This window comes from Collinsella sp. AF39-11AT (assembly GCF_003474585.1).
GTDB lineage: Bacteria > Actinomycetota > Coriobacteriia > Coriobacteriales > Coriobacteriaceae > Collinsella.
In genome coordinates this window covers 1-57,671 of record NZ_QROG01000009.1, presented here as the reverse complement: position 1 = coordinate 57,671, position 57,671 = coordinate 1, and the positions used below count along the sequence as shown (strand labels likewise).

Here is a 57,671-nt window from a genome sequence, read left to right as displayed (position 1 = left end):
GGTGTCCCCGGCTGGTTCGAGCGTCATCGGCGGCCTCGTCTTTCTCAATTGCCTTGAGGATGAGGTCTGGATTGACGCGAGTGTCCGATGCGTCGCGCTGCATAGCGTAGCCTTTCTGAAACGTTGCCCATGCGTGCATACGCGGTGAGGACGCCACTGTATGCTCGCGAGGTCGAGTATAGGCGCACTGCAGCCGCAATAGTGCTTTCTACCTGCATCTTTACGGCATCTTAAGGTCGTGAGCCCCGGCCCTCACGCCTCTTTAATCTCTAGAAGCGTTTACTGTCCCCAGGCGCTTGCGAGAGCAGGCGTCCGAGACATCGGACCGCGCGTGAAAGGGGCGGTAAATGAACATCCTCATTCCCATCATCGGAGTCGTCTGCATTGGACTCCTTATCTATTACATCTACATTCTGATGAGGAGTGATTCGTAAACTATGGACGCTGCGATTCAGTACATCTTGTACTTTGCCGTGCTCGTCGTCCTGGCCGTTCCGCTCGGTCGGTTCATGGCCCATATCATGGATGGTGAGCATACGTTCCTGTCGCCTGTGATTGCTCCTGTGGAGCGTGGCGTCTATCGTCTGCTTCGCATCGACGCGGCAGAGCAGATGGGGTGTAGGCGCTACCTGGCGAGCGTGCTGGTCTTTTCGGGGATCGGCCTCGTGGTCCTTGTGGCACTTCAAGCGCTTCAGTCCTTCTTGCCAGGCAATCCCCAGCACCTGCCGGGTGTGCCATGGGACCTGTCGTTCAATACGGCTGCTTCCTTCATAACCAACACCAACTGGCAGTCCTACTCCGGCGAGACCACCCTGTCCTACCTTGTGCAGTTCATGGGTCTCACCGTGCAGAACTTCGTTTCCGCTGGCACCGGTATCGCGGTCATGTTCGCGCTGATTCGTGGCTTCCGTCAGGTCAAGGAGCAGAGCTTGGGTTCCTTCTGGGTCGACCTCACCCGCACCGTCCTGTATGTGCTCATCCCGCTGAACCTCGTGTTCGGCATCTGCCTGGCTGCCGGTGGCGTCATCTCCAACTTCCAGCCGGCTCAGAAGGCTGAGCTCGTAGAGCCCGTCGCCGTCCAGCCTAATGCAGACGGCGGCTGGAGCGTCCTCGACGGCGCCCAGATCGAGGGCGACACGGTCAAGGTCGACGGCAAGGTTGTCGAGGGCGCGCGCGTGGTCACCGAGCAGTTCCTGCCCCAGGGTCCTGCGGCTCCTCAGGTCGCCATCAAGCAGTCCGGAACCAACGGCGGCGGCTTCTTCGGCGTGAACTCCGCCCATCCGTATGAGAACCCCAGTGCCTTCACCAACATCATCGAGATGACCAGCCTGCTGCTGATCCCGGCTGCCTGCTGCTTCACCTTCGGTATCGGCGTCAAGAACACCAAGCAGGGCAAGGCCATCTTTGCCGCCATGTTCATCCTGCTGGTGATCTTCACCGGCATCATCGCCGTCAACGAGCATGCGGGCACCCCGCAGCTGGCCGATGGCGGAGCGGTCAATATCGAGATGACCGACGGCCAAGCCGGCGGCAACATGGAGGGCAAGGAGAGCCGCTTCGGTATCGTCACCTCCTCCACGTGGTCGGCTTACACCACCGCCGCTTCCAACGGCTCGGTTAACTCCATGCACGACTCCTACACCCCGCTGGGCGGTTTTGTCCAGATGCTCCAGATGGCTCTGGGCGAGGTTGTCTTCGGCGGCGTGGGCTGCGGCCTGTACGGCATGATCGGCTTCGCCATCCTCACAGTGTTCATCGCCGGCCTTATGGTCGGCCGCACGCCCGAGTTCCTGGGCAAGAAGATCGAGCCGGGCGAGATGCGCTGGGCAGTTGTCCTGTGCCTGGCAACTCCGTTTGCCATTCTGGTGTGCTCGGCCATCGCCTGCATGGTGCCCGGTCTTGCCGACCAGCTCAACAATGGTGGCGCGCACGGCTTCTCCGAGGTGCTGTATGCCTTCACCTCATGCGGCGGCAACAACGGCTCGGCGTTTGCAGGTATGAACTGCAACATTCCCTGGATCAACGTCATGCTCGGCCTCGAGATGCTGTTCGCCCGCTTCATGCCCATCATCGGTACGCTGGCTATCGCCGGCTCGCTGGCCAAGAAGGGTAAGGTCGCCGAGAGCGCCGGTACCCTGTCTACCACCAACGGCATGTTCGTATTCCTGCTCGTGTTCATCGTTCTGCTGATCGGTGCCCTGAGCTTCTTCCCGGCCCTGGCGCTTGGCCCCGTTGCCGAGTTCTTCCAGATGATTGCGTAAAGGAGGGCGCAGATTTATGACTATGCAAAAAGACATGATGGGCCGCGCGGTCCGCGACTCGTTTGCCAAGCTGGACCCTCGCGTCCAGATTCAAAACCCGGTCATGTTCCTGGTGTGGCTTTCAGCCGTCATGACCTCCGTCCTGGTCGTCGCTTCCATCTTCGGTGTGCGGGACGCGGGTGTGCCCACCTACTATGTGGTCGCCATCGCGGTCATCCTGTGGCTCACCGACCTGTTCTCGAACTTCGCCGAGGCGCTTGCCGAGGGCCGCGGTAAGGCTCAGGCTGATTCTCTGCGTGCGGCCAAGAAGGATGTCGAGGCCCATCGCATCGAGTCCGTTGAGGACAAGGAGCACTTCACCGTCGTTCCCGGCACCGAGCTCACGCGCGGCGACCTGGTGATCGTACGCGCCGGCGAGCAGATTCCCGGCGACGGCGACGTCATCGAGGGCGCTGCCTCCGTTGACGAGTCCGCCATCACCGGCGAGTCCGCCCCCGTGGTCCGCGAGGCCGGCGGCGACCGCTCTGCCGTTACCGGCGGTACCACGGTGCTGTCCGACTGGATCATCGTCAAGATCTCCAGTGAGCCCGGCCAGAGCTTCCTGGACAAGATGATCGCGATGGTCGAGGGTGCCGCGCGCAAGAAGACCCCTAACGAGATCGCTCTGGAGATCTTCCTGGTGGCCCTTTCCATCGTCTTTATTCTGGTCACGCTGGCCCTGTATTGTTACTCCTGCTTCTCGGTCGGTCTTAACGACATGGTCAACCCCACGGCCGTGACCACGCTCGTGGCGCTGCTCGTGTGCCTGGCTCCCACTACCATCGGCGCCCTTCTGTCCGCCATCGGCATCGCCGGCATGAGCCGTCTGAACGAGGCCAACGTGCTGGCCATGTCCGGCCGCGCCATCGAGGCCGCCGGCGACGTCGACATCCTCATGCTCGACAAGACCGGCACCATCACCCTGGGTAACCGCCAAGCCGCCGAGTTCATCCCGGTCGACGGCGTCGATCCCGCGGAGCTGGCCGATGCCGCCCAGCTTTCCTCGCTGGCCGACGAGACCCCCGAGGGCCGTTCCATCGTCGTGCTCGCCAAGGAGCAGTTCGGTCTGCGCGGCCGCACGCTCGAGGATAAGGGCATGGAGTTCATCCCGTTCACCGCGGCAACGCGTATGTCCGGCGTGAACTACGAGGGCAATGAGATCCGCAAGGGCGCTGCCGATTCCGTGCGCACCTATCTGGAGGCAGCCGGCGGCGTGTTCTCCCAGGAGTGCGAAGAGGCCGTCGAACGCATCGCCAAGGCCGGCGGCACCCCGCTGGTCGTGACCAAGAACTGCCGCGTGCTGGGCGTTGTGTACCTCAAGGACATCATCAAGTCCGGCGTTAAGGAGAAGTTCGCCGACCTGCGCAAGATGGGCATCAAGACCATCATGGTGACGGGCGACAATCCGCTCACCGCCGCGGCAATCGCCGCCGAGGCCGGCGTTGACGACTTCCTGGCCGAGGCCACCCCTGAAGGCAAACTCGAGAAGATCCGCGAGTTCCAGCGTGAGGGTCACCTGGTCGCCATGACCGGCGACGGCACCAACGACGCGCCCGCTCTGGCCCAGGCCGACGTCGCCGTGGCCATGAACACGGGCACCCAGGCTGCCAAGGAGGCCGGCAACATGGTCGACCTCGACTCCAGCCCCACCAAGCTCATCGAGGTCGTGCGTATTGGCAAGCAGCTGCTCATGACCCGCGGCTCGCTCACGACCTTCTCGGTGGCCAACGACGTGGCGAAGTACTTCGCTATCATCCCGGCCCTGTTCTCGCCGATCTATTCGGGACTGGGCGCCCTCAACATCCTGAGCCTCACCAACCCGTTGACGGCCGTGCTGTCCGCCATCATCTACAACGCGCTGGTCATCGTCGCGCTAATTCCGGCGGCTCTCAAGGGCGTCAAGTACCGCGAGGTTCCATCCGGCCAGCTGTTGACCCATAACCTGCTGGTGTGGGGTCTGGGCGGCATCGTGGCGCCGTTCGTATTCATCAAGATTATCGACATGCTGCTGGCCTTGTTCGGCATTGGCATGATGTAGACGGAGGTTTGTATGTTCAAAGGTATCGCATCGCGCGCACTTGGCGTGTTCGCGCTGTTTACCATCGTCTGCGGCCTGGGATACACGCTCGTGGTGACCGGCGTCGTGCAGCTTGCGTTTCCGTACCAGGCGAACGGATCGCTTATTACGGTCGACGGCAAGGTTGTGGGTTCCGAGCTCATCGGCCAGAACTTCGATGACGAAGCCCACATGTGGGGTCGTATCCAGAACGTGTCAATTGTCGAAGGCGAAGACGGCGAGCTCATGGCGTATGGTGCCCCGTCCAACCTGTCCCCGGCGAGTGAGAAGTATCGGCAGCTTGTGGATGCGCGCGTGAAGAAGATTCGCGCCGCCAACTCCGATGCCGATATGGACGCTGTGCCCGTCGACCTGGTGACGTGTTCGGGGTCCGGCCTCGACCCGGAGATCTCTCCGGATGCCGCCGAGTACCAGGTCCCGCGCCTTGCCAAGGCCACGGGCAAGAGCGAAGACGAGGTGCGCGAGATCATCGCCCAGTGCACCAAGGGCCGTTTCCTCGGCGTGTTCGGCGAGCCCACGGTTAACGTGCTCAAGGTGAACCTTATGCTGGACGGCGCGCTGTAAGTGAGGGAGTGGCGGATGAGGGCATGACTGACTATCTGAGCCCTCAATTCCACCCCGCCCATCGGTTGCGGTGAAATACGGACTGTTTTGGCTGTCAAAAGTCTCATCTACTCCGTATTCCACCGCAACTTTTTTGTGAGGGTCGGGATTGAAGGTGGGGAGTGCGAGCGAGTGCGAATGCGGCGGATACTGATACGATAAGTACGTTAGTAACTGCCGCCGAGCGGCTCAAACGAAAGGAAGCCTGCATGGAGTCTTCTGCCTATCCAATGCTCTTTAGCCCGATCAAGGTCGGTACGACCGAGGTCAAGAACCGCGTCTTTATGCCGCCAGTGTCAACCAACCTGGCCGATCATGGCTATGTGACCGACGACTTGGTCGATCATTACCGCGCCCGCGCCAAGGGCGGCGTGGGCCTCATCATCACCGAGGTCGTGACGGTCGAGCCCACCTATACCTATCTGCCGGGTGACATGTGCTGCTACGACGACACGTTTATCCCCGGCTGGGAAAAGCTCGCCGCGGCCGTCCACGAGTACGGCTGCAAGATCATGCCGCAGCTCTTCCACCCCGCCTACATGGCCTTTAACATTCCAGGCACGCCGCGCCTGATCGCCCCGTCCTTTGTGGGCCCGTCCTATGCCCGCGAGGCACCGCGTCCCATCACGGTTGACGAGATCCACGAGCTCACGCATCAGTTCGGCGACGCTGCCGTGCGTATGCAGAAGGCCGGCGTCGATGGCGTCGAGGTCCATGCGGCGCACGCCCACGGTATGCTCGGCGGCTTTTTGACTCCGCTCTACAACAAGCGTACCGACGAGTACGGCGGCTCGCTCGACGCCCGCATGCGCTTCCTGCTCGAGGTCATCGCCGAGATTCGCGAGCGCTGCGGCAAGGACTTCATTATCGACGTCCGTATCTCGGGCGACGAGTACACCGATGGCGGCCTGACCCTCAACGACATGATCTACGTCTCGCGTCGCCTGGAGAAGGCCGGCGTCGACATGATTCATGTGTCGGGCGGCACCACCATCAAGCGTGGCTCCGCAATTCCCGCCGCCGGTACGCAGCAGGCCTCGCATGCCGCCTGCTCGCGCGAGATTAAGAAGCACGTCAACATTCCCGTTGCCACGGTCGGCCGCATCAACGAGGCCTGGATCGCCGAGGAGCTGATCGAGGACGGCGCCGCCGACATCTGCATGATGGGCCGCGCCAATCTGTGCGATGCCGAGTTCTGCAATAAGGCGGCTGCCGGCAACGCCGACGAGATCCGTCCCTGCATCGGCTGCCTGCGCTGCCTGAACGGCATCATGTTTGGCAAGCGCATCTCCTGCACCGTCAACCCGGACGTCGAGCGCGACGAGGCCGGCTACGAGCCTGCCGCCGAGGCCAAGAACGTGCTCGTCGTGGGCGCCGGTCCCGCTGGCATGGAGGCGGCCTACATTGCCGCCAAGCGCGGCCATAACGTGGTGCTCGTGGATAAGCAGGACGAACCGGGCGGCGAGATGCGCATCGCGGCCGTTCCGCCGGCAAAGCAGGAGCTCACTCGTGTGATCAAGTACCAGTACCGTCGCCTGGCCGAGGCCGGCGTCACGTGCGTATTTGGCACTGAGCTTACTGCCGAGGACATTCAGCGTGACTACGCCGGCTACGAGGTCGTCCTAGCTTATGGCGCCGAGCCCATCGCTCCGGCCTTCATGCAGGGCTTTAAGCAGGTTATGACGGCTGACGACCTGTTGGGCGGCAAGGCTTTTCCGGGCAAGAAGATCGTCATCGTGGGCGGCGGCACCGTCGGCTGCGAGACGGCCGATTACCTGGCCCCGTTGGTCAACGACCTGTCGCCGGCCAATCGCGATGTCACCGTCATCGAGATGACCAAGACGCTCGCCGCCAACGAGGGCGGTGCCGGCCGCGCGGTGCTCATCACGCGCATGCTCTCCAAGGGTGTCCACGTGCTGACTGAGGCCAAGGTGACCGAGATTACCGAGGATGCTATCAGCTACGAGAAGGACGGCGAGGTCCACACCATCACCGGTGCCGATACGCTGGTGCTTGCCATGGGCTATCGTCCCAATACCAAGCTGGCAGACGACCTGGCTGCAGCCGGTGTTGCCACCCACGTGCTGGGCGATGCCAACAAGTGCGGTAACATTCGCGACGCCATCGGCGATGGCTACAAGGTTGCCTGTGAGCTCTAGTTAACCCTTTGTTGCGTGGGGGCCAGGTTACTTTGCGCTAAGTTGATGCATGTAAACCTGACCCCATTGCACCATTTGATAAAACGCAAGCGCTCGCTGCCTGCGTTTTATCAAAGAAAGATTATTGTCGAGCCTTAAATGCCTTTTGTTTGTGTGCCTTCCGCAATCATATTGCGGTTGTAGACCAGGTGCAGATACATCGCATCGTGAGCGGCGGTGGGGTTGCGCGTCTCAATGGCGTCGGCCACACCGTGGTGCGTGCGGATGGTCTCCTCGACGAACTTTTTTGCCCGTTACGTCGATAAAGAGGGGAACGGATGCCTTGAGCACACCCATCAGACGGGTAACGGCGAGGTTGCCGCCATCCCAGGGCGGCTTCATGGGGTAGCGCCCGTACGCATCGAATTTTTCCTCTCATAGATGTGCGGCACAAAGAGCCCCGAGTTCATACGAGCTCGGGGCTCTTTTCGTTTGGATTTCAGACGTATTGACAGACGAAAACAGTCTGCGTCCGGTATTGAGCCATACGAAAGCGAAATTATGCGTCTTAATTCCGTACGCAAATCAAGACGAAAACAGTTTGCGTCTTATATAAATCAGTACGCAAACGGTTTTCGTCTTATAATACGGTTATGAATGGTACGAAACGAGGGGGTTGTGCATATGGTTGTTAGAGAGAGCCCTACAGTCGAATACAAGGAAAGCGTTACGCCGACGTTTCTTAAAACGGTGAGCGCCTATGCAAACTATGGGACGGGCAAGATTGAGTTTGGCGTTGATGACGAGGGCGTGGTTGTCGGCCTTGCAGATCCGGTCGCAGAGTGTCTCCGCATCGAGAACATGATTAATGACAGCTTGGACCCCGCTCCCCGTTACACGCTCGAGCCCGATGAGAAACACGGGACCGTAATCCTTACGGTTTATGAGGGACAGGACAAACCCTATCGAAGCAAGGGAAAGGCCTACAGGCGAAACGATTCGGCAACGGTGGAGGTCGACCGGTTTGAGTATGGCAGGCTGACGCTCGAAGGCAGCAACGTAACGTTCGACGCGCTCACGTCGGCTCGCCAGGACTTGAGCTTTCATACGCTCGAGCATAAGTGTGTTGAACACCTCGGCATTTCCGAGCTAACGTCGGATATCTTGCGTACGCTCCGCTTGCTCGGCAAGGATGGCTATACCAATGCCGCGGCGATTTTAGCGGATAAGAATGATTTTCCAGGCATCGACTGCGTCCGTTTTGGCGATACCGAGGATGTGATCTTGGATCGCGAGGCGGCGACAAATGTATCCGCAATTGAGCAGGCGGACAGGGCGGTGGCTATGTTTGCACGCTACTACCGTTATGAGCGTATCGAAGGGATGGAGCGCGTCCAAACCGATCGAATTCCTCTTGAGGCATTCCGCGAAGCTGTTGCAAACGCTTTAGTGCATCGGACGTGGGACGTTCGAGCGAACGTTCAAATTGCCCTGTACGATGATCGCGTCGTTGTGACCTCCCCCGGATCGCTGCCCGCCGGTTTGACGACGGAACAATACCTGTATGGGCAGATATCCGTGCTCAGAAACCCCATCGTTGCAGAGGCCTTCTTAAAGCTGGATTACATCGAGAAATTTGGTACGGGAATTGCGCGCATTAGACGTGCCTATCGCGATTCGATCAATCAACCAATTTTTGATGTTCGCGGCGGCATGGTGGCCGTCACATTGCCCGTTACCGATGCCTTTGAAGGGTCCGAGGAAGAGGTCCAGGTTCTCAAGGCCTTGTCGGGCGGGCGAATTATGTCGCGAAGCGAGATTGAAAAACAGACGGGGCTGAGCCGCATGCGGACGTTGGCGGCACTCGAATCTCTGCTTGAACGGAATGCAATCGTAAGGCAGGGAACCGGGCGGGCCACGAAATACGAGCGCTCATAGTCCAAAAGAGCCATGGTACAAGACGGACCCCAAGCCAGCGTTGGCTTGGGGTCCGTTATATCCCGGATGGTAATGGGCCGATTATTGTCAAGTTATAGCAAAGTACAGCGACGTACAGCAAAGTATAGTGAGATATAGCAAGCCGTATAGCGCGCCTTGATTTTCAACCCTTGATTATCAACCGTCCGTATTTCACAGCAACTTATAACAGGCTCGGGGTGCCAATTTGGGGTGCAGTAGTGCTGCGCCACGAAAAGGGCCTATCTACTACGTTTAAGCCGCAGGGGTCAACCATAGTCGGTTTTTTCGAAAATCGACAAGCTGTCTACCTGCGGTTTTGTTTTCACGGTTTTCGGTATGGCCGAGGCTATCCGTGTTAACGTAATAGATGGGCCACTTTTGTGGCAAGGGGGGCCGATCTGCGGGCCAGGGTAGCTAAAAGAGCCCCGTCCCAAAAAGACTGATTGGGAGCTGGGGCGTGTCGATGCGATAGTATTACGTGGTGAAATTCGACAAACCGTGAGCTTCATCCGAGGGCTTTATGGAACAACACCAGCATAATCAGAGCCTGCAAGATCAGGCATACAACGCATTGCGCTCCAAGATCATCTATGCCGAGCTCAAGCCCGGCACGCGCCTTTCGGCGATTGGTCTGGAAAAGGAGACGGGAATCGGGCGCACGCCCATTCGCGAGTCTTTTGTGCGCTTGCGTGAGCAGGAGCTGGTGGAAACGCGTCCCAAAAGCGGCACCTATGTCTCAAAAATCAGCATGGAGCGCGCCGAGAACGCCTGTTTCTTGCGCGAGAAACTCGAGAGAAGCGTGCTCATTAAATGCTGCTCTGCCGTCACGCCCGAGCAAAAGCAGCGGCTCGAGCGGATTCTTGCCGAGTCCGAGTCGCTCGACCATAGCGAAACGCGTCGCTTTTTCGATCTGGACAACCTGTTCCATGAGACGTGTTTTGAGATTGCCGGCCGCCACATGTTGTGGGATTGGATGAAGAGCGTCAACACACATTTTGAGCGATACAACTGGTTGCGTATGGTGTCGCAGGATCTGGATTGGGAGCCGATTCGTCGGCAGCATCGCCGAATTCTCGAGGCCATTAAGAAGGGCGATACCGACGCGGCGAGCTACCTGGCAGAGACGCACCTGCATCTGATGCCCGAGGAACAGGGCCCGGTTATCGCCTTGCATCCCGACTACTTTGAGCTGTCGAAAGACTCGTCAATCTAGCCCATCGCCGCATCTGCTCGAGACACAAAAACGATGCTGCTCACCTACAGCGTTTTGCAACCGAGATTTTTAAAAAATGCCTAAAATGGCTCAGATTGCTGACAATTGGGAAACGGGGTGCGCTATGGCGCAGATGAGGATTAAGGACATTGCCGCCGAGGCGGGCGTGAGCCCGGCCACGGTCTCGCGCTATCTCAATAACCGCCCCGGGCAGATGACCGAGGAGACCCGCGCCCGCATCGCGGCGGTTATCGAGCGCACCGGCTATCGCCCACGTGCCGCCGCACGCAATCTGCGCAGCTCGCGCGCCAACCTCATCGGCGTAATCTTGGCCGACATCGCCAACCCGTTCTCCAGCGCCATGCTCGAAGGGCTTTCCGCCAGCGCCGCCGCGCGCGGCTGCTCGCTCATGACGGCCATTAGCGGCAACGACCCCGCCAAGGAAGCGGAGTCGCTCACCAGACTTATCGATGCCGGCGTGGACGGCCTGGTCGTCAACACCTGCGGAGGCAATGACGAGGCGATCGCCGCGGCAGCGGGACGCCTACCCGTTGTGCTGCTCGACCGCGATGTTGCCGATGGCGGCATCGATCTGGTGACATCTAACAACCGTGAGCTGGTCGCCGGCCTGGTAGACGCCTTGGCTGCTGCGGGCAGCGAGCGTCTGTGCCTGCTTACCGAGGCAAGCGATGACAGCCCCGTGCGTCGTGAGCGCGCTGAGGCGTTTGCCGACGAGCTCTCGCGCCGCGGCCTGGCCGGCGAGGTCGTCACCTTGGCGGACGGTGGTGCCGAGGGTGTCAGTCGCCTGGACGAGACCATCCGCGGCTATGCGGGTAAAAAGCTCGGCCTCATTGCCGTCAACGGCCTGGTCTTCCTGCGCCTGACCGAGGCACTGGCGCAGCTGGGTCCCTCGCTGCCGGCGGGCCTTAAGATCGCAACGTTTGACGATTACCCCTGGAACCACGTGCTCTTTGGCGGTGTGACCACGGCCGCGCAAGACACCCACACCATCGCCGAGCGCGTAATCGAGCGTCTGTCCGAGCGCATCGACGTCGTTACCACTACGGTGGGCGACGCCGCAAAGCTCGCCCCCAAGCGCATCGAGATCCCCGGTCACATCGAACACCGCGCTTCGACCTCGCGCTAGTCTGTGTGATATTATATAGACAATGTCATACAGGAGGTATCCATGGCTGCGTCTGTGCTGAGTGTTCGAGTGGACTCGTCAATTAAAGATTCATTTGCCGAGCTGTGCGAAGAACTCGGCATGACTTCGTCCGTTGCGGTCAATATGTTCATGAGGCAGATGTTGCGCGAGCGCTCGCTGCCGTTTGTGCCTTCACTCGGTAAAAGCTCTGCGAGCGAAAGCGCCGCAGCGGGCATTTTGGATACCGCTCAGATTGAGTCCGCCGTCCGCGAGGCAGCCAGCCCGATTCCCGCCATCAAAACCGTGATCCTATTTGGATCGTATGCCCGTGGCGAGGCGCGTGCAGATAGTGATATCGACTTGCGCCTCGAAGTCGATCGCGAGCAGGGCTTTGGTCTTTTTGCGTTGTCGGCGTTTGGCGAGGCAGTGCGCAAGGAAACCGGAAGGCAGGTGGACCTTGTCTCGAGCGATTATCTTGATGACGATCTTGCCGCGGTAATCGAGCGCGAAGGAGTGATCCTTTATGATCGCGCGTAAGTCAGACGGCCTCCGCGCCCAAGAGGTCTTGGAGGCCATCGCTGAAACGAACGAGCGCATCAAGGCTTTTGATATCACCGAGGACCAGTTTCTGCATGCGAATGACGTGCGGACGAGGGCGTTGGCGGACTCCCTTTTGATGTGCGCGCTTAGGGTGACGGAAGAAGCGGGCAAGTTGTCGGAACGCTCGCAGCGGCTTCATCCCGAAATTGAGTGGCGTGGAATTATCGGCATGAGAAATTACCTCGCGCATGATTACGGCAATGTCGACCGATCGGTTGTTTGGGATGCGGTGACGATGGAGTTTCCGGCGCTGGAACGAGCGTGTAGGCAAATTGTTTCCGAATCCGAGCGATAATCACTTGTCATACCAGCCTGTTCACACACGTTTTTTGAGCGCTTGATACGCTTTAACCCTGCGGAAACATTTTTCTGCGATAGTATCTGCGATATAGACCAGTCGAAACCCGCCCGAAAGAAAGGGGAGCGACATGAACCAGCAGAACATCGATTACGTACTCCGCTCCGTAGAGCAGCGTGATATCCGCTTTGTGCGTCTGTGGTTTGTCGACATTCTCGGCCGCCTCAAAAACTTTGCTATTAGCCCCGAGGACCTCGAGGTCGCATTTGAGGAGGGCATTGGCTTTGACGGCTCGGCCATCGAGGGCTTTGCCACGCCCGAGGAAGCCGATATGCTGGCGTTCCCCGATGCCTCGACCTTCCAGATTCTGCCGTGGCGCCCGAGCCACAACGGCGTCGCCCGCGTGTTCTGCGACGTGTGCACTCCCGATCGCAAGCCGTTTGCCGGCGACCCGCGCGATGCCCTGCGCCGCATGTTCCGCAAGGCCGAGAAGGCTGGCTATCTGCTCAACGTGGGCGCTGAGCTGGAGTATTACTACTTCCCCGACGAGCACACGCCCGAGCCGCTCGACAACGTGGGCTACTTCGATCTTTCGGTGAGCGATGCCGCTCGCGACCTGCGTCGTAACACGGTCCTCACGCTCGAGAAGATGTCCGTGCCCGTGGAGTACACCTTCCACGCCGCCGGTCGCTCACAGCACGGCATGAGCCTGCGCCACGCCGAGGCCCTGAGCATGTCCGACGCCATTACCACGGCCAAGCTCATCATTAAGCAGCAGGCTTACGAGAGCGGCTGCCACGCCTCCTTTATGCCCAAGCCGCTGGCGGGCGAGGACGGCAGCGCCATGTTTTTGCATCAGTCGCTGTTCGACCATGACGGCAACAACGTCTTTTGGGGCGAGGGCGACGAGAAGTACCATCTCTCCGACGTCGCCAAGCACTATATGGCCGGTATCTTGGCGCACGCGCGCGAGATTAGCGCCATCACCAACCCCACGGTCAATTCGTACAAGCGCATCACCACGGGCGGCGACTCCGTGCCGCAGTACGCCACGTGGGGCCTGCGCAACCGCGCAAGCATGATCCGCATCCCGGTCTACAAGCCCGGCAAGCAGCTTTCCACACGCATTGAGCTTCGCAGCCCCGATCCCATGGCTAACCCGTATCTGGTCAACGCCGTCACGCTGGCGGCTGGTCTCGACGGCATCGAGCGCAAGCTGGAGCTCCCGCCCGAGGCAACGGCCGAGACGCTCAAGCTCACCGGCCGTCAGATGCTCGAGGCCGGTTACGCGCCGCTGCCGCGCTCGCTCAAAGAGGCGCTCGACGTGTTTGAGGACTCGCAGTTTATGAAGGATGCCCTCGGCGAGCACATCCATAGCTTCTTCCTCAAAAAGAAGCGCGACGAGTGGCATAAGTTTGAGTCCACGATCACCGAATGGGAGATCAAGCACTACCTGGCGAACTCCTAATCGCGCTGGCTTGTCCCAGTACGATTGAGCTCATTTCTTTGGAGGCCGATATGTCCGAAAAGAGTGCCCTGTTCATGGCGCGCACGACGCGCTTCCACGAGTTTGCCCGCAGCTTGACGACCACCCTGGGTGTCGAGGTGAGTCTGGCCACCCCCGATTCGCCAACTGCGGCGCACGACTTTGACCTGCTGATCCTCGATTCCGATGGCATCCGCAGCGACCGCATCGATCAGATTGCCAAGTGGCTCGACGATCGCGGCGGTGTTCCCATGCTGGTGATCGTCGACGACGAGGCGCTCGGCACCCTGCGCCTGCCGAATCATGCGCATGCCGACTTTGTATGTCCCACGGCGACGCCCAACGAGCTCAAGGCTCGTGCACAGCGTCTGATGGGCGAGGAGGAGCCCGTCGCCTCCGATGATGTGCTCAACATCGATAACCTTGAGATCAACCTGGCCACCTACCAGGTGACACTCGATAGCGAGCCCATTGACCTGACGCTGATGGAGTACTCGCTGCTGAGTTTTTTGGCGACGCATCCCAACCGCGCCTACAGCCGCGAGGTACTGCTGCACCGCGTGTGGGGCTTTGAGTACTGCGGCGGTACGCGCACCGTCGACGTGCATATCCGACGCATCCGCTCCAAGGTGGGCCCGCAGATCGCGGCGCACATCACCACCGTCCGCGGCGTGGGCTATCTGTTTAAGGACTAGCAAGTAAATAGAGGGCAATGTGAGGGTACCGGAGATTTCTCCAGTACCCTTTTCTCGTTTAGGGCGAAAAGAAGACCTTTCACCGATTAAAAGTGTGTCAGTAAAAACAATATCAAACGTATAACACTATCTAGAGAATATCATTTAGTTACCGTATCTCCCTACTACACGGATGGAGGAAGAAATGCGTTATTCGAGAAAGGTGATTGTCGGATTCATAGTGTTGCTTGCCGCCCTGATGTCTCCAAGGTTGGTTTTTGGAGACGACGACTTGGTCCGTGTCACACCGCAAATAGCTGTGGAGCAAGCGCAGGCTTTCTTTGATGATGTATCGGATGAGCCGGTGACCGCTTGTGACCCAGTAAAAATGGTGAATTCCGATGGGGAATCAATCGGGTATATCGTTCGTGCGAAGCGGGATGACGTTAACTATGGCTATGTCGTATTTGATTCAGAGCGATCTTGGTGGATCAGCGAATACTGCTTGGCTCCGAACGCTCTTTTACCTATCGAGAGTGCAAGCGAAGAAATTGCACTCCTCGCATCCTCGGATAACGTCGTTGCGTTAAAGATTGACGAGCTAACTGTTGGCGTTGCCGACTTAGATAAAAACATTGTTTTAGACGCAAGTGGAAAAAAAGTACCAAATAAATTGTCCTCGGGAGGCAATCGCAGCGGATCGCCGGAACATTTCGATGACGTTTTTGTATCTGCCAAGGATTTGTATAAACAGGGATATGTTGTTGATGCGAGCAAAACGGTTTCGGGAATAATAACGCCAACGCAAACAGAAGTTATCAAAGAAACGGGGACTTATGCTTGCGCTGTTTCGGCAATGTTTGCAGTTAGCAGTCACTATGTGACTTTGAACCGCCTTAAATTGTCCGATTTATACTCGGAGCTTTGGAGGCTGTCGGGGACATGGGAAGAAGAAGAAAAGAAATATGATCAAGCGACTGGTCTGTACTTTACTCAAGGCAAGACTTCTCCTGATAAACCCGCTCCGGCCTTAAAGGAGTTTTGTGCAAGACGAGGCAAGGAGCTTGAGACGTCATTCGTTTGGTATCCGTCATGGGATTCCTTTAGGGTGAATACCGACTCGGGGAATCTGAGTATTTTCTCTGGAAGGCTCCGGTCAAATGGCAGCGGGCACGCAATGGCAGTTGTGGGCTACGTGGCAATGCATAACACATACTCGAATGCCAAGAAGTACCTGCTTGTTGTTTGGAATGGATGGACAAACCAGCTACAGTTTCTTCCATATGACGTATCAATTTACACGTCTCACGATGGCACATATTGCAAGGGTTGATTGTACTCGTGAACGGCGACAAGTTCATTCGAAGGGCAATGCTCCTATTGGTGCTTTCCTTTGCTTTGCTCACCGCAGCGAGCTTCTTTCTGTTAAGGGCGACTAATGGGGGAGAAAACGACACGGTTGTTGCAGTCGAGGTGCGCGCTCTATCGGATGTTCATAACGGGCAATTTGAGGCGCTTATGCCAAGTGGTTGCCGTAAGAGAATCGATATGCGCCGTAAGTCAAGTTCCGGATATGTCTCAGGGTTGAAAGCAGGTGATAAATGGATTCTAGTTTTTGTGGAAGATAAGGAACTTGACGGGACTGTTCTGTATCCCCATTCAGCTGAGAAAGTCAAATCAAGTAGACAAGGGGAATGAAGAATGATTGATAGAAAGCAGTTCTTAGGTCTGATGGCGGGGGCTCCTATTTTGATGCGAGCCGGGATGGCAGAAGCCGTGGAGTTGCCGGACGCTCAGAAGCGATTGACGCTCGTGGTCGACACGGTGGTCAGAGATGAAAATGGCAATGAAAAAACGCGAACAAGAAGCAGAGAGACTATTTTCACGCCAGAGAGCAAAACTGTGTCTGCCGACGCTATGGCCGGTGATGTCATAACAATCCAGAGGGAATCAGATGAAACGTTGCCGCTGCTTGCCAAGATTGAGCTCACAGTCGCTTATTATAACGATAAAACAGAAATTGAGATTCGTTCCGGAAAGTACTCGATAGTCCAAATCGATCCGCTTGTGATGTATGCAAACGCTTGGTATGCGCTCATGCAGAAAGATAAATATGTGATGAACTACTTCGCAGAAGGCGAAGCATCATATGAAACGGGGTGGGGGCCAACGCCATACGACGCGGAGAAGGATAAGTGGACGTGCGGATCAGGCATGGGCGCGACGATTACGGACTTCATTAACGATTCAACATATAGCTTTGCTATCGACTGTTATATCGAATAGACATGACGGCATAAAACGAATTGGCCTATAAGCATGTCATTACTTAAGCAAAGCTGAAATCTTGGCATCTAGTGCTCGGGACTGCCCAGCTTGGGGTACAACTCAACGTGAACAATGATGGCCCGCCACATGTTTGGCGGGCCTTTGGTTATTTGACGAAAGGATCGCAGCTATGAGCGAGTACGATTCCCAGCGTCCCCAGGATGCGGGCAACGCCGGCGAGACCCAGCAGCAGCCGCGCGTGCAGGTGGAGTCGACGCCTGCCGATGGCAGTAACATTCCTTACGTGCAGGCCTACGACACGCAGACCGGAAAGCCGCTGGGCAGCCAGCAGGTTGTAAACAAGCACACCGTGGTCAAGACTAAGACCAAAAAGCTGCCGATCTTTATTACGGCGCTCGCCGGCTGTGCATGCGGCGCCCTGCTGGTCATTGCGCTCATTATGAGTGGCACGCTCAACATTGGCAGCGGAAAGAATGCCGTGACGGCGGGTGCTTCGGGTTCATCGACGCAAAAGATTACGATCGACTCCGAGGACACCACGCTGGCCGAGGCCGTCTCTGCCAAGGCGCTGCCCTCCGTGGTTTCCATTACCGCCACTTCGAGCGGCGGCCAGAATGGCTCGCTTTCGCAGTCTGCCGACGAGTCGGACGGCTCGGGCAGCGTCGGTTCGGGCGTTGTGCTCGATACCGAGGGCCACATCCTCACCAACAACCACGTGGTCGATGGCTATGATCAGTACGTGGTGACCATGGACGACGGCACCACCTACGAGGCCGAGTTCGTGGGCAACGATGCTTCGAGCGACCTAGCCGTCATCAAGCTCAAGGATGCTGACGCCTCTAAGCTCACGCCGATCGAGATCGGCGACTCTTCCAAGCTCAACGTGGGCGAGTGGGTCATGGCGATCGGCTCGCCGTTCGGCAACGAGCAGTCTGTCTCCACGGGTATCGTGTCGGCGCTGTATCGCTCCACGGCCATGAGCTCTACCAACGGTAACACCATCTATGCCAACATGATCCAGACCGATGCCGCCATCAACCCGGGCAACTCCGGCGGCGCGCTCGTTAACGACAACGGTGAGCTGGTGGGTATCAACTCGCTCATCGAGAGCTACTCGGGCTCCAGCTCGGGCGTGGGCTTTGCCATTCCCGTTAACTATGCCAAGAACATTGCCGACCAGATCATCGACGGCAAGACGCCGGTTCATCCGTACCTGGGCGCCACGCTTTCGAGCGTCAACGCGCTCAATGCTCGCACTAACAAGCTGAGCACCGATAGCGGCGCGTACGTGGCAAGCGTCGTCGAGGACGGTCCTGCCGCCAAGGCCGGCATCCAAGAGGGCGATGTCATTACCAAGCTGGGCGACGATGAGATTTCGAGCGCCGATGGCCTGATCATCGCGCTGCGCAGCCACGAGGTGGGCGAGAAGGTCGAGATCACGCTCATGCGCGGCAAGGAAGAGAAGAAGGTTACCGTCGAGCTGGGCTCCGACGAGGAGCTGCAGAACCAGCAGCAGGACGACAGCGCGACCGACACCGGCAACGGCGGTATTACCGACGAACAGCTGCGCCAGTACCTGGAGGAGCTGCTGGGCCAGCAGGGCCAGGGTCAAGGCTACGGTCAGGGTTACTAGCGAGCCGTTTCGCACATATCGAGGCCAGGGGGGGCTGTCCCATCAACGTGGGACAGCCCTTTTTTCTTATTGATCCGTTGGGGACGGAGGAAAACGGATCATTTGGAACTGACAGGGGCATGGTTTGATCGCGCGATCCACCCCAGTCTGGCGGCTGCCGATTCGGTGCGGTTCGAGACCGCTATTCGGCCTCATTGCGACCGGTGGTACTCTAGTATCCGTTTGAAATCGAGCGAAGGAGTGCCGCTATGGAGCAATCGAGCCTGTTTGGTGACGGCGTGGACATCGATACCGAAACGCCCGCGAGCACGGATACCGCCGTACCGGCCGATGCCCGTGCCCAGGCGGCAGCGCGTGCGGCCGAGCTGCGCCACGAGCTCGATTACCACGCCTATCGCTACTACATGCTCGATGCGCCCGAGATCACGGACGCCGCCTTTGACAAGATGCTCGTTGAGCTGCAGGAAATTGAGGCCACCTACCCCGACCTGGTGACGCCCGACAGCTATACCCAGCGCGTGGGCGGGTACGTGAGCGAGCAGTTTACGCCGGTCACGCATATGGCGCGCATGTATTCCATGGACGATGCCATGGATCTGGACGAACTCGACGCGTGGCTCCAGCGCACCGAGGATGCGCTCGGTGCCGGCAGCGTCACCTATACCTGCGAGCTTAAGATCGACGGCCTGGGCGTGGCGCTTACCTACCAAAACGGCACCTTCGTACGCGCAGCCACACGCGGCGATGGCACCACGGGCGAGGACGTGTCGCTCAACGTCCGTACCATCAAGGATGTGCCCATGCACCTGTCCGAGCCGGCGCTCGCCCACATGGGCGCCGACCGCGAGCGCACCATCGAGGTCCGTGGCGAGGTCTATATGCCCAAGGGCAGCTTTGTGCGCCTGAACGACGAGGCCGATGCCGAGGGGCGCGACCCCTTCGCCAACCCGCGCAACGCTGCCGCCGGCAGCCTGCGCCAAAAGGACCCCAAGGTCACGGCGCGCCGCGATCTCGCTACCTTTATCTATGCCATCGCCGATACCGATCCGCTGCACGTCCACAGCCAGCGCGAGTTCCTCGATTGGCTGCGTAGCGCCGGCTTTAGCGTCAACCCTAACGTGGCTCGCTGTGCCACACCCGCCGAGGTCCACGAGTTCTGTGCCCAGGCGCTCGAACACCGCGGTGACCTGGACTACGACATCGACGGCGTGGTCGTAAAGGTCGACAGCTTCCAGCAGCAGCTCGACCTGGGCTTTACCGCCCGCGCACCGCGCTGGGCCATCGCCTTTAAGTTCCCGCCCGAGGAAAAGCAGACCGTCCTGCGCGAGATTCGCATCCAGGTGGGCCGCACCGGTGTGCTCACACCGGTCGCCGAGTTCGACCCGGTGACGGTTGCCGGCTCCACCATCGCGCGCGCCACGCTGCACAACATCGACGAGATCCGTCGCAAAAACGTGCGCGAGGGCGACACTATCATCGTGCACAAGGCGGGCGACGTGATTCCCGAGGTCGTAGGTCCGGTGCTCGATAAACGCCCGGCCGATTCGGTCGACTGGCACATGCCCGAGGTCTGCCCCGTGTGCGGTAGCCCCGTGGTCCACGAGGATGGCGAGGTTGCCTACCGCTGCGTGTCCATCGACTGTCCCGCACAGCTCAAGGAGCGCCTGCTTCACTGGGTAAGCCGCGGCTGCATGGACGTCGACGGCCTGGGCGACGAGATCGTCGACAAGATGATCGCTGCCGGCCTGATCCACGATGTCGCGGACTTCTACCAGCTCACGGTCGACGACATCGCAGGCCTGGACACAGGGCGCGTGTACGCTAGCTCCAACAGCAAAAAGGGCGTCAAGAAGGGCGACCCCATCCCGGTGGGCCTCAAGACGGCCGAGAAAATCATCGCCGAGCTCAACAAGTCCAAGAGCCAGCCGCTCGGTCGCGTGCTGTTTGCCCTGGGCATCCGCCACGTGGGCAAGAGCGTGGGCGAGGTCATCGCCGAGCGATTCCTGTCGATTGATAAGCTCATCTTGGCGAGTGAAGAGGACATCGCCGAGTGCGAGGGCATCGGTCCCAAGATTGCGGCGAGCGTCAAGCAGTTCCTGGCCGTGCCCGAAAACCTTGCCGTGCTGGAGCGTTTGCGCCAGGCGGGTCTGTCGCTCGAGGTCGACTTGGGCGCCGCGCATGCACAAGCCGCAGCCGACGCGGGCGTGGCGGGCGAGCTCGCCGATGCACAACCGCTCGCGGGTCTGACCTTCGTGCTCACCGGCACGCTCGTCAACCGCACCCGCGACGAGGCAGGCGCGGCGCTCAAGGTGCTCGGCGCCAAGGTCTCGGGCAGCGTGTCCAAGAAGACGAGCTATCTGGTTGCCGGCCCCAAAGCGGGCTCCAAGCTCACCAAAGCCGAGCAGCTGGGCGTACCCGTGCTGGACGAGGACGCCCTCGAGCAGATCCTGGCGACTGGTCAGGTGCCGGAGGCTTAAGGCGTCGATAACCAAATTGAAGAACCGCCCGGAAGCACGATGCCTTCCGGGCGGTTCTTACTTTGCTGGGGCAACCGGCACCGTGATCTGCGTCACGTAGGTTGCCGGGTCGTCGCTGATGATGTCATCGATCAGGGCAATCTCGCGTTGCCCCGCTACGCCACCAACCTGTCAAAAGCCCCGCGCCGGTTGAGTACGGTAAATGCCACTACACAGATGACCGCCGACAGAATCGAGCCGCACGGCGAGGCGATACCCATGGGAAATAGCGTGTCGGAATAGGCGTTCGACAGCAGCCACGCGCCCGGCACGCGAATGAGTGCCACAGCCAGCACGTTGTGCGCAAAGCCGATGTAGCTCTTGCCGTATGCAGCGAAAAAGCCGCTAAAGCAAATGTGGATGCCGGCAAAGATTGCATCGAAAATATAACTGTGCATATAGCCGGTACCGGCCGCGACCACCGCGGGGTCCTTGGCAAAAAAGCCAATAAACGTCGGCGCCACCAGCCACATCAGCACCGTGATCAGGCAGCCGTACACCACCGAGATCGTCATGGCGTCCTTGAGTACCTGACGCGCGCGGTCGCCCTTGCCCGCGCCGGCGTTTTGCGCCGTGAGCGCGCTGACGGTGGCACCCATGGAACTCGGCACAATGAATAAAAAGCTGATCATCTTTTCGACCAGGCCCACGGCGGCGGCGTCGACCAGGCCGCGGTGGTTGGCGATGACGGTGATAAACATAAACGCCACCTGGATGCAGCCGTCCTGCACAGCCACGGGCACGCCGATTTTAAGAATGCTGCCGAGCACCTCGGGCTGGGGGCGCAGGTCGCTGCGCTTAACGTGGATGTTTGTGCGACGGCTCTTGAGCCACACGAGCGCGAGGGCAACGCTGGCTGTCTGCGCGGTCACCGTGCCGAGCGCCGCGCCCACGGGGCCGAGCCCCATGTGGCCGATAAACAGAAAATCGAGCGCGATGTTGATGATGCATGCCACGCCAATTACGTACATGGGCGAGCGCGAATCGCCTAGCCCGCGAAAGATGGCCGAAAGAATGTTGTACGCGGCGATAAAGGGAATGCCGATAAAGCAGATACGCAGGTAGGCGGCAGTGCCTTCGACGGCTTCGGCGGGAGTGCCAATGAGCGCCACGATCTGCGGGCAAAGCGCGAGCAGGACAGCGGCCAGTACCACCGAGACACCCATAAAGAGCGTGATGGTATTGCCGATGGCGGTCTCGGCGCGATCGAAGCGGCGCGAGCCCACGGCGTGGCCGACGATGACCGTCGTTCCCATGGCCAGACCAACGAGTGTCACGGTAATGATATAGAGCGTCTGTGCGCCGTTGCCCACGGCGGTGATGCCGGCAGCGCCGCTAAACTGCCCCATCATGTACAGATCGGCCATGCCGTAGAGCATCTGAAAAAAGTACGAGAGCATATAGGGCAGGGCAAAGACCGCGATGGTCTTGAGGACATTGCCGCGTGTGAGGTCGTGTTCCATGGGCGGGGCACTTTCTGGCTTGGGTCGTTTACGTACCAGTGTAGTGAAAACCCTACAACGATTGTAGAGTCAAGGTTTGTATTGGCAGCAGGGCGAAAAAGTCACGCTCGCGTTCATTTCTAATTGAATACGGACGTGCGCCCTGCAAAGTACGATGCTTTGACCCCTCCGTGCCCCTCACCTCGCCTCAAACCATCACAACATTCGACGTTTTTCGCCAAAATCGAGAAAAGCATCGAATGTTGTGATAGTTTTTCTGCCACTCGGCCGGGTGGAATCGCTTTCTTGTGCACGAAGGTGTGCGGACCCGTGGGCAGGGGAATAAGGTTGGTTATCCGACTCCATTGGAGGGCTCATGGACCTGCCGATCGTCTTGTCCCATAAGACTGCCTGGCTGTACCACAACGTGGCGCGCCCGTCCGAGCCGCTCTCGCGAGCAAGCAGCCTATACGATGAGGACTCGCTTGCTGGCGAGGCGGAGCCGACTGCGAGCCTGCCCAAATTGGGACTCGATGCCAAGGGACTGAGGGCTTCAACGGCAGTTGGGATCGTTACCGACTATCTGGTTTCGCTTGGTATTCCACGAGAAGAGCTCGATCATATCGACACGCTCGTCAACTTCGATTTTGAGCGCTCGACGCCGGCTGGATTTAGGTGCCACGTGTTTGGGGCGCCGGTACCTCCAGGCCATCTTATCGAGGTGGCAGAGGGCCTTCTGGTGGTTGATGAGGCCATGTGCTTTGTCCAGGCGGGTTCGTGGATGAGTGAGCCCGAGCAGCTGGAATATGGCTACGAAATCTGCGCCCGATACCATTTGAATCATCTGTCGACAGGCGATTATATCGAGATGGGGCAGAGGTATACCGTTGCCGACTTGATTGCCTATTGCAATGAGAACCGATCTCGTCAGGGGGCTATACGCGCGGCCGCCGTGCTCAAGCGCGTGCACGATGGCGCGCGGTCGCCCATGGAGACGGCCACCGCAATCATGGTCGTAGCAAAACGTTTCCAGGGCGGGCTGGGATACGCCAAAATCGAGCTCAACCATAGGGTCGATGTTCCCAACGAGTTCAAGTGTCTCGCAAAGGCCGGGTATTTCGAGATTGACGTATATGCGCCTGCGAGCGGTACGGGGATTGAATACAACGGCTCGGACCATCTTGATAAACAGCGCAGCGCGTCGGATGCGGAGCGTATGACCGTACTGAGCGCGCTGGGCTTTAGGATGATCGTCCTCACCGGGACTCAGTTTGCCCATCAGCTGCAATTGCACCGGGCGATGAACGCCATTGCGCTCGCTATGGGCCTCAAGTGCGACCGAAGCGAAGCGTTCCAAAAGCGGCAGAACGACCTTCGAGAATTCGTGATTCGCCACTGGGACGGCGGCCTCTAGGGGCGCTTTGGTCTTTCTACGGGGTGCCGTGGGCAGGCAAACCATCACAACATTCGACGTTTTTTGCCAAAAACGGGAAAAGCATCGAATGTTGTGATGGTCTGTGTGTTGAGGATGGGCTTGGGAAGTCCGTTTTGCTCGAAGCGACCTGTCCTGTCGTACGGGTGTCGGCATGATTCTCTCGTGGGGTATTATGTTTTCCGAAGAATAAAACGCCGCGTGAGGGGAGGGCTGCGTGGACGGGCACGTGCAACATGACGGCTTTGGCCGCGATATCAACTACCTGCGCATTGCCGTTACCGACAAGTGCAATTTCCGCTGCATTTACTGCATGCCGGCCGATGGCGTGGCGCCCCGTGCACACGACGAGCTACTCAGCGCCGAGGAAATCGCCCGCTTTGTGCGCTTGGTGGCGGGGGAGGGCATTCGCCGCGTACGCCTGACGGGCGGCGAGCCGCTGGTCAGCCGCCGTATCATCCCGCTCATTCGCGACATCCGCGCGATTCCGCGGATCGAGGACATCTCGCTCACCACCAACGGAGCCCTGCTGCCCAAGCTGGCGCCGCAGCTCAAGGACGCGGGGCTTAACCGCGTCAACATTTCGCTCGACACGCTCGACCCTACGCTCTTTGGAAAGATCACGCGCCTGGGTCGACTCGAGCAGACCATGGCTGGCATCGACGCGGCGCTGGCTTGGGGCTTTGAGCCCGTTAAGGTCAACTGCGTTGTTGTGCGCCGGCTCAACCAGGATGTGGCGGCCCTCGCACGACTGACCGTCGACCGCCCCATCCACCTGCGCTTTATCGAATACATGCCCATCGGCGACGAGCGCACGAGCTCGCATTGCGCCGTGGACCCTCACGCACCCACGCTCAGCCCCGAGTTGTGGGATGCGAGCGACAGCGTGCCGAGCGACGAGCTGCGGGCGCGCGTCAATGCCGGGGCCGCCGCGATGGGTCTGGGCGAGCTCGAACCGCTTGACATCACCGACGCTCCTGCCGGCGCGGGCCCCGCGCGCTATTGGCGCTTTCCGGGCGCGGCGGGAACGGTCGGCTTCATCAGCGCCATGTCCAACCATTTTTGCGCGAGCTGCAACCGCCTGCGCCTGACGGCCGATGGCAACGTGCGTCCGTGCCTGTTCAGCGATGCCGAGTATTCGGTGCGCGAGGCGTTGCGCCGTGGTGATGATATGCAGGTACTTTCGATTTGGCGCGATGCCGTGGCCCACAAACCGCAGGAACACGCGATAATTGAGGGCACGCAACGATTTATGTCCCAAATCGGAGGATGATCATATGGCCAAGAGCAGGTACGCCGATGCCACCAAGGCCGCTCGCAGGGCCGCGATGTCTGCCCATAAAGCCACGGCTGCTGCCAGCAACACCGCTGGGTCCGCGGCGGTACAGCCGTCCGCCGGCACTGTTGCCGAGCCCGCCCGCGACGCCCGTCGCGACGAGCTGACGCACGTGGACGCCAAGGGCGAGGTACGCATGGTCGACGTGTCCGACAAGGCCGAGACCCATCGCATTGCTATCGCCGAGGGCTCCATCCTCATGCATCCCGAGACGCAGGCCATGGTGCTGCAGGATCGCGCCAAAAAGGGCGACGTGCTTGCTTGCGCGCGTGTGGCGGGCATTATGGCCATCAAGCGCACGAGCGACATCATCCCCATGTGCCATCCGTTGCTCATTACCAAGAGTAAGTGCGATATCGAGCCCATTGCTCCGGCGGGGACGCCTGTCGATGACATGCCCGAGGGCTGGGCACCGGCGCGCACGGACGGGCAGGTTGGCTTTCACGTACTGGTTACGGCGGGCGTGACGGGCAAGACGGGTATCGAGATGGAGGCCCTGACCGGCGCGAGTGCCGCGTGTCTGACCATCTACGACATGTGCAAGGCCGCCGATCGCGGCATGGAGATCGTCGACGTGCGCCTGCTGCACAAGGAGGGCGGCCGTTCGGGCGTGTGGGACCGCGCAGAGCGTCAGGCCGCTGCCGTTGAGTCCGTGGCCACTGACGGTACCGCGCCTGCGAGCGCACCCATCGCCGTCGCGCCTGCAGCTCCGGCCCCGGCCGTCCCTGCGATCGCGTTTATCGGCTACCAAAACTCGGGCAAGACCACGCTCGTCGAGAAAGTTATCGCCGAGCTCACCCGCCGCGGCCTGCGCGTGGGTTCGCTCAAGCATCATGGGCACCACGGCTTTGATATCGACGTGCCTGCTAAGGATACGTGGCGCCATCACCAGGCCGGATCCAAGCACGTGGGGCTCATCTGCGCCACGCGCTGGGCGGAGTACGCCGACACGCGCGAGGAGGACGAGATGCCCGCGCGCGAGCTGCTGTCGCGCTACAACGATGTCGACGTGGTGATCATCGAGGGCTACAAGACCGAGGGCTTCGACAACATCGTCGTCGCGCGCTCCGGTGTCGACCGTCTGCGTGGCAAGAGCTCGCTTGACCTGGTCGACGGCCGCACGCTGGCCCTTGCCTGCAACGAGGCCCTGGCGCGTCAGGCCTTCGACGCCGGTTTTGCGACCCGAGCCATCAGCATCAACGACGCCCGAGCCATCTGCGACCTGATCCAAGACCACCTTTAAGGCTTGACGCTGCGCCGGCCCCAAGCACCCCATCTCGCCCCTCAAGCCGTCGCTCGCGTACCAAAGTACGCGTCGCTCCTCTTTCGGGGCGACCCGGGGCACTTGGAACCGGCTCGCTGCGCTGCCATAACCTGCCAAAAAGGGACAGGTTTATTTTGGCAGGTTTTATCTGGGCAAACGTCACTTCCACCACAAAGGGGCCAGGCACCTTTGTGGTGGTTTTTGCTTTGGTAGATGTGTGGGACATGCCTTACAATCTACCAAGTAGTTCATGACGGGCGAAAAAAGGAGAGAAGGGTCCTGATGCGTCCTTAATGTTTCATGCGGACTGATTGATTTGATAGACGGTGGCGAATGCCCACCGCCCGTATTCGTATGAAACAAGGAGTCTCCATGCTCGCATCTCTTTTCTCAAAGCCTCAATCGTCGCTGTCCGTGCAGGCCAAGCGCCTGGTGGCAATGCGCTTCCTCATCTACACCGGTTTTCAGACCAGCTACTTTATCGGCGTCATCGGAACGCTTACCTATGCGGACGATGCCTCGGTCGTCGCGACATCGCTGGCCGTCCTGTTCATGAACGTTTTCGTGATCCTGGGATCCTTTGCGGGCGGCGCTGCGCTCGACGCATGGGGTCCGCGCCGCCATTTCTTGCTGAGCATCGTCGGCACGCTCGCAACTGGCACGGCAATCATCGCCTTTGGTAGCGCGACCGGCGTCGTCCTACTCGGCGCGGTGTTTCTGGGCTTTACGATGGGATTCGCCCAGCCCATTGCCACATCCTATCCGGCCTACCTCACCGATGATCCCGTCGAGCTCAAAGACATCAACTCCGCCATCGCCATGTTTTCAAACGTGAGTATCATCGTTGGCCCCACGCTGGGCGGCTTTGTCGCGGCGGCTGCGTCGTCGCGCGCGGTGTTCGTGCTTATGATGCTCTTTACCGTGCTGGCGTTCGTCGTCGGTTGGGGCTTTAGGCCGCAGACCAGCCATATCGCCGGGCATGCGGATACCGATTCGACAGAGGAAGGGGAGCGTGCGGGACGAAGCTCCAACCCTAGCACGTCCGCCCGCGCCACCTTCGCAGCCAGCATCAAGACGGTCTTCACCAACAGCGTCCTCGCGCTACTTTTCTACATCATTTTTCTTTCGAACTTTGGCTACGGAGCCTTCGATCCGCTCGAGTCGTTTTTCTATCGCGATGTCCTACGCGTCGGCGTTGAGTGGATGGGCTGGCTCTCGTCGGCCTCGGGCATGGGCGCGGTGCTGGGTGCTGCGCTCGCACTCCGTTTGCCGCCGCACCTGGTCAACCTTAAAACGCTGCTTGTGGCGCTTATGTCCGTGGGCCTGGGAAGTCTGCTCTATGTGGGGACGCCGTACGTGGGCGTGGCCCTCGTCGGCCAGATCGCCCTGGGCATAGCTTGGGGTGTCGTCAACCCGCTCCACAACACCATCGTGCAAACGACGGCACCGCTCGAGCAACTCGGCCGCGTCAACTCGGTCATGGGCTTTGGCAACATGTTCGCCGGCGTGGCGCCGCTGGCGATAGCCCCGTGGCTGGCGGCGACATTTGGCGTACAACGGACACTCGTGGGGGCAGGCATGGTCGTGACGGCGGTTCCCGCGGCGCTGCTGCTGTTTGGACGCAATCACTTGGAGCGTGCCGTAAAGCAGTAAGAAACCATCACAACATTCGGTAAAAATCGCGATTTTGCCGAAAAACGTCGAATGTTGTGATGGTTTGGCCCGTAGACGCCGCGATCACCACAAAGGGGCCAGGCACCTTTGTGGTGGTTTTTGCTTTAACGGGCCGCGCCTGCGCCTTGGTATACCATGTACGCCGTTTGCGAATATACCCCACACCGCCGCACAACCCAGAAAGGCCCCCATGGACACTACCTTCAGCCACATCAAAGCCGTGTTCTGCGATATCGACGGCACACTGCTCACGAGCCAGCACACGGTGTCCCCGCGCACCGTGGCGGCGATCCGCGCCCTGCGCGAGCGCGGTGTGCTCTTTGGCCTGTGCACCGGGCGCGACGCCCACGCGACCGAGGCCATGTACGAGCTCTGGGGCATCGAAGGCCTGGTGGACGTGCTCGTGGGCTGCGGTGGCGCCGAGGTCATCGACCGCGCGCACGACATCAACGAGCTGAGCTATCCGCTGCCGGGCGAGACTATCGCGCGCATCTGCAAGCACATGGCGGACCTTCCGGCAACGCCCGTCTGCCCCCGAGACGGCGTGTTCTACGTGCCCGAGAGCAACGCGTGCGTCGAGCACCTGTCACGCGTCGACGGCGTGCCCTACCAGGTGGTCGATTTCGCCGAGTTTTTGCGCGAGCCGCAGCCCAAGGTGATGTTTACCATGGCGCCCGAGGTAATGCCGCGGGTGATTGAGCGAGCATTGACGTTTGCCGATGATACTGTTAAGGCGGCGGCTCTGCAAACCACGCAGCGGCTCTACGAGTTCATGGATCCGCGCGTGTCCAAGACGCGCGGCCTTGTGCGCGTGGCGGAGCTCAACGACATGGAGCTCCAGGACATCTGCGTGTTTGGCGATGCGGACAACGACACCTGCATGGTGGCTGACGCCGGCGTGGGCGTGGCCATGGCAAATGGCAGCGACGCCACTCGTGCCGCCGCCGATTTTGTAACCGCCAGCAACGACAAAGACGGCATTGCGATCTTTATCGAGGAACATCTTCTGTAGCGCCTGGGGGCAGCCACAAAGAGGGCAGAGCGCCTTTGTGGTGGTTTTCCAAGCGTTCCAACAGTCGATTGTTGGAACGCTTTTTTGTAGCGAGGAGATTTGCAGCCGGTAACATACGATGTCATTCAAGTGTCGATGTATGAACATGTCGGCACACGCTGGTTGTGCAGTAATTGACCAATTAGCTCAAAACTAATATTTGCAGGTAGATATACTGTCATTCACGGCGCAATTTTGACCGTTCACAGATTGAGCGGGTTAAAACAAAATGTTGTACAAACAATGGTAAAGTGTCATTTATCTAGATTTGCTAACGAGTTTACCAGCGTCTTTCCGAAATTTAACCCTCGAAAAACAACGCATAGTTTGAATAATTGTCAAGAAGTTAAGGCAACGCGAAGTAAAATTGACATTGTTAGCCTTGCGTTGTTTAAACAAAGAATAATAATATGCATATCGAGCGCGAGCAATTATAGGTTGCGCGCCCAAGTTTGATGGTGAAAGAGCAGGATCGCGGTCTCTTGGGGAGGAGACATCGATGAAAGCAAATTCAGACAAATCTAAGCAAAGTAATAAAGCGACGCGCCGTGTACTGGCAGGCGTTTTGTGCGGAGCCTCCGTTTTGAGCCTGGTACTGTCGCTCGTCATGCCTCCGATCTCGCAGGCCATTGCCAACGATTCCCAGACGGGTTCTGCTGAGGAAGCTGTGATGGGGGGGGGTTCCTCAAGTAAGCCTACTGATGTAGACAACACCAACAACGGGGATACCGAAAACCAGAATAGTGACGAGGCCGAGAACGGCGAGACTAACGCCGATGCTCTCAGGGCGGCCCCGTCGTCTGATGACACGGGAGCCGAGAGCGCTGCACAGCCCGCAGATGATGGACAGTCTGTCTATAAGGTCGCTACTGTTGCAAATGAAGGTGAGGTTCCGGGACTTCAAATAGATAAGGATGGGTACACGCTGCTGAAGAGTGACGAAGACCTGGCAACGTACCTTGCCCTTACCGCGCCGAACAAGCCCGCAGAGCTGCGTCTGGCTGCTGATATAAGTTCGAGCTCGCCGATCGCCATCGACCAAAACACTACGATCGACCTTGCGGGTCACAAGCTTTATTACAGTAACGGTAACAGTGACCAGAGCCGGGCCGAGCCTGTTTGTGCATTTATCACAATTAAAAATGGCTTTACGCTAACTGTTAAAGGTGAGGCGAATGACTCCAAGACTATAGCTGCCGGTGCTGAACCTGGTCAGTTAGCAGAGATGCAGTTCAATGATGAAAGTGCTCCACAATCACTCAGATACTTCGTAACTGAAAGCACGCCTAACGGTCTTGGTACTAGCGAAAAGACCTACAAGCACACTGTTGACGATTTCGGCGCTATCGTTGCATGCAAAAAGGGCTATGTAAATCGAGTCATTTCCGTTGAGGAAGGGGGCACGCTCAACCTTGAGGGTGGCATGATCACAACGCCTCGTACCCTGCGCAACAACGGTCACGTTATTTTCTCTCAAGGCACCGTCAATATTTCTGGCGGTTACGTCACCAACGGTAGCGGTGGTGGCTGGGGCGGTGGTCTGTGCATAACGGGCGCGAAAGCCAGCCTCGAAATGACAGACGGTGTGGTCGCGGGAAACAAGGCAGCTTCTGGCGGCGGCGTCTATGCTGACAACGGAGCCACCTTGAAGCTTACGGGTGGAATCATCTCTGGCAACGCTACGTACGGCGAGGCGGATGGTCACGGTGGCGGCATCTTGGTTTCGGGCGGTAGTGTGACCGTTTCTGGTGGCTACATCACTAACAATAAATACGCCAAGTTTTGCGGCCACGATGGCCGGGGTTGTCATGGCGGCGCTGGTCTTGCTGCCAATAACGGCGCCCATGTTGCCATTTCCGGTGGCCAGATTACCGGCAACTACTCCGAGGAAGCCGGCGGTGGCGTTTATGTCACGGATGTCAACCGTAATAACCAATCCCGTACGGGTATGGCGTGGCTGAATATCACGGGAGGAATTATTGCCTCTAACGTGAGCTACCGATCTGAAGGCGCTGGCATTCGAGTGGGCCAGATGGTTGACGCGATGATAAATGGATCGTCAAACGATAGCCCAGTCTACATCACAAATAATCACTGCATGTCTCGCTTTGACTGGGGCGGTGGCGGTATCTTCGTCCAGGGAAACTCGAATGAGGGTATGGAAAAGACCGCTGGTAGATTATTTGTATACAACTCGTACATTAGCAGCAATACCGCTGGTGGCTATGGTGGTGGCGTTGCAGTCTGCCCGACGGGCAAGACGTTGGTAACGAACACTAAGGGCACGGCAATCTTTGGCAATAAGTCTGCTGGCAGTGAGCAAAAAGCCACCGGGTACAATTCGGCAGAAAACAAGGGTAATGATGGTACGCCCCATCTTTCAGCTGGTGGTGCTGATGGTTTTGATAAGACTGAAGATCAAGATGCATACAAATCGGAGGTGTTTCGCAAGTACGGTCATGCCGATTTCTTCCTCGCAGCGCGGGGTCACAATACGCCGGTCGCAGTGGTAACCGGTAAGATGCTTGGCGGTGGAGACGCCCGGTACTCGGGAAGCATCGAACTTAAAAAAGCTATCACCATTCCCGTCAACGGTGCTGTTGGGGTAGAAAATAGCATCGGCCTGACCTCGGGTGTTAAGGACGGGGATGAGGCGGCGATTGATGCGCGGAATCGTGCGCAGAATGAAGCGACAACTTTCATCACGGGCAACTATTCCTGGGACCATGGTGGCGGCATCATGTCGAATGGCGACTTGTACCTAGGCGTGCCTGCGGATACGTACGTCTATCCAAGCCTTAAGTTGAAGGCAACCAAGGAGCTGGCCGGCCGCGACCTCAAAGATGGGGAATTCAAGTTTACGGTTTATCGTAAGAACTCGGATACTGCGAAGGCGCCTTCTTGGAAGAATGATAAATTCGACAATGGTGGCTGCGAGTTTGTCGAATCTGCCCAAAATGGCGCTGATGGCCACATCGCCTTTGACCTTAGCGAGAAGCTCGAGCGGCTTCTTAACGACAAACAGCTTCGCGAGCAGTTATTAGCGAATGGTACTGGCGAAATTACATACTACTTGGTCGAAGATACGGGCAATCTTCCTGGTGTCATATACGATCATGCTGTATACGAGATTAAGGTGACAGTCAAATGCACGCCGACTGTACTTATGTCTGTTCCGACACAGGGAAACCCGCATGATACTAAAGATCTTAAGGTCTATAACTTCACGATTGATAGGGTGGACGTGACTAAGAATCCCGGGGGTTCAGCTAACTCGCCGAGGACTGCGTCAGCAGATGCTAATGGGTATTATTCGATCGTCGACTCCAACAGCGCAACCTCCACCAACAAGGCAACCTTCACCAACACGTACGACTCTGAGGTTTCCTGGACTCCTAAGGCGACTAAGGTCGTTAAGGGTGGCGAGATGAAGGAGTTTACACTTCAGCTTGCGAAAGACAGCAAATTTCAACATATCATCGGTACTGCCGTGACCACCTCTGGTAAAGGTACGAAGCAGACGCTTTCGTTCAAGGGCACCGCTGATAAAGAGGTTGAGCTCAAGTATTCGCTCTCTGATATCAGGGATAATCCCGACGACTCGGGCGACTCCGCGGGTGGCCTTTTCAAGACCTTTACGTACTATGTGCGCGAGAAAACCGACGGTTCGCAGTTCTCGCACTACACGTACGACCACTCGGTCTATAAGATTGCGGCCAAGGCAACTGTTCAGCCTGATAAGACTATCAAATGTGAAGTGACCTACAAGAAGGGAACCGTTGACTCCGATGGCAACTGGAAAGCTGACGTCAGTGCCGAAGAACTGAACCTCACCGACGACTCCATCCCCACCTTCACCAACACCTACTCCACCTCTTTGCCCCTTTCTGGTATGTCGGGCGTCACGCTGACGTACCTTGCCGGCGCGGCGGTGCTTTGCGCTGCTGCGGCCTGGATGCACATTCGTCGCAAGGCGAATGCGAAGGGAGGCGAGCGTCGTGAATAAGAAAGTTTGCTCCTTCCCGATCTTGTTTGCGCTGCTTGCCCTCCTGATCGGCACCTGCGCGGTTGTGTTCCCCGCATCCGCGCAGGCCGCTCCGACCTCGACCGGTTCCATCACGGTGAGCGGCACCGTGGCGAGCAGCTACGATGCCTACCAGATCTTTAGCGCCAACGTCGTCGACGGCGACAGCGACGCCAAGACCTTCACCGACCTTGTCTGGGCAAGCGACGCCGTGCGCGACGCCGCGCTGCCTGTGCTGCACAGCGCCGGCATGCCCAATTCCCAGACCACCGCGCAGAAAGCTGCCGAGTGGCTCAACACCGATTCCCACCTTACGGGCGCGCTGAGCGCACAGCTCGCTCGTTCCCTCCAGAGCTCTGGCGCCGTGTCCGTGGCCCTTAACGCGGGCACGGCGGCCAAGCTGCCTAGCGGCTACTGGCTCATCGTCGCCGACGACGACGCCATCGCCCAGGGCGAGGTCGGCACCGCGCCGATCATGGCCCTGGTGGGCGGCGGCGCCGTCACTGTCAAGCCCAAGGCCGCGACCCCCAAGGTGTCCAAGCATGTGCTGGAGGACAGCACCGCCGCCTGGCAGAAGGCCGCCGACGCCACGGTCGCAGACGACCTGTACTGGCGTCTCTCTGCCACGGTCCCGGCCGGGCTCACCGCCTACGACACCTATGCGGTGCGGTTCGTCGACACCATGGGCGCGGGGCTCGACCCCTCCAAGGTGGCCGCGAGCATGCGCGTGTACGTGGCGGCGGGCGCGGACGGCGGCTTCGACGCCGTCTCGGCCGACAAGGACGGCCGCGTCGGCACCGAGCCCGCGAAGGGTTGGACCGACATCACGGCCCAGTGCGCCACCAAGATAGCGGCGGACGGAACCTTCACCGTGCGCACCGGCGACCTGATCGCCGCGCTCGGCGGGGCCGACGCCTTCACCGCGGGCGCCCGCGTGGTCGCCGTGTACAACGCGCCGCTCAACAGCGCATGCAACCACGGCATCGCGAAGGGCAACCCCAACGAGGCCTACCTGTGCTACCCGCGCTCTCCCTTTGCCGACCAGTCCGGCGACGCCGGCTTCACCCGCACGCCGAGCGACGACGCGTGCGCCTACACCTGGGATCTCGCGCTCACCAAGCGCAGCAGCGACGGCGACAAGCCGCTTGCCGGGGCGGTCCTGAGCATCGCCGACGACCGCGGTCGCACGCTGGCGGCCGACGGCACGTGGGATGCGGAGGGCAAGGCCACCGTCACCACGGGCGAGGACGGCCGCGTGACCGTCTCGGGCGTGGACTCGGGCAAGCTGGAGGTCCGCGAGCTCAAGGCGCCCAAGGGCTACACCGCCTTCGAGGGTACGCGCTCCGTGACGGTCAAGGCCGAGGGTCTGGACGTCGACCAGGTGGCCGCCGCCAAGCCCAAGCTCACCATCACGGCCGAGTCGCCCCTGCGCGCCGACAGCGCGGATGGGTCGACGGGCAGCCTGGAGGCGTCGCTCATCAACACGCCCACCGGCACACCCCCTAGCATTACCACCGGAGGCTTTATGCCCTCGACTGGCGATATGGCAATGTACGCCGCGGCCGCCGCAGCGGTCGCCGGAGCCGCGCTCATCGTGGTCGCGCTCCTGGTCAAGCGGGGAGGTGGCAGCCATAAAGAGTAGCTGGCAGCCCCACAGAGAGCGGGGCGAGACGTAGCGAAGTAGATGCTAAGACACAGACAGATGATGACCGATCGAATGGGAATCAAGCAGAAAGCAGAGGAAAAGAAGATGAGCATGAGCAAGAACATCGCACGCCTGGCAGTAACCGCCGGCCTCACAGCAGCGCTGAGCTTCGGCGGAGTCATGGCCCCGGTGACCATGGCGTTTGCTGTGGGTACGCCGACGGTGGCTACGGAGAAGGGCAAGGTGAATATCACTGATAACGATTATGCCGGCACGACTTTCAAGGGCATCCAGATTTTCACCGCAAAAGTCACGCAGGATCAGAAGAGCGACGGAAGCTGGGATGAGTCGGGCGACAAGACGCTTTCCGATATTCAGTGGGCGTCGGATAAAGTGCAGGGTCTCGTGACGACCGAGCTTGCCGGTGTGAAAGGAGCGCCTAAACCCAATGCGGACGCTCAGGAGTGGGCAGAATTTATCAGTAAGGCACAAGGCCCCAATTTTGGAAAGACCACAGCGGTTGATACTGGTTCAGCTTTGGACTTGATTGCCAAGGCTTTGGAGGAAGACAAGACGTTCACTTGGACAAAGCCGAGCGATTCCACCAAAGGCAACTTTAATAATCTGGATCACGGATACTGGCTTTTTGTGACCGATGCGCCCAGTGAGACCACCGGTGCCGATGGTAATACCGACGCCTATACCTCGCCAATCTTCACCATCGTCGGTGGCTCTGACGTTAACGTGACCCCCAAGAAGGACGTCCCCAACGTGACCAAGGCCGTTAAGGACGACAAGAATGGCAGCTTTGTTGATTCGAGCAAAGTTGTTCCCGAGGGCTCTTCTCGAGATGTCTTTACGGTGCCCAATAGGGTTGCGGACTCTGCATCCGATCAGCTGGTTGAGTATCAGCTTGCAGGTACCGTGGCCAGCAATATCAATACTTATAAAGAGTACAGCTATACCTTCACCGATAACCTGCCTTCTACGATGGTGCCCGAGCTTAACGGCAATGATCCCGTTGTCGAGGTTAAGATTGGCAATCAGGTTGTTCATCCGGATAGCTACAACAAATCTTATGCAGATGGCAAACTTGTGGTTTCGTTCTCAAATCTGAAAAATGCCCATGTGGAAAAACAAGATGGCACCAGTGGCGCAGTCATTAACGTTGATGGCAGCTCAAAGGTCTATGTGAACTATAAGGCAAAGCTTGACCCCACGAAGGTTAACGCCAATATGCTCGGTATAGGCCAGATGAACACCGTTACTCTGACCTATTCCAATAACCCTCACTCTGAAAAAGACAAAGGCACTACAGTCGTGCATCCCGCCTACGACTACACCTACGGTATCGATGTTAAAAAGGTTGGTTCCGATGAGACGAAACCGCCTCTCGCAAACGTTGAATTTACTCTGCAAGAGGTCGGTACTGGAAAGTTCATCAAGAAGGACGGCACAACTGCGAGCAGCGAAACTGAGGACGGCGCAATTCTCAAGACGAATTCGACCGGAATGATAGAGGTCCTTGGCCTTGATGAAGGCACGTATATTCTGAAGGAGAAAACTCCTGCGCCCGGTTACGACAATTCTCACGGCAGCAAGGGCATCACGTTCACCATTACGCGTGGCAATCTTTCTGAGAGCAACACTGAAGTGGTCAACCCTGTGGTTGAGGTAACTGACGGAGATAATAAGGGGCTCGTTCAGGCCGACAACGCCACTAACGGCATGGTGCATCTCACCGTCACCGATAAGAAGGGCTCCAACCTCCCGCTCACCGGTCTCAACGGCGTGACCTTCACTTGGATTGCTGGTGGCGCGGTGCTGTGCATCGGCGTGGCGCACCTCATCCGCAGCCGTAAGCAGGCTGAGGAGTCCGAGCAGGAGTAACGCTGGCTCACCCATCCCTTTGGCAGGTGGGATGTGATGGCCATGAGACTTGCGGACACTTTTCTCGTCCATCCACGTTCTTGCTTTGCCATTCTCTTTTCGGGGCAGACTTCGCACTGGAGTCTGCCCCGTTTTTTTGGGATAACGCAGCCAACCTCCACCGTCCGATGTGGGCACGTTCGTCATCGCGTTTCTTGACTCGTATGAGGTTCGGTTTAAGGTCCGTAGGCGCACGCGCGGTGCGGACGGTAGAAGGCATTTGCGCCGCAACAAGCGCAAATAAGAATGCCCGGGGTTCGGAGCCCGGGCATTTAACAAAAGCTGAAAACTAGGCCGTCCGCGCTCCCAAACATTTACGCGGGGTGCGTCGTTTTCTATTGATATTGTATCCCGAATCGCCCAGCCGATTCAGGACATTTTGAAAACTCAAATGCTGGCCCAAGTCGCGCCCAACTCGCGCTGCGCAATGCTGCCAGGCTGCGTTGTCCGGCGCATGAGCTCGCAATTCGGCTATTATTTGTTTAGACAACTTGAGTTGTAGAGGAGTGACCGGCGATGGTGCAGGGCGCCAAACATATGAAGAGCAATAACGCTGCGGACAACGGCGGCTCAAGCCCTCAGCCCAAACCTCAACCAAAGCCCAAGCGCCGTCGCAAGCGGCTGCCGCGCTGGGCCGACCGTCTCATCACCATCGTCATCATCCTTATTGGCGTGGGCCTTATGACCTGGCCGTGGATCTTGGACCGGCTCGAGGCCTCGGGCGTGTTCAACCAGATCAGCACCGTGTCCAGCACCGTGGACGCGCTGTCTGCCGAGGAGCGCGAGCGCATCCTGCTCCAGGCGCGCTCCTTTAACGAGCAGCTGGCGGGCGAGGCCACCGAGCTTCCCGCCGACCAGATCGAGCCCTACGCCGAGCAGCTCATCTTTGACCGCGACCCCATGATGAGCTGGGTCGAGATCCCCTCCATCGACGTGAGCATGCCCATCTACCACGGCACGAGCGAGGAAGTCCTTATGGCGGGCGTCGGCCACCTGGAGGGCACGAGCCTGCCGGTGGGCGGTACCTCGACGCATTGCGTGCTTACCGCGCACTCGGGCATGCGCAACCTGAGCATGTTCGACGACATCCATTCGCTGGAGCCCGGCGACCTGGTGCTGCTGCACACCATGAACAAGACGCTCGCCTACAGGATGGTGGACTCCGAGGTGGTGCTGCCCGAGGAGATGGAGTCGCTGACTATCGAGCCGGGTGCCGACAAGGTGACGCTCGTCACTTGCACGCCCTACGGCGTGAACGACCATCGCCTGCTGGTGCACTGCGTGCGCACCAAGTACAACAAGAAGGACGTCGACAAGCAAAAGTCGCTGGCCGGCCGCCACTGGGGCAAGCGCGAGTTTGCCGTGCTCATCGTGGTCGTAGCCATTGTGCTGTTGCTGCTGGACATCGTGATCCACGCGGTCCGCAAACGCCGCAAGGCCAAGGCCTCAGCATAGGGCATTCTCCAGAACCACCACAATGGGGGCAGGCACCTTTGTGGTGGTCGGGACTTCCAAACCATCACAACATTCGATGAAAATCGCGATTTTGGCGAAAAGCGTCGAATGTTGTGATGGTCTTCGTTGTGGACGGCGCGGTTTTCGTTATGGACGGTGCGGTTTTGCTGCAGAACCGCCAGCCCGCCGCCTGCCAACCGCCTCCCTCGTTACGTTTTCGCTGCATTTGGGTAAAGCACCTGCTCCAAGCGGCGTTGCCTTGTATACTAGAGCGGTTTATCTGTTATGCGGAAGGGAGCGCCTATGGCACTCAGCGAGAAAGACGTGCGCGGCATCGCCGAGTACGCAAAGATCGCACTGACCGATGACGAGCTCACCCAGATGACGTCCTACATGAACGACGCCGTCCAGATGCTCGAGCCCGTCCTGCAATATGACTTGCCCGACGTGGAGCCCACGTTCCATCCCATCGGAAGCCTGTCCAACGTGATGGGCGATGACCTGCGCGAGCCCGAGCGCGACCTGCCGCTCGACGTTGCGCTCGAAAACGCCGGCAGCGCGCGCGACCGCTACTTCCGCGTGCCGTCCATTTTGGGAGAGGGGGAGAGCGAGTAATGGCGCAGAGCTTCGATTCCCTTACCGCCGCCCAGATCGCTGCGGGCGTTGCCGCCGGCGACTTTACCGCTACCGAGGTGGCCCAGGCCTCCCTTGCCGCCATCGAGGCGCGCGAGGGCGGGGTCCAGGCATTCCTGCAGGTGGCGCCCGAGCTTGCGCTCGAGGCCGCCGCGCGCGTGGATGCCGACCGTGCCGCAGGCAAGCCGCTGCCCCCGCTTGCGGGCGTGCCGCTGGCCATCAAGGACAACATGAACCTTGTGGGTACGCGCACCACCTGCGCTTCCCGCATGCTTGCGGACTACCAGAGCGTCTACACTGCCACCTGCGTCCAGCGCATGCTCGATGCCGGCTGCCTGCCCATGGGCAAGGCCAACATGGACGAGTTTGCCTTTGGCAGCTCCACCGAGAGCTCGGCGTTCCACCGCACCAATAACCCTTGGGATACCGAGCGCGTGCCCGGCGGCTCCTCGGGCGGCTCCGCTGCAGCCGTCGCCGCGGGCGAGGTCGCGCTCTCGCTGGGCTCGGACACCGGCGGCTCCATTCGCCAGCCGGCGTCGCTGTGCGGCGTGGTGGGCTTTAAGCCCACGTATGGCGCCGTGAGCCGTTACGGCGTGGTTGCCTTTGGCTCGTCGCTCGACCAGGTGGGGCCCTTTGGCCGCACGGTCGAGGATGTTGCGCTGGCCATGAACGCGCTTACCGGCGCGGGCCACGATCCGTACGACTGCACCAGCCAGGATTGCGCCGTCGACTTTACCGAGCACCTCAACGACAGCATCGAGGGCAAGCGCGTGGGCATTATCCCCGCGTTTATGGAGGCCGAGGGCCTGACGCCCGAGGTCAAGGCCGCTGTTCAGCGCGCCGCCCAGGAGCTGCAGAACCAGGGCGCCGAGCTGGTCGAGGTCGACCTGCCGCACCTGGATGCCGCCATCGCCGCCTACTACGTCATCGGCCCGGCCGAGGCGTTCTCCAACCTGGCCCGCTTCGACGGCATTCGCTACGGCTATCAGGAGGAGGGCTGCGCCAGCCTGTCCGACCAGAGCTCGCTGTCGCGCGCCCACGGCTTTGGCGCCGAGGCCAAGCGCCGTCAGATGCTCGGCGCCTACCTGCTGAGCTCGGGCGTGTACGACAAGTACTACTACGCTGCGCAAAAGGCCCGTACGCTCATCACGCGGGACTACGACGCCGCGTATGCCAAGGTGGACACCATCCTCATGCCCGCCTCGCCGCGCACGGCCTTTAAGTTTGGCGAGATCAGCGACCCCACGCAGATGTACCTCTCCGACCTGTACACCATCTCGCTCAACATTTGCGGCAACGGCGGCATCTCGGTGCCGCTGGGCCTGGGCGAGGACACTCAGCTGCCCGTTTCTGCCCAGCTGGTGGGTCCGGCGTTTAAGGACCGTCAGCTGCTCACGTTTGCCCGCGCCCTGGAGCGCGGCTTTGCCGATGCCGCCACGGGTGCGCCCGTGCTTTCCGTCGCGCCCGATTTTGCCGGGAAGGGAGGCGAGCTGTAATGAAGGAGCTTTCCGAGGTCCTGCAGGATTGGGAGGCCGTGATCGGCCTGGAGATCCATACCGAGCTCACCGCACTCGATACCAAGATGTTCTGCAACTGCAAGCTCAGCCACGATGACGAACCCAACGCCAACGTGTGCCCGGTGTGCCTGGGCCTGCCCGGCGCCCTGCCGGTGCCCAACAAGCGCGCCATCGAGAGCATCGTCAAGGCCGGTCTCGCCACCAACTGCGAGATCCAGCGCCACTCGATGTTCTACCGCAAGCACTACTTCTATCCCGATATGGCCAAGAACTTCCAGACTACGCAGGGTCCGGTTGCCTTTGCCATGTACGGTCACCTGGATCTGGATGTGACCGGTCGCGGTGCCGCCGAGCGCCCCGACTGCGCGTTTGGCGAGGCCGAGGCCCAGAGTCTGGCGAGCGCCTCGGCCAACGCCGAGGGCCTGTCCACGTCCATGTCCTCCACGATGCGCGAGGGCAATCAGCGCGCCGGACACTTGGCCAGCTATGACGCGTCCAATATGACCATGCCCGAGCGTCGCGAGGACGGTTCCTACACGGTGCCCATTCGCATCCTGCGCATCCATATGGAAGAGGACGCCGCCAAGATGGTGCACGTGGGCGGTGCCGAGGGCCGCATTACCGCCGCTGCCGAGTCGCTCGTCGACTACAACCGCTGCGGCACGCCTCTGATCGAGCTCGTCACCGAGCCCGATCTGCGCACGCCCGAGGAGGCTCGCCTGTTTATGGAGAAGCTCCGTCGCATCTTTGTGACGCTGGGCATTTCGGACTGCTCCATGGAAAAGGGTTCCATGCGCTGCGATGGCAACGTGTCGCTGCGCCGCCGCGGCGAGACCAAGCTGGGCACCAAGACCGAGCTCAAGAACCTCAACTCGTTTAAGAGCCTGCATGACGGCCTTGCCTACGAGATCTGCCGCCAGGCTGAGGTGCTCGAGGAGGGCGGCATTATCTATCAGGAGACCCGCCACTGGGAGCCTAGCCGCAAGCGCACCGTGGTCATGCGCGTCAAGGAGACGGCCGACGACTATCGCCTGTTCCCCGATCCCGACCTGGCGCCGTTCGATCTGGACGACGAGTTCATCGACCGCTGCCGAGGTGAGATTCCCGAGCTGCCCGATGCCAAGCGCGCCCGTTTTGAGGCCGACTTTGGCATTAAGACGGCCGACGCTGAGCAGATTGCCGGCGACCCCGAGTTTGCCGACTTCTTTGAGGCCGCCGCTGCCGGTATGGCTGGCAAGGAGGCCCAGACGGTCGCAAACTTGCTGGTCAACGAGATGATCGCCTACCTTAAGGGCGCGGGCGTGTCGCTGGCCGAGTCCGGCATCGTGCCGGCTCAAGTGGCGGCGCTTGCCAAGCTGCTGGCGACCGATGCCATCAGCTCCAACCAGGCGCACGAGGTCTTTGAGGCCATGGCCCAGACCGGTGACGATCCCAACAAGATCGTCGACGAGCGTGGTATGCGTCAGGTGAGCGATGCCGGCGCGCTGCAGCCGATCGTGGACGAGGTGCTGGCAAACTGTGCCGATCAGGCGCAGCAGTATCGTGACGGCAACCAGAAGGTTATCGGCTTTTTGGTGGGCCAGTGCATGAAGGCGAGCCGCGGTAAGGGCAACCCGAAGCTCTTCAACGAGTTGCTGAGAACGTCGCTCTCGTAAACGGGAACCCGGGAGCCCCGGCAGGGCGGGTGCTTCCTCAAAATTTCAAACAGTCCTGCGCAAGACGAAGGCCACATTAAGTGGCCTTCTTTGCGTGCGGAACTCATTTTGAGCAAGCACCCGCCCCGCCGGGGCTTCCGGGTTCCGCAACGACTCGGCCGTTCGGGTCAGGTGGGCTGGATTGAATAGAGTGAATGGGCGCGCTGTTGGCGCGCCCATTGTTTTGAAGGGAACTCATTTTGAGCAAGCGCCCACCCTGCCGGGGCTCCCGGGTTCTGCAATGACTCGGCCGTTCGGGTCAGGTAGGCTGAATGGAATTTGGTGAATGAGGGCGCCGTTGGCGCCCTCATTTTTTGTGGATGTGAAGCAGGGGCGGTCCCTTGGTCACATCGCGCCCCAAGATTTCCAAAAAGTTAACCTTTGTTGACCTCAATAGTTAGATAAACTAAACTATTTTTCAAAAGCGTGCTCGAGCAAACTTGTTTACTCGGGTGCTGAGGCACCATGCCGCGTCCAATGCGGCAAAAGGGAGAAGCAACATGAAGAAGTCGACGTTTAACACCCTGCTTGTCGGTGGCGGTTTTCTGCTCGGTACGGCCGGCATCAAGCTGCTCACCAGCGCTCCGGTAAAGAATGCCTGCGTGCAGGGTATCGCGTGCGGCATGCGCGTCAAGAACTGCTACCAGGACATGGTCGAGCAGGCCAAGGCCAATGTCGATGACATGGTTGCCGAGGCGGCCTATATCACCCAGAGCGAGGCCGCTGCTGACGAGGCAGCCGAGTAACGCTCCCAGGCACAAACTATGAGATTCTCGATTATTAGCGAGATCCCCGGCAGGACCCGTCTTCAATTGGCGGGTCCTGTGCCAGAGAGCGATCTCGATGCACTTCTTAAGCTCAGCGGCGATATCGACGGCGTGCACAAGGTACGCGTTTATGGCCGTATTGGCCAGATGGCGCTCGAATATGACGAGCCGCGCCGCGATGCCGTGCTGGTCGCCGTCGGTGCGCTCGATGCCCAGGCCATTGCCGACGCAAAGACGGGCTACGTGATGCAACTCGAGCCGCGCAAGCACAAACTCGTTATGGACCTGGCGACACTCGTCGGTGCCCATTACGCACGTCGCTGGTTTTTGCCCACGCCACTGCGCGCGGTGTTTGTCGTGGCCGGTTACATGGCATTTTTGCGCGCTGCCCTTCATGAGCTGGCGCAGCCGCGCCTGACCGTTCCTGTGCTCGACGCTTCGGCCATCGGCATTTCGTTCGTCAAACGCGACGTCGACACCGCGGGCCAAACGATGTTTTTACTCAATGTGGGTGAGCTGCTCGAGGACTACACCCGCGCCATGAGCGAAAACGAGCTCATCAACTCGCTGCTCGATGTACCCGACAAGGCGCAAAAGGTCGTCGGCGATACCGAGGTAAGCGTTGCTGCGACCGAGCTCGAGCCCGGCGATCTGGTCGCCGTGCGCACTGGCATGTCCATTTGCATCGACGGTGTCGTCGAGCAGGGGAGCGCTATGGTCAACCAGGCGACCCTGACCGGTGAGCCGCTGGCCGTTGAGCGCAGCGTGGGCGACGACGTGTTCGCCGGTACCGTCGTGGAAGACGGCAGCATCTTGGTGCGCGTGCGCGCCAACACGGCGCAGACCAAACTGCGCTCGATCGTCTCGCTCGTGCAGACGGCCGACTCGCTCAAATCCGAGGGCCAGTCGCATATGGAGGACCTCGCCAACAAGATCGTCCCGTGGAACTTCCTGCTCGCGGGCCTGGTTGCGCTCACCACGCGCAGCCTTATCAAGACCTCGGCGGCGCTGATGGTCGACTACTCGTGCGCACTCAAGCTCACGGGTTCCGTCGCCGTCATGACCGCCATGAGCGATGCCGCCAAGATGGGCGTCATGGTCAAGGGCGCGAAGTACTTTGAGTCGTTTGCCAAGGCTGACACCATCGTGTTTGATAAGACCGGCACGCTCACCGAGGCACAGCCGCGTCTAGCTTGCGTGCTCACGACCGATGGCTGGAGCGAGGACGAGATCCTGCGCCTTTCCGCTTGCTTGGAGGAGCATTTCCCGCATCCGGTGGCACGCGCCGTGGTCAATGCGGCACGCGAGCGCGGGCTCGAGCACCGCGAGCGCCATGCCGCCGTCGAGTACATCGTGGCGCACGGCATCGCTTCGTCCATCGAAGGGCGTCGCGCCATCATCGGTTCCGCGCACTTTGTATTTGAGGACGAGGGTGCGCAGCTCGATTCCGACATTAAGGAGCGCATTGAGTCCCAGATGCAGGGCCTGTCGCCGCTGTATCTGGCGGTCGACGGCAAGGTCGTCGGCGTGCTCGGTATCGAGGACCCGCTCAAGTCCGGGGTCCGCGAGGCCATCGCCGACCTGCACGCGTTGGGCGTTAAGCACGTGGTCATGCTCACGGGCGACTCGGAACGCACGGCCGAGCGCATTGCTCGCGAAGCAGGTGTCGATGAGTTTAAGGCCGAGCTGCTGCCCGAGGACAAGTACGCCTATGTGGAACGCATTAAGGGCGAGGGGCGCCACGTTGCCATGGTGGGCGACGGTGTCAACGATTCGCCGGCGCTCGGTTTGGCCGACGTGGGCTTGGCGATGGGTGGCGGAAGCGACATCGCCAAGGAGGTTGCCGACATCATCCTGACCGATACGGATCTTGCCGCGATCGTGCGCCTGCGCCGTATGAGTCAGGGGCTTATCGATCGTCTGACGAGTTCGTATTCCAAGGTGATGCTCACCAACTCGGCGCTCCTGGCGCTGGGCATTACCGGCATGATCACTCCGCAGACGTCGTCACTGCTGCACAACGGCTCGACGATTGCCTACAGCCTGAGCAACGCCAAGGCATATCTGCGTTAGCAGACGTGTTCACCCACGTTATCTGGCCTGCGCCCGGACGGCATCGGCGTCGTCCGGGCGCAGGCCTTTTGCGTTTGACCATGTGCTAGCTTCTCTATATAGTGTTGCTAGCAGGGCTAGCAATTGAAGGGAGCGGGATCGACGTGGGTGCTGTTAGCGGCATGGCGCAGGTGAACGTTCGCGTAGATCGCCAGGTCAAGAATCGTGCCGAGGAGGTGCTGCGGCTTTCGGGCGGGTCACTGCCCGAACTCATCAAAAAGGTGGTGGCCAAGGTCGCGCAGGGTGGCGGGCAGTGCGAGGAAGTGCTTGCGGCCGTCGACGACCGGCAGCAGACCGTCGCGCCCGATACGCCATTCGCCGCATCATGGGCGGTGGCGGATCAGCTTTACGCGGACCTGGGCATCGCTACGTTGCCCGTATCCGACGATCGCGATTGGGACACAATCTATTCCGAAGCCATGGACGAGCGCTATCGCCAAAAGGGGATGATCCTGTGAGCGGGGCTCCCCTCAAAATAATGGTGGACGCCAACGTATGGGTCGATTCGTTTTGCGTCGACCATGCCGAGTCGCTTGCCGCGCGTGCGTTTATTGGGCGGGCGACGGAATCGGGCGCAACGTTGTTCTTTCCGGTGCATATCGCCAAGGACGTGCTGTACGTTGTCCAACACGAGCTGAAGCGTAGCGTTCTTGCCAGTGGGGGAGCGCTCGACGAGGCGTCTGCCCGTGCAATTGGCGATGCGGCGCTGGCGTTTGTTCGGAACATGACCGAAAACGCCACGGCCGTGGGCGCAGATGCGTCGGACCTTTGGCTGGCCGACAAATACTTAGCGCTCCATCGCGATTACGAAGACAACTTGGTGCTCGCCGCGTGCAAGCGCGCGCAGGTCGATTACTTGGTAACTAACGATCGCAAGCTGCTCGAGCATGCCGATCTTGCAGCAAAGACACCTCGTCAAATGATGCCGATTCTTGCTTTGGCCGAACGCGGCGGCGCGGCTATCGGTTGACGCGAACTGTTTGCGGGCCTCTTGGACGACGATGCGCCAAGGGACCCGCGCCTGCTATTTACAAAAGCTCGGCCTTAATGGCGGGACTTTCTGCGAGCTGTTCGGCTGCCTTTTCGTCGGAGCTGTCGAGTGCTGCCAGGCTGCGGTAGACCCACTCGTTGACCTGGGTGTTCTTGACGCCTGCGGTCTGCATGAGGGCACCTACCTCGCGGATTGCTGCGAGCAGATCGGCTTTGGGGCCCGCGAGCTCGACCTCGATGCCGTGGTAGGCGGTCACGCCACGGTTCTCGCTCACGTGGTCGATAAAGCCCTCGACGGTCTCAAGCTGCTGGGCAAGAGCGGCATCATCGGCAGCGTCCAGCGCGACGAGTGCGTTCGATACCGTGAGGGCGGGATGTCCGCAGGGGACAAAGCCTTCGATGACATCCATAGCTTCGGTAATGGTTGAGCCCAGGCCTGCGAGGGCATTGACGAGTTGCTGCTTGGTATCCATAACGGTCCTTTCGACGGGTCAATTTTGCTTGGCGAAAATATACGTGACGCGATCGGTAGCAAAAGTGCGAAGTGCGGCGCACATTGGGGTCTTCACAGCTCGTGCATAGAACAGCTGTCCGCTTTCAGAACGTGGTAAGATAACACTCCACAAGCGGGGCTCGCCCCGTATGTTCCTTGAAAAGTCGACGGTTATCGGGTGTTTGCAGGCCCGATACCATCCAGACTTTCCCAACATTCGGGGGCGACTGGTTTCGACACGATAGCTCTGAGAGAGGAAGCAAGCCGAGGTCTCCTCGCCTCGTTAAACAGGGGTACCGTCAAATTGAATTGACAACAACTCTTCTTTTGAGCCTATGGCTCTCGCTGCTTAATTTATAGCGGCGCGTCAACCCGGTGATTTCCCCGACACCGGCGCGACGTCATGTTAGGGGAATGCTCCTGCGCACGTAATCGGTATGGCGCGGGCTAAGATCGAACCGGTTAGGACGTCGCGAGCGTGTCGCTGCGCGCAAAGCGTCCGAGACAAAACCAGCGACTGAGCTTGGAGATGCCAATCAGGGGGCTTTCGTGGACCGGAGTTCGATTCTCCGCGCCTCCACCATAAGTAACAGACAGGTAGATATTCGTATCTACCTGTCTGTTTATTTCTAGTCCGTACCGCGGAGAATCGAACTCTGTGAAGGGCGCGAGCGTTAAGCAAACGCGAAGCGTTTGTAGCGAGCGGGCGAGGACGCCGGCAGGCGGCCGAAGCCGGTGCGGATTTGCGAAGCAAATACGCGGATTCTCCGCGCAATGCCCCAGCCAGATATCGATGCGATGTCGATTAGCTCCGGCGACCCATGCCCCGCCTCAACGCAAGCCCCGTACCGCGGAGAATCGAACTCTGTGCAGGGCGCGAGCGTAAAGAAAAAGCCTCAGTGACGCAGAGTGGGACGCGCTTTCCCAGCGGTCGTCCAACGGAAACTGTGTCCCAGAATATCGGCTCAGAATGGGATGCATTTTCCGAATGGGTTGTTGGCGGAAAGTTCATCCCGGAATCCGCGCTCAGACTGGGACGTAGTTTCCGGATGACGCCTCAAGTGGAAACTACATCCCGAAATCTAAGCTCGGAATGGGATTCATTTTCCGGTTGGCGGGCTCAGCGGAAACTGCGACCCGGAATTTGCTCTGAGACCGGGACGCGCTTTCCCGCCGACCGCCCCGTCCTTCTCAACTCCAAAACCTGCGCGCTCTCCTCTGCAAAACTGGGTAGAAGAAAGCCAAAACGCAACGGTAGGAGGTCATCATGACTATAGAAGATAAGGCGAAAAATGCTGGCAAGGTCGCGCTCGTCCTGGAGGGCGGTAGTTTTCGCGGGCAGTTTACCGCGGGCGTGCTCGACGTCCTCATGGAGGCCGGTGTCGAGATTCCGGCGGTATATGGCGTATCGGCCGGCGCTCTCAACGGCGTGAACTACAAGTCGCACCAGATCGGCCGTGCCAACCGCATCAACCTGGCTTTCTGCAACGACAACCGCTTCATGGGCGCCGCATCGTTTGCGTCCACGGGTTCCATCGTCGGCTACGACTTTATTTTCAACGACGTGCAGGATCGCCTAGACCCCTTCGATAACGAGACCTTCGACGCGAGCCCCATCGAAATGTATGCTGTCGCGACGGACATGTTATTCGGCACCGCTGCCTACCTGCCCGTCAAAAACGCCATGCTCGATATCGATTGCGTGCGTGCCTCGACCTCGTTGCCGCTGGTGACGCCGCCGGTCGAGATTGACGGGCACAAATACGTCGACGGCGGCGTAGCCGATTCGGTTCCTATCGAGCATGTGCTGGAGGAGGCCGGCTTCGAGCGCGCGGTTGTCATTGTCACGCAGGACCGCTCGTACGAGAAAAAGCCCTACGAGTTTATGCCTGCCGCGCGCGCCCGCTATGCCGACTACCCCTACCTGCTCGAGGCTATCGAGACGCGCCACGACCGCTATAACCTCCAGCGCATGCACCTGTGGAAGTATGAGCGCGAGGGCCGCGCGCTGGTCATCGCTCCGCAAAAGCCGGTCGAGGTCGGCCATGTCGAGCATGATCCGGCCAAGCTTCTCGACCTGTATATCCAGGGCCGCCAGGAGGCAAAGCGCTTGCTGGGAGATATCGAGGCATTTGTCGAGCGCTAGCGCTGCAACGTCACGGCTCGTGGATGACATGTGCAGAAACTCTGGTCGGAGCCAAAATACCTGTTGACTCGTACGGCGAGCGGGGTAATATGGACGGGTTACTTGCAGAGCCCCGTGAATCTCTGTAACAACACGTACTGTACATGGAGGAGTCTAAGTGATTTCGAAATCGACTCACTACGCCAAGCAGGGCGAGGTCCAGCGCAACTGGGTTCTCGTCGACGCCGATGGTGCTGTCCTGGGCCGTCTTGCCACCCAGATCGCAATGATCCTGCGCGGTAAGAACAAGCCCCAGTTCACGCCCAACAGCGACTGCGGCGACTTCGTTGTCGTCATCAACGCCGATAAGGTCCAGCTTACCGGTAACAAGGCCGACACGAAGACCTATTATCGCCACAGCGGCTACAACGGCGGCCTCAAGGCTGAGAGCTTCCGCCAGGCTATGGAGAAGCACCCGGAGAAGGTCATCGAGCGCGCCGTTCGCGGTATGCTGCCCAAGACCACCCTCGGCCGTGCCCAGATGACCAAGCTTAAGGTCTACGCTGGTGCCGAGCATCCGCACGCTGCCCAGAACCCCACGAAGATTGAGCTGGAGGCTTAAAGATGGCTGAGAACACCGTTGTCTACCAGGGTACCGGCCGTCGTAAGAACGCCGTCGCCCGCGTCCGTCTCGTCCCCGGCACCGGCAAGGTGACCATCAACAAGCGTGACGCCGAGCAGTATTTCGGCCGTCATCAGCTCGTTGAGAACGCCCTTGCTCCCTTCAAGGTGACCGACACCGCCGGTCAGTTCGACGTCATCGCTCTGTGCGATGGCGGCGGCATCTCCGGTCAGTCCGGCGCTCTGCGCCTGGGCATCGCCCGCGCTCTTCTGAACGCTGGCGACTACCGTGCTGACCTCAAGAAGGCCGGTTTCCTTACGCGCGATGCTCGCGTGGTCGAGCGCAAGAAGTACGGCCTCAAGAAGGCCCGCCGCGCTCCCCAGTTCTCCAAGCGCTAAGGTTTTATCTCCTTTCGAGATACAATGTACAAGCGGGGCCTGCCGATTCCTCGGCGGGTCCCGCTTTTCTTTTTCGACTAGGGTGGGCGGTTGCATATCGCCTGCTAGGGAAGGAGCGATCCTATGCCCCAGAACATCTTCGGTACCGACGGCGTCCGTGGCGTCGCCAATGCCGACCTTTCGTGCGACCTCGCGTTTCGCCTGGGCCGCGCGGCGACCAAGTTCCTTGGTCCGGATATCTGCGTCGGCCGCGACACGCGTCTTTCGGGTACTATGCTCGAGAGCGCTCTGACCGCCGGCATCATGGCCGAGGGCGGTCGTCCGCACTGCTGCGGCGTCATCCCCACGCCTGCCGTGGCGCTGCTCACCGTCCAGAATGAGCTCGACGGCGGCATCGTCATCTCTGCTTCGCATAATCCGCCGGAGTTCAACGGCATCAAGTTCTTTAGCCGCAAGGGCATGAAGCTTCCCGATGCGGTCGAGGAAGAGATCAGCGCCTGGGTCATGTCCGAGGAAGCCATGGCTGCCGACACGCTGCCGACCGGTGCCGGCGTGGGCCACATCATCAAGATGAAGGACGCTCGCAAGGCATACGTCGACCACGCCATCGATACGCTTGATGGCCTGAGGCTCGATGGCCTGGTGGTTGCCGTCGACTGCGGTCACGGTGCTTCCTGCCAGACCACGCCTGCCGCGCTGCAGCGCCTGGGTGCCACGGTCCATGCCATCAACACCGATTACTGCGGCACCGACATCAATGTCGAGTGCGGCTCTACGCACCTCGAGCCCCTGCGCGAGCTCGTGCTGCGCACCCATGCTGACATCGGTCTGGCCCACGACGGCGACGCCGACCGCGTACTGTTCGTGGACAGCGAGGGCAATGAGATCGACGGCGACTACATCCTGGCTATCTGCGGTTCTGACCTCGCCGCCCGCGGCAAGCTCGCCAACTCCGAGATCGTCTCGACCGTCATGTGCAACCTTGGCTTCTCCATCGCTATGAAGGAGCAGGGCTTCGAGATGGTTCAGACCGCTGTGGGCGACCGCTACGTTTTGGAGCGTATGCTTGCGGACGGTGCCGTCATCGGCGGCGAACAGTCCGGCCACATCATCTTCCTGGAGCACAACACCACCGGTGACGGCCTGGTGACGGCTCTTCAGCTGCTGGCCGTGCTTAAGCGCACCGGTCGCACCCTCACCGATCTTGCCGGCATCATGAAGAAGTACCCGCAGGTACTCGTCAACGTGCATTCCGACAACAAGGCTGGTCTGGACGATTGCCAGCCCATCTGGGATGCCGTCGCTGCTGCCGAGAAGGAGCTTGACGGCCGCGGCCGCATTCTGGTGCGCCCGAGCGGTACCGAGCCGCTGGTCCGCGTTATGGCCGAGGCCGAGACGCACGCGCTGACCCAGCGCGTTGTTGACGACATCGTCGAGGTTGTCAAGCGCGAACTTCCCTAATGGTCAAAAACGAGTGCCAAGTGGTAAACTGTTAAGGCTATTTTGGTCGATTGGTATGTCCGAGGGGGAGCATGTTCACTAAAGTCCTAAGGTCTTTTGGTATGCGTGGTCGAGTCCTTACGCTGGATGCTCCCATCTCGGGCGACGTCATTCCGTTGTCCGAGGTAAACGACCAGACATTTGCCACCGGGCTTTTGGGCCAGGGCGTGGCGATTCAGCCTACCGGCACGCGTGTGATTGCACCGGCTGATGCCAAGGTCGAGGCCATTTTTCCCACGGGACACGCTGTTGCGCTTAACACGGTCGATGGCTTGGACGTGCTCATCCACGTTGGTTTGGACACTGTTCAGCTTGAGGGCAAGCACTTTACCGTACATGCGCAAGTGGGTGACATCGTCCATAAGGGCGATGTGCTCATTGAGTTCGATCGCGAGGCAATTGCTGCTGAGGGCTACGATGTGACGGTTCCCATCTTAGTGTGCAACTCCGTTGAGTTCTCGAGCATCAAGGGCTCCGTTGGCGTGCATGTCGAAGAGATGGACCAGCTCATCGTTGCTCGCGAGCGCTAGCAAGTGCACGTGGCCATTAGCCTACAATTCAAACACGTTTACGGAGGGCGCACTTGAAAGAGGACGCCCTCCGTGGCAAGATGGGGTTTGTCCGAAGCTAAAAGGCTTCGGGTCACCGTGGACGGGCAGGGGCCTCGACGCGGCTAGACACGAGACACATACATTACGCGACCTCGCCCTGGTGGCCGCACACGTTGGTTGCGGCCGACGCGGGCCGCGGGCAAGTGCTTGTAAGGGGAGCCTTGCCTCTCTTGTACGAGAAAGGACGCGTAATGAAGATCATTAAAGCTAAAGACTACGAGGATATGAGCCGCAAGGCCGCCAATATTATCTCGGCGCAGGTTATCCTCAAGCCCGACTGTGTGCTGGGCCTTGCCACTGGCTCCACCCCGATCGGTGCCTACAAGCAGCTCGCTGCTTGGTACGAGAAGGGCGACGTCGACTTTGCCGAGGTCAGCACCTACAACCTGGACGAGTATCGCGGCCTTTCGCACGACGATCCCCAGAGCTATCACTACTTTATGCGTGAGAACTTCTTCGATCACATCAACATCGACCTGAACAACACGCATGTGCCCGACGGTTCCAACCACGACGCCGCCGCTGCCTGCTCTGAGTACGACAAGATCGTCGCCGCCGCCGGTTACCCGGATCTGCAGCTGCTCGGCATTGGCAACAACGGCCACATCGGCTTCAACGAGCCCGATGACCACTTCTCCAAGGGCACGCACTGCGTCGACCTCACCGAGAGCACCATTCAGGCCAACAGCCGCCTGTTCGACAGCATCGACGACGTTCCCCGTCAGGCCTACACCATGGGTACCCAGACCATCATGTATGCCCGCATGATCTTGGTCGTCGCCAACGGCGAGGCCAAGGCTCAGGCCGTGCATGACATGTGCTATGGTCCGGTTACGCCCGCGTGCCCGGCTTCGATCCTGCAGCTGCACACCAACTGCGTTGTCGTTGCCGACGAGGCCGCCCTTTCGCTCTGCGAGTAGCGCGAATCCTGCATCTCGACATAGCCTTGCCTAAGGCCTCCGCTTTGCGGGGGCCTTTTTGCTATCCCTTTCCGCCCGCTTGACCAAAATCTTGTCGCAAGCTTGACGAATGCCGGATGCCCAACAGCTTGATTCATTCCATACCAGATTCTATGCAAAAATGCCACTAAAAGGTCGTAGACGGTAGCGGGTGCTAGGCGAGTTGAATGACATGGCTGAACCTTGTTCATCTGCGTTACACTGCCGCTTAGATGGGACAAGCTGACAAGCCATTTACCTGCTTAAAGACCGATTAGTCGGGGGATTAATAACAATCGGCCCTCGCTGTACAAAAGCTTGCCGCTTGCGTACCAAAAGACAACCTAGAACACAAGGTCGCTCTATTCATGGCGCGGCTTGTATGGTCTTGCGGTTACAGTGTCCATACGGTCGAGTTGAGGAGCGGGCATGGTAAACGATTTGAGCAGTATAGACGACCTCGAGCTGATGCCGCTGGGCGGTGGCTATATGGTGCGACGCGAACGCTTGATGAATGAGCTTCTCGCCAAGGGCCGAAAGGCCGGCATCGTGGTTCTTTATGCGCCCGACGGGTTTGGGAAGACCTCGGTGCTGCTGCAGTACACCCATGAGGTTAAATGCGACCCGACGCGAGGCCCCGTGCGGATTATCGAGGCCGATCGCGCCATTGGGCGCGAGGTGTTTATGCAGCTCGAGGTGGTTACCGAAGAACTCAAAGACAAACCGCACTCCCTTATCGCGATTGATAATGTGCCAAACCTCGATCAGCACGATACCGAAGACCTTATCGACAGGATTCGCGGCCTGCGCGCTATGGGGGTAGGGGTCTTTATCTCCTGCCGTCCTTCAAATCGTCAACTGATTCATGGGCTGGGCGATTCGGTTAAGATCAATGCGCAGATGCTCAAGGTACATGCCTATGAGTATTCGGCGTGGGCATCGGCGTTTTCGATCAGCACATCGCTCGACTTTTATCAGCTTACGCAGGGCGTGCCCGAGCTCGTTTCGGCATTGCAGACGGGTCTGTATGGCCAAGGCGACGTAGCCGGTCTGCTCGAAAACGAGATTGTCAACGTATATGGCGCGGCACTTGTCGATCTGGCTTCGCTCGACAATAATGCACTGTTTTGCGTGGCATGTTTCATGATTTTGATGGGCGAGGGCAATATCGCAGAACTCGAGGCTTGCGGGGTGAGGCTATCGATGGTCGACCAGTCCTACTTTGTACGCGACTACCCGATCTTTGGCTTGGACCCCGCCGAGCGGAGTTTTACGTGTCTGGGCACGGAGGATAACGGACGCTTGCGTTTGCGTAAGTTGGTGGCCGAGGTTCGCCCCGAACTTGTTCCGAGGGCGGCCCGGATTTTGCTTAAAGCGGGCCGATGCGATGCGGCGATGGGCCTGGCGGACGCCTTTTTGGACCGTGGAGCGGTCCTTGAACTTGCTGGGCAGTATGGGGTCGATCTTGCTCTGACGGGGCACGGGGCCGATATCTGCCGAGCAGCGCTGGGTACGATCGATGCCGACGATCCGGCTCCAGAGCCAACGCCTGCCGAGGCGCTCGGCGTGTATTTGGCAGCGGTCAGCGTGTCCAATACAAAGCTCGCTCGCTATATGGCATCGGTCATCGAGCGCGGGGGCGAACGGGCGGCCTGCGAAATAGACCCTGTTTCATGGAGAGTGGCCCAGACACTGACGGCTGTTTGCTATGGGGACAACGGGCTTGGGCTTCCTACGAACCTGGCCGTGCCAGAAATCGAGACATCCCATACCGCACTCGATATGTTGTCCGCGCATATCGAGGTCAAGCGCTGCCTGACCGAGCGGGGAGATGACGGCGGCGTTCTACAGCAGCTCAAAACGAGCAAGGCCTACGACTGTGAGCTCGACATCGCGGGGATTGTTATACGGGCCGATAGCATGCTGGTGGAGCTCTTTGACGGGTCGTTTACGGGAACCGACGAGCGCGACGACGAGATGACGGTGGTGCGGGAGGCGCTCGACGTGCGTGGGCTTAAGGCGATGGCTATCTGGGTGCGCATGGTGTTGGCGGCACGGCGGCTCCTTTCCGGCCTGCCGGTAACCGACGACGCGGCGTTCAACGAGCTCGATCGTTTTGCCGTGCGCATGCGCGACAACCAGATTCAGCTGTTTGGCCTGTTGCTAGAAGGCTGGCAGTCGCTGGCAGAGGGACGGCCGGTTAATGCAAAGTTCCGTGCGGTCCAAGTGCTCAAACTTGCCGAGGAGTCGATTGCGTACATGCGCGATAACGCATTGCTGCTGGAGCGCGCGGCGTATCTGCGTAACACCTCGATGGTTTCGGTACGCGAGGAAGCGGAGTTGCTCGATATAAGCCAGACGCAGGTTGGTGGTGCAGAAGCCTGGATGGTGGCGCTGCATTTGGCTTGCGCGGGGCGAGATAGCGATCTCGCGGCCTGGATGTCCATGAATCGCGCGGGGATTCTGGAACCATCGTATCGGCTCTTTGCGCGCCTTGCCATGCATTGTCTGGGCGAGCCGGCGACCAGGATTCGCAAGAAGCTTCCCGTGCGCGAGCTGTCGCGGTACTCGCTGCGCGACGATTTGGAAGGGGAGGGCGAGCGCCTGTTCCAGGCTGGCGAGGTTGAAGCCGTTGATACCATCGACCATATCGAGATTCGCATGTTTGGTGCGTTCCGCGCCGAGCGCGACGGGTTTCCCATCACGGACAAAATGTGGCGCCGCAAGAAGGCGGCGACGCTTGCCGAGCGGCTTGCACTGGGCATGGATGCGCTCGTCGACCGCGAGACGCTGGCAATGGAGTTGTGGCCCCATGCCGAGTTCAATAGCGCCCGCAACAACCTGTACTCGACGATATCGCGCTTGCGGTCGGCTTTGGGACCGACGCCGGATGGCAAGTCGTGTGTGCTCATCCAAAATGAATGCATCGGACTCAACGGTGACTACGTCAAGACCGATGTACGGCTGTTTGACCAGATAAGCCGCGAGGTTTTGGGAAATCGCACGGGTGCGCGCGGGCCCCATCTGGTCGAGTTGTGCCTTAAGATTGAGCAACTTTATGCCGGACCGCTGCATGTGCCCAATGGCTGTAACCCCACCTACTTTTTGCGTATGCGACGCATTATGGAATCGAAGTATATCGACTGCATGATTCGGGGCGCGAATGCCGCCCTAGAAGAAAACGACCTGCAGTCGGCGGTATGGCTGGTGGAGTCGGGGCTGCGGCAAGAGACGGCGCGTGAGGATATGGTGCGCTGCGCCATGCGCGTCTACAGTGCGGCGGGGCGACGACGCGATATCGTCGAGCTGTACAGCGGGCATATGCATCATCTGAGGGAGCAGGTCAATGGCGTGCCCGAGCCCGAGACGCGGCGTCTATACGAGCGCTTGGTGGAGGGGCGGCTCAATCGCGTGCTGGTCGAGCGATAAAAAACGGGCGTCCGAAGTACTTGGGCACCCGTAAGCTTGCTATGTGTTCGCTCGCCGGATCATTGGCTCTTAGACGAGCTTGATCTTCTCAATGTCCTTGCGCGAGGACTCGCGATACAGCGAGAACTTGCGGCCGATGACCTGGACGACCTCGGCGTGGCAACGCTCAGCGAGCTCTTCGGCGGCCTCGCGGGCGGAAAGACTGGAGCCATCGAGCACGGAGCACTTAACGAGCTCGTGCTTCTCCAGGTAGGCGACCGTCTGCTCGACGGTGCCCTCGTTGACATCGGACTTACCGATGATGATGGCGGGGTTGAGGTGATGGGCCATGCTGCGAAGCTGCTTGACCTGTGCTCCTGTCAGTGCCATGGGTTCTCGCTTTCTATGTATGGGGCGCCCCGCGACGGGGCCTTAATCTACGTGAGCTGTCCCACGATAGCGCAGGAACGGCGCGGTGTGGAGCGCGTTTGCCCAGTTCAAAAAGAATGCGGATGCCGAGGTGATGGGCAGTGCGGGCTGTGAACGGGCTACGAGCGGGATTCAGAGACCGGTTCCCATGCAATAAACGCCCAGCGAACCTTACGGATATGGTCGAGCATATAGCGCCCCTGCGGCACGCCCTTGGAGCCCGGCTCGCCGGCATGGGGGTTTTCGATCATGTGCTGAGCGATATAGTCGCGCAGGCGGTCGATCTTATCCTCGTTGCCATGCTCGAGCATACGGGAAAAATCCGCCACGCCTGCCTCAAGGCTATCGAAGGTATCGCGACGAGGCGATTCAAAGTATGTAACCTGCGGCAGGGCACCCATCTGAATGAGGATGTTGAAGGCGTACACAAAGCCATTGCTGCAGGTAACCGAGGCGCCGATAGCGTTCATCAAGTGCAGGTCATAGCGCGGGCTGGAGTTGGCGACCATCGTGACAGCACAACGCCGACGAGCCGTACGGTCGAGCTTGGCAAGCGCACCTTTTAGATTGGTCGTCGTAACCGACCGACTGGCAAAGGCAACATCCACCGCTTTCGCGACCGGTCCAACCAAATCCCAATCATCATCCCAAGCAAGCTCAAGCGGTGTAATGCGATTCTCGAGCCCATAGTACTCAATGCCAGCATCAAGCGTGCCTAACATAGCAGGGGAAAAGTCAGCAGCAATCACAGGATGCCCAGCCTGAGCAAGCGGAATGGCAATCGACCCAGCTCCACACCCCATATCGAGCACCGACTCACCAGGCTCAAGAGCCAGCAATTTCATAAAATCCCGAGCATAAGGGGCAGTCTCAAGAGGTCGAAAATGCCGAGCCCGCTTATCCCATTCAAAAGAATCATCAGCCCGCCGCCGATCAGCTTGCAGACGTATCCATTCGCCATTCCAATCCGCAGAAAGCAGATCAGAACGAATCTCCCCATCAACCACGGGCCAACCTCCTCACACAACAAAAAGCGGCCCCTCCCAAAAGAAGAGCCGCAACAAGCATATATCAGAAAAAGAACCGTTCCAACGCCAAACCGCCACACCAACCAAGGCGGGCAGAAGCGAAGCGACTGCCACTGAGCCAGAACCCAGCCAAGGTTGAGATGTGCGGGAGCCCCGCCGCCGGGCGGCAGACATATAAGGTCGATCGCGAGTTCCGCACGAGCCGGAGAGCACTTAATGTG

General features: G+C 59.5%; 45 protein-coding genes and 1 other RNA gene (1 of these 46 running past the window's edge). 40 read left to right on the top strand and 6 right to left on the bottom strand.

The genetic code is table 11. The features are described 5' to 3' along the window. Positions 1–103, bottom strand: the 5' portion of a protein-coding gene (locus tag DW037_RS05280) for a sensor histidine kinase KdpD (RefSeq protein ID WP_117583372.1). The gene continues 2,633 nt to the left of window position 1, outside the view; only the first 103 of its 2,736 coding nucleotides appear in the window; it begins with the start codon at positions 101–103; its stop codon lies off the left edge, out of view. A gap of 334 nt (positions 104–437) precedes the next feature. On the opposite strand from DW037_RS05280, the gene kdpA reads away from it, so the two are divergent. The 16 genes from kdpA (at position 438) to ligA (ending at position 20,894) form a co-directional block, all read left to right on the top strand. Then, positions 438–2,261, top strand: coding sequence for a potassium-transporting ATPase subunit KdpA (kdpA, locus tag DW037_RS05275; RefSeq protein WP_117628962.1), 1,824 nt, complete (start codon positions 438–440; stop codon positions 2,259–2,261). Between the two features lie 16 nt (positions 2,262–2,277). Then, the gene (kdpB, locus tag DW037_RS05270; protein ID WP_117583370.1) at positions 2,278–4,338 is read left to right on the top strand and encodes a potassium-transporting ATPase subunit KdpB; all 2,061 of its coding nucleotides are present in this window, start codon (positions 2,278–2,280) and stop codon (positions 4,336–4,338) included. 12 nt (positions 4,339–4,350) lie between these two features. After that, positions 4,351–4,941, top strand: a complete 591-nt coding sequence (kdpC, locus tag DW037_RS05265; protein ID WP_117583369.1) for a potassium-transporting ATPase subunit KdpC — start codon at positions 4,351–4,353, stop codon at positions 4,939–4,941. Positions 4,942–5,189: 248 nt separating this feature from the next. Continuing rightward, positions 5,190–7,139, top strand: coding sequence for an NAD(P)/FAD-dependent oxidoreductase (locus DW037_RS05260; RefSeq protein WP_117583368.1), 1,950 nt, complete (start codon positions 5,190–5,192; stop codon positions 7,137–7,139). 663 nt (positions 7,140–7,802) lie between these two features. Beyond that, positions 7,803–9,056, top strand: coding sequence for an ATP-binding protein (locus DW037_RS05255; protein ID WP_117583367.1), 1,254 nt, complete (start codon positions 7,803–7,805; stop codon positions 9,054–9,056). A 541-nt stretch (positions 9,057–9,597) separates the two neighbouring features. Beyond that, positions 9,598–10,290 carry a GntR family transcriptional regulator gene (locus tag DW037_RS05250; protein WP_117583366.1) on the top strand — a complete coding sequence of 231 codons (693 nt, stop codon included), beginning with the start codon at positions 9,598–9,600 and terminating at the stop codon, positions 10,288–10,290. Between the two features lie 124 nt (positions 10,291–10,414). Then, entirely contained in the window at positions 10,415–11,437 is a 1,023-nt protein-coding gene (locus DW037_RS05245; protein ID WP_158549297.1) for a LacI family DNA-binding transcriptional regulator, read from the top strand. Positions 11,438–11,479: 42 nt separating this feature from the next. Further along, complete coding sequence (locus DW037_RS05240; RefSeq protein WP_117583364.1) at positions 11,480–11,974, top strand: type II toxin-antitoxin system RelB/DinJ family antitoxin; 495 nt, start codon at positions 11,480–11,482, stop codon at positions 11,972–11,974. Further along, positions 11,961–12,332 (top strand): DUF86 domain-containing protein, encoded by a 372-nt coding sequence (locus DW037_RS05235; protein ID WP_117628961.1) that lies wholly within the window; start codon positions 11,961–11,963, stop codon positions 12,330–12,332. The genes DW037_RS05240 and DW037_RS05235 overlap by 14 nt, the downstream gene beginning before the upstream one ends. A gap of 133 nt (positions 12,333–12,465) precedes the next feature. Then, entirely contained in the window at positions 12,466–13,803 is a 1,338-nt protein-coding gene (locus DW037_RS05230) for a glutamine synthetase family protein (protein WP_117583362.1), read from the top strand. Between the two features lie 50 nt (positions 13,804–13,853). Then, positions 13,854–14,516: a response regulator transcription factor gene (locus DW037_RS05225; RefSeq protein WP_117583361.1), complete on the top strand. Its 663-nt coding sequence runs from the start codon at positions 13,854–13,856 to the stop codon at positions 14,514–14,516. A gap of 184 nt (positions 14,517–14,700) precedes the next feature. Further along, the gene (locus tag DW037_RS05220) at positions 14,701–15,828 is read left to right on the top strand and encodes a hypothetical protein (RefSeq protein WP_117583360.1); all 1,128 of its coding nucleotides are present in this window, start codon (positions 14,701–14,703) and stop codon (positions 15,826–15,828) included. Positions 15,829–15,836: 8 nt separating this feature from the next. After that, positions 15,837–16,193: a hypothetical protein gene (locus DW037_RS05215; protein WP_117648531.1), complete on the top strand. Its 357-nt coding sequence runs from the start codon at positions 15,837–15,839 to the stop codon at positions 16,191–16,193. A 3-nt stretch (positions 16,194–16,196) separates the two neighbouring features. After that, positions 16,197–16,781, top strand: coding sequence for a hypothetical protein (locus DW037_RS05210; protein ID WP_117628960.1), 585 nt, complete (start codon positions 16,197–16,199; stop codon positions 16,779–16,781). 172 nt (positions 16,782–16,953) lie between these two features. Then, a complete protein-coding gene (locus DW037_RS05205; RefSeq protein ID WP_117628959.1) occupies positions 16,954–18,417 on the top strand; it encodes a S1C family serine protease in 1,464 nt (487 codons plus the stop codon). Between the two features lie 248 nt (positions 18,418–18,665). Next, positions 18,666–20,894, top strand: coding sequence for an NAD-dependent DNA ligase LigA (gene ligA / locus DW037_RS05200; RefSeq protein WP_117583357.1), 2,229 nt, complete (start codon positions 18,666–18,668; stop codon positions 20,892–20,894). Positions 20,895–21,049: 155 nt separating this feature from the next. On the opposite strand, the gene DW037_RS05195 is transcribed toward ligA, so the two are convergent. Beyond that, positions 21,050–22,396, bottom strand: a complete 1,347-nt coding sequence (locus DW037_RS05195; RefSeq protein WP_118372942.1) for an MATE family efflux transporter — start codon at positions 22,394–22,396, stop codon at positions 21,050–21,052. Between the two features lie 355 nt (positions 22,397–22,751). On the opposite strand from DW037_RS05195, the gene DW037_RS05190 reads away from it, so the two are divergent. The 16 genes from DW037_RS05190 (at position 22,752) to DW037_RS05120 (ending at position 45,878) form a co-directional block, all read left to right on the top strand. Then, the gene (locus tag DW037_RS05190) at positions 22,752–23,789 is read left to right on the top strand and encodes a hypothetical protein (RefSeq protein WP_118372941.1); all 1,038 of its coding nucleotides are present in this window, start codon (positions 22,752–22,754) and stop codon (positions 23,787–23,789) included. 235 nt (positions 23,790–24,024) lie between these two features. After that, positions 24,025–25,080 (top strand): GTP 3',8-cyclase MoaA, encoded by a 1,056-nt coding sequence (moaA, locus tag DW037_RS05185; protein WP_233542270.1) that lies wholly within the window; start codon positions 24,025–24,027, stop codon positions 25,078–25,080. A gap of 4 nt (positions 25,081–25,084) precedes the next feature. After that, positions 25,085–26,386 carry a molybdopterin-guanine dinucleotide biosynthesis protein B gene (gene mobB / locus DW037_RS10855; RefSeq protein WP_118372940.1) on the top strand — a complete coding sequence of 434 codons (1,302 nt, stop codon included), beginning with the start codon at positions 25,085–25,087 and terminating at the stop codon, positions 26,384–26,386. A 393-nt stretch (positions 26,387–26,779) separates the two neighbouring features. Continuing rightward, positions 26,780–28,060, top strand: coding sequence for an MFS transporter (locus DW037_RS05175; RefSeq protein WP_158571946.1), 1,281 nt, complete (start codon positions 26,780–26,782; stop codon positions 28,058–28,060). Positions 28,061–28,271: 211 nt separating this feature from the next. Beyond that, positions 28,272–29,093: an HAD family hydrolase gene (locus tag DW037_RS05170; protein WP_118372938.1), complete on the top strand. Its 822-nt coding sequence runs from the start codon at positions 28,272–28,274 to the stop codon at positions 29,091–29,093. 538 nt (positions 29,094–29,631) lie between these two features. Further along, positions 29,632–33,138 carry a Spy0128 family protein gene (locus tag DW037_RS05165; RefSeq protein WP_118372937.1) on the top strand — a complete coding sequence of 1,169 codons (3,507 nt, stop codon included), beginning with the start codon at positions 29,632–29,634 and terminating at the stop codon, positions 33,136–33,138. After that, positions 33,131–34,798 carry a SpaA isopeptide-forming pilin-related protein gene (locus DW037_RS05160; RefSeq protein WP_158571945.1) on the top strand — a complete coding sequence of 556 codons (1,668 nt, stop codon included), beginning with the start codon at positions 33,131–33,133 and terminating at the stop codon, positions 34,796–34,798. The genes DW037_RS05165 and DW037_RS05160 overlap by 8 nt, the downstream gene beginning before the upstream one ends. A gap of 114 nt (positions 34,799–34,912) precedes the next feature. Then, positions 34,913–36,691 carry a SpaA isopeptide-forming pilin-related protein gene (locus DW037_RS05155; RefSeq protein ID WP_147352009.1) on the top strand — a complete coding sequence of 593 codons (1,779 nt, stop codon included), beginning with the start codon at positions 34,913–34,915 and terminating at the stop codon, positions 36,689–36,691. Positions 36,692–37,267: 576 nt separating this feature from the next. Next, positions 37,268–38,185 carry a class C sortase gene (locus DW037_RS05150; protein ID WP_158568416.1) on the top strand — a complete coding sequence of 306 codons (918 nt, stop codon included), beginning with the start codon at positions 37,268–37,270 and terminating at the stop codon, positions 38,183–38,185. A 303-nt stretch (positions 38,186–38,488) separates the two neighbouring features. After that, on the top strand, positions 38,489–38,800 hold the full coding sequence (gene gatC, locus DW037_RS05145; protein WP_055250987.1) for an Asp-tRNA(Asn)/Glu-tRNA(Gln) amidotransferase subunit GatC: 312 nt from the start codon (positions 38,489–38,491) through the stop codon (positions 38,798–38,800). After that, positions 38,800–40,314, top strand: a complete 1,515-nt coding sequence (gene gatA / locus DW037_RS05140; protein WP_118372933.1) for an Asp-tRNA(Asn)/Glu-tRNA(Gln) amidotransferase subunit GatA — start codon at positions 38,800–38,802, stop codon at positions 40,312–40,314. The genes gatC and gatA overlap by 1 nt, the downstream gene beginning before the upstream one ends. Beyond that, on the top strand, positions 40,314–41,990 hold the full coding sequence (gene gatB, locus DW037_RS05135; RefSeq protein WP_118372932.1) for an Asp-tRNA(Asn)/Glu-tRNA(Gln) amidotransferase subunit GatB: 1,677 nt from the start codon (positions 40,314–40,316) through the stop codon (positions 41,988–41,990). Before gatA ends, gatB begins: the two co-directional genes overlap by 1 nt. Before the next feature lie 539 nt (positions 41,991–42,529). After that, on the top strand, positions 42,530–42,775 hold the full coding sequence (locus DW037_RS05130; RefSeq protein WP_022094642.1) for a DUF6110 family protein: 246 nt from the start codon (positions 42,530–42,532) through the stop codon (positions 42,773–42,775). Positions 42,776–42,853: 78 nt separating this feature from the next. After that, entirely contained in the window at positions 42,854–44,869 is a 2,016-nt protein-coding gene (locus tag DW037_RS05125) for a heavy metal translocating P-type ATPase (protein WP_233542268.1), read from the top strand. A 143-nt stretch (positions 44,870–45,012) separates the two neighbouring features. Next, positions 45,013–45,366 (top strand): hypothetical protein, encoded by a 354-nt coding sequence (locus DW037_RS10615; RefSeq protein WP_158571943.1) that lies wholly within the window; start codon positions 45,013–45,015, stop codon positions 45,364–45,366. Next, positions 45,363–45,878 (top strand): PIN domain-containing protein, encoded by a 516-nt coding sequence (locus DW037_RS05120; protein WP_158571941.1) that lies wholly within the window; start codon positions 45,363–45,365, stop codon positions 45,876–45,878. Before DW037_RS10615 ends, DW037_RS05120 begins: the two co-directional genes overlap by 4 nt. A gap of 58 nt (positions 45,879–45,936) precedes the next feature. Here DW037_RS05120 and DW037_RS05115 read toward each other — a convergent pair whose 3' ends face one another. Beyond that, on the bottom strand, positions 45,937–46,371 hold the full coding sequence (locus tag DW037_RS05115; protein WP_118260204.1) for a hypothetical protein: 435 nt from the start codon (positions 46,369–46,371) through the stop codon (positions 45,937–45,939). A gap of 239 nt (positions 46,372–46,610) precedes the next feature. Between DW037_RS05115 and ssrA the strand changes: the two genes are divergently transcribed. The 8 genes from ssrA (at position 46,611) to DW037_RS05075 (ending at position 56,014) form a co-directional block, all read left to right on the top strand. Beyond that, positions 46,611–46,974: a transfer-messenger RNA gene (gene ssrA / locus DW037_RS05110) on the top strand. A 684-nt stretch (positions 46,975–47,658) separates the two neighbouring features. After that, the gene (locus tag DW037_RS05105; RefSeq protein ID WP_118372929.1) at positions 47,659–48,537 is read left to right on the top strand and encodes a patatin family protein; all 879 of its coding nucleotides are present in this window, start codon (positions 47,659–47,661) and stop codon (positions 48,535–48,537) included. Positions 48,538–48,694: 157 nt separating this feature from the next. Beyond that, positions 48,695–49,138 carry a 50S ribosomal protein L13 gene (gene rplM / locus DW037_RS05100; RefSeq protein WP_022094635.1) on the top strand — a complete coding sequence of 148 codons (444 nt, stop codon included), beginning with the start codon at positions 48,695–48,697 and terminating at the stop codon, positions 49,136–49,138. A gap of 2 nt (positions 49,139–49,140) precedes the next feature. Beyond that, positions 49,141–49,536 (top strand): 30S ribosomal protein S9, encoded by a 396-nt coding sequence (gene rpsI, locus DW037_RS05095; RefSeq protein ID WP_022094634.1) that lies wholly within the window; start codon positions 49,141–49,143, stop codon positions 49,534–49,536. 123 nt (positions 49,537–49,659) lie between these two features. After that, a complete protein-coding gene (gene glmM, locus DW037_RS05090; protein ID WP_118372928.1) occupies positions 49,660–50,997 on the top strand; it encodes a phosphoglucosamine mutase in 1,338 nt (445 codons plus the stop codon). Positions 50,998–51,098: 101 nt separating this feature from the next. Beyond that, positions 51,099–51,566 (top strand): PTS glucose transporter subunit IIA, encoded by a 468-nt coding sequence (locus DW037_RS05085; protein WP_306421699.1) that lies wholly within the window; start codon positions 51,099–51,101, stop codon positions 51,564–51,566. 272 nt (positions 51,567–51,838) lie between these two features. Next, positions 51,839–52,567, top strand: a complete 729-nt coding sequence (gene nagB / locus DW037_RS05080; RefSeq protein WP_118372927.1) for a glucosamine-6-phosphate deaminase — start codon at positions 51,839–51,841, stop codon at positions 52,565–52,567. 447 nt (positions 52,568–53,014) lie between these two features. After that, positions 53,015–56,014: a BTAD domain-containing putative transcriptional regulator gene (locus tag DW037_RS05075; RefSeq protein ID WP_118372926.1), complete on the top strand. Its 3,000-nt coding sequence runs from the start codon at positions 53,015–53,017 to the stop codon at positions 56,012–56,014. Between the two features lie 69 nt (positions 56,015–56,083). On the opposite strand, the gene DW037_RS05070 is transcribed toward DW037_RS05075, so the two are convergent. The 3 genes from DW037_RS05070 to DW037_RS10755 form a co-directional block, all read right to left on the bottom strand. Then, entirely contained in the window at positions 56,084–56,383 is a 300-nt protein-coding gene (locus tag DW037_RS05070; RefSeq protein ID WP_006234690.1) for a YhbY family RNA-binding protein, read from the bottom strand. Between the two features lie 158 nt (positions 56,384–56,541). Continuing rightward, positions 56,542–57,267, bottom strand: a complete 726-nt coding sequence (locus DW037_RS05065) for a methyltransferase domain-containing protein (RefSeq protein WP_118372925.1) — start codon at positions 57,265–57,267, stop codon at positions 56,542–56,544. Beyond that, on the bottom strand, positions 57,264–57,671 hold a 408-nt coding region (locus DW037_RS10755), incomplete at its 5' end, for a hypothetical protein (protein WP_233542266.1). The genes DW037_RS05065 and DW037_RS10755, both read right to left, overlap by 4 nt.

Bases quoted from the DNA above. Each gene is read 5' to 3' on its own strand.
- kdpA (WP_117628962.1), top strand. From the start codon at position 438: ATGGACGCTGCGATTCAGTACATCTTGTACTTTGCCGTGCTCGTCGTC.
- kdpB (WP_117583370.1), top strand. From the start codon at position 2,278: ATGACTATGCAAAAAGACATGATGGGCCGCGCGGTCCGCGACTCGTTT.
- kdpC (WP_117583369.1), top strand. From the start codon at position 4,351: ATGTTCAAAGGTATCGCATCGCGCGCACTTGGCGTGTTCGCGCTGTTT.
- DW037_RS05260 (WP_117583368.1), top strand. From the start codon at position 5,190: ATGGAGTCTTCTGCCTATCCAATGCTCTTTAGCCCGATCAAGGTCGGT.
- DW037_RS05255 (WP_117583367.1), top strand. From the start codon at position 7,803: ATGGTTGTTAGAGAGAGCCCTACAGTCGAATACAAGGAAAGCGTTACG.
- DW037_RS05250 (WP_117583366.1), top strand. From the start codon at position 9,598: ATGGAACAACACCAGCATAATCAGAGCCTGCAAGATCAGGCATACAAC.
- DW037_RS05245 (WP_158549297.1), top strand. From the start codon at position 10,415: ATGGCGCAGATGAGGATTAAGGACATTGCCGCCGAGGCGGGCGTGAGC.
- DW037_RS05240 (WP_117583364.1), top strand. From the start codon at position 11,480: ATGGCTGCGTCTGTGCTGAGTGTTCGAGTGGACTCGTCAATTAAAGAT.
- DW037_RS05235 (WP_117628961.1), top strand. From the start codon at position 11,961: ATGATCGCGCGTAAGTCAGACGGCCTCCGCGCCCAAGAGGTCTTGGAG.
- DW037_RS05230 (WP_117583362.1), top strand. From the start codon at position 12,466: ATGAACCAGCAGAACATCGATTACGTACTCCGCTCCGTAGAGCAGCGT.
- DW037_RS05225 (WP_117583361.1), top strand. From the start codon at position 13,854: ATGTCCGAAAAGAGTGCCCTGTTCATGGCGCGCACGACGCGCTTCCAC.
- DW037_RS05220 (WP_117583360.1), top strand. From the start codon at position 14,701: ATGCGTTATTCGAGAAAGGTGATTGTCGGATTCATAGTGTTGCTTGCC.
- DW037_RS05210 (WP_117628960.1), top strand. From the start codon at position 16,197: ATGATTGATAGAAAGCAGTTCTTAGGTCTGATGGCGGGGGCTCCTATT.
- DW037_RS05205 (WP_117628959.1), top strand. From the start codon at position 16,954: ATGAGCGAGTACGATTCCCAGCGTCCCCAGGATGCGGGCAACGCCGGC.
- ligA (WP_117583357.1), top strand. From the start codon at position 18,666: ATGGAGCAATCGAGCCTGTTTGGTGACGGCGTGGACATCGATACCGAA.
- DW037_RS05195 (WP_118372942.1), bottom strand. From the start codon at position 22,396: ATGGAACACGACCTCACACGCGGCAATGTCCTCAAGACCATCGCGGTC.
- DW037_RS05190 (WP_118372941.1), top strand. From the start codon at position 22,752: ATGGACCTGCCGATCGTCTTGTCCCATAAGACTGCCTGGCTGTACCAC.
- mobB (WP_118372940.1), top strand. From the start codon at position 25,085: ATGGCCAAGAGCAGGTACGCCGATGCCACCAAGGCCGCTCGCAGGGCC.
- DW037_RS05175 (WP_158571946.1), top strand. From the start codon at position 26,780: ATGCTCGCATCTCTTTTCTCAAAGCCTCAATCGTCGCTGTCCGTGCAG.
- DW037_RS05170 (WP_118372938.1), top strand. From the start codon at position 28,272: ATGGACACTACCTTCAGCCACATCAAAGCCGTGTTCTGCGATATCGAC.
- DW037_RS05165 (WP_118372937.1), top strand. From the start codon at position 29,632: ATGAAAGCAAATTCAGACAAATCTAAGCAAAGTAATAAAGCGACGCGC.
- DW037_RS05155 (WP_147352009.1), top strand. From the start codon at position 34,913: ATGAGCAAGAACATCGCACGCCTGGCAGTAACCGCCGGCCTCACAGCA.
- DW037_RS05150 (WP_158568416.1), top strand. From the start codon at position 37,268: ATGAAGAGCAATAACGCTGCGGACAACGGCGGCTCAAGCCCTCAGCCC.
- gatC (WP_055250987.1), top strand. From the start codon at position 38,489: ATGGCACTCAGCGAGAAAGACGTGCGCGGCATCGCCGAGTACGCAAAG.
- gatA (WP_118372933.1), top strand. From the start codon at position 38,800: ATGGCGCAGAGCTTCGATTCCCTTACCGCCGCCCAGATCGCTGCGGGC.
- gatB (WP_118372932.1), top strand. From the start codon at position 40,314: ATGAAGGAGCTTTCCGAGGTCCTGCAGGATTGGGAGGCCGTGATCGGC.
- DW037_RS05130 (WP_022094642.1), top strand. From the start codon at position 42,530: ATGAAGAAGTCGACGTTTAACACCCTGCTTGTCGGTGGCGGTTTTCTG.
- DW037_RS05115 (WP_118260204.1), bottom strand. From the start codon at position 46,371: ATGGATACCAAGCAGCAACTCGTCAATGCCCTCGCAGGCCTGGGCTCA.
- DW037_RS05105 (WP_118372929.1), top strand. From the start codon at position 47,659: ATGACTATAGAAGATAAGGCGAAAAATGCTGGCAAGGTCGCGCTCGTC.
- rpsI (WP_022094634.1), top strand. From the start codon at position 49,141: ATGGCTGAGAACACCGTTGTCTACCAGGGTACCGGCCGTCGTAAGAAC.
- glmM (WP_118372928.1), top strand. From the start codon at position 49,660: ATGCCCCAGAACATCTTCGGTACCGACGGCGTCCGTGGCGTCGCCAAT.
- DW037_RS05085 (WP_306421699.1), top strand. From the start codon at position 51,099: ATGCGTGGTCGAGTCCTTACGCTGGATGCTCCCATCTCGGGCGACGTC.
- nagB (WP_118372927.1), top strand. From the start codon at position 51,839: ATGAAGATCATTAAAGCTAAAGACTACGAGGATATGAGCCGCAAGGCC.
- DW037_RS05075 (WP_118372926.1), top strand. From the start codon at position 53,015: ATGGTAAACGATTTGAGCAGTATAGACGACCTCGAGCTGATGCCGCTG.
- DW037_RS05070 (WP_006234690.1), bottom strand. From the start codon at position 56,383: ATGGCACTGACAGGAGCACAGGTCAAGCAGCTTCGCAGCATGGCCCAT.
- DW037_RS05065 (WP_118372925.1), bottom strand. From the start codon at position 57,267: ATGAAATTGCTGGCTCTTGAGCCTGGTGAGTCGGTGCTCGATATGGGG.